This window comes from Micromonospora parastrephiae (assembly GCF_016802865.1).
GTDB classification, from domain to species: domain Bacteria; phylum Actinomycetota; class Actinomycetes; order Mycobacteriales; family Micromonosporaceae; genus Micromonospora; species Micromonospora parastrephiae.
In genome coordinates this window covers 1-51,370 of the sequence record NZ_JAEVHM010000023.1, presented here as the reverse complement: position 1 = coordinate 51,370, position 51,370 = coordinate 1, and the positions used below count along the sequence as shown (strand labels likewise).

The window sequence follows — 51,370 nt, the reverse complement described above, 5'->3', positions numbered from 1 at the left end:
GTACCGGCTGGGGCCGGGCGCCCCGCCGCCGGCTCCCGGCGCGGGCCGACGGGGAGGCGGAACCGGTGGCGGTGCGGGGCGGAGTCACCGTGCGACGGTACCCGCCACCGCCGACACGGGCCGCGCCCATCCGCCCGCGTGGCGCGGACGTACCCCTCTGCCTCGTGGCCGACGCCGTCCGGTTACGGCCGCGCTACGACGCGTGGGCAGTATCGGTTAGGGTGCGAATCATGCCGAGCGACGTGGTCCGAGTGATCTACCGCAAGTACGACGGCAGCGCCCACCGTGACTACCCGGCCCGCCGGCTCGCCGAGGACGACCTCGGCGTCTGGCTCGGCGTCCCGTTCGGCACCGAGTCGGTCTATCACGGCCGGCCCTCCGTGGAGAAGATCCCGTTCGTGCTGCTGGTGCCGCACCACGCCTGGTGGACGGGGATGTTCAACCCGCCGCCGCGGACCAGCGAGGTCTACTGCGACATCGCCACCCCGGCCCGCTGGGAGTCCGACGACACCGTCCACCTCATCGACCTGGACCTGGACGTGGTCCGCCGCCGGGCCACCGGCCTGGTGGAACTGCTCGACGAGGACGAGTTCGCCGAGCACCGGGCCCGCTTCGGCTACCCGCAGGACGTGGTGGACGAGGCCGAGGCGGCGGCCCGGTGGCTGTACGGCGCGCTCGGCGACGGCACCGAGCCGTTCGCGACCTCGTACCGCAAGTGGCTGGCGCTGGTGGTCTGAGCCCCACCTGGTTCACCAGTGCGGCGGCCACGTGTCGTCGTCGCCCAACGGTGGCAGGTCGGCCAGCTTCTCCGGGTTGAGCTGGTTGAAGATGCCGGTGATCCGGCCCTGGTTCACGGCGAACGCGGTGACCAGCCGGATCGTCCGCCCGTCACTGTGCTCCGTCTCCAGCTGTAGGCCGAGTACGCCGTCGACCAGCACCGGCCGGGACCGCACACGGTGGGCGTACCGGCCGGCGCGGCCGAACAGGCCGAGCGTGAAGCGGCCCACCGCGTCCGCGCCGACGACTGGTCGACGGGCCGCCGGGAAGTGCCCACCCGAGTCGCCGAGCAGGACCGCGTCCGGTGCGAGCACCCGCAACAGGGGATCCAACTCGCCGGACTCGGTGGCCGCGACGAAAGCCTCGAGCACGCGCCGCTGCTCGGCCGGGTCGGCGCTGTGCCGGGGCGCGTCCGGCGCGGTCACCGCCCGCCGGGCCCGGGACGCGAGCTGCCGGGCCGCCACCTCGGTGGTACCGAGCACGTCGGCGACGCCGGCGAACGGCACCGCGAACACGTCGTGCAGCACGAGGGCGACCCGCTGCTCCGGCGCGAGCCGCTCCAGCACCACCAGCAGCGCCGTGCCGACCTGGTCGGTCCGCACCGCCCGCTCCGCCGGGTCGGGGGCGTACCCGTCCGGTGCCGGCCCGCTGTCCAGCGGGCGCACCTCCGGTTCCGGTAACCACTGCCCGGGGTACGCCTCACGTCGGACCCGGGCCGAACGGAGCACGTCGAGGCAGATCCGGGCGCACGTGGTGGTCAGCCACGCGGACAGCTCGCGGATCTCGGCGCGGGCCGCGGGGTCGGCGAGCGCCCCCGCGTAGCGCAGCCAGGTCTCCTGCACCGCGTCCTCGGCCTCGCTGCGGCTGCCCAGCATCCGGCGGGCCACAGCGAGCAGGCGGCCCCGCTCGGCCTCGAACTCCGTCGCCAGGTCCCGCACGGACCCACCACCCTCCCTGGCCGGCTGTCTCCCGTCGTCCATCCTCCCGCCAACTCCGGGCGCCGGCAGCCCCGGACGTGCCTGCCCGCGAGGGCTCTCGGCGGGCGGATGGCCGGGGGGTGGGCGATGATCCGTGCATGAGCGCACTCCAGGAACCGCGGATCGTGGCCCCGGACGGCGGCCCGATGCGGAAGCTGCTGCGGGTCACCGCACCGGTGGATCTCGGCGCGATCGATCCCCGGTCCACGCCCGGCCTGCCAACGGCGGAACGGGACGGGCAGCACCGGAAGTCCTGGGCCCGTGGGCAGGTCGAGCTGGTCGGCGACGAGTTGGGTCAGCAGCAGGAAATGCTCTTCGCGATGGCCAAGGCCGGGTCGGAGCGGCCGGCGCACCGGGTCCTGCTGGTGCTCCAGGCGATGGACTGCGGCGGCAAGGACGGCACGATCAAGCGGGTGGCGGGCGCGATGAACCCGCTGGGCCTGCACATCCGCTCGTTCGGTCCGCCGAGCGCGGAGGAGCTGCGACACGACTTCCTGTGGCGGATCCGCCGAGCGCTGCCCCCAGCCGGGTACGTCGGGATGTTCAACCGGTCGCACTACGAGGACGTGTTGATCGCCCGGGTCGGCTCGCTGGTGCCCGAGGCCACCTGGCGAGCCCGCTACGACGAGATCAACTCCTTCGAGCGGGAGCTGACCGAGGACGGGGTGACCCTGGTCAAGGTGATGCTGCACATCTCGTACGCCGAGCAGGGCGAGCGCCTGCTGGAACGGCTCACCGACCCGCGCAAGCACTGGAAGTACAACCCCTCGGATATCGAGGCCCGAGCCCGCTGGGACGACTACCAGGCCGCGTACGCCGAGGCTCTGAGCCGGTGCGGCACGGACGCCGCGCCCTGGTTCGTGGTGCCGGCGGACCGCAAGTGGTATCGGGACTGGGCGGTGGCTCACCTGCTGCGGGAGACGTTCGACACGCTCGATCTGGGGTATCCGCCTGCCGATTTCGATGTGGCGCACGAGCGGGAGCGGCTGCGTAGTGGGGGAGCGGGGGCGGATGGGACGCCCGAGATGAACGGCAGGTGAACGACCGGTGAATGTGGCTTGGCCAGGGGTGGGCCGACGAATTCGCGGTTCCGTCGTTTCCTAGCATTCACCGGGCGGGTGCCCGACGGGCGCCGCCACCCTTCCACCGACGCGACGAGGTCTGTGCTGTGAAGTTTTCCTTCCGCCCCACCGAGGGCGCCTTCTACGAGCTCTTCACCAGGGCCGCGCAGAACCTGGTCCGGGGCACTGAGCTGCTGAACGAGCTGGCCCTGCCCGGCGTCGACGTGCAGTCGGTCAGCGAGCGGCTGACCGAGGTCGAGCACGACAGCGACCAGATCACGCACGAGCTGTACAAGAAGATCAACTCGACCTTCATCACGCCGTTCGACCGGGAGGACATCTACCGGCTCGGCTCGCTGCTCGACGACGTGATGGACCACCTGGAGGCGGTCGGCGACCTGCTCTACCTGTACGGGCTGACCGAGCTCCCCGCGCTGCCCCGCGAGCTGCACGAGATGGTCAACGTGCTCGACCAGCAGGCCAAGCTGACCGCCGAGGCGATGCCGCGGCTGAAGTCGATGAAGGACCTCGAGGACTACTGGATCGAGTGCAACCGGCTGGAGAACGAGGGCGACCGGATCAACCGGCAGCTGCTCGTCCGCCTCTTCTCCGGTGAGTACGACGCGTTGACGGTGCTGAAGATGAAGGAGGTGGCCGACGAGCTGGAGGCCGCCTGCGACGCCTTCGAGCACGTGGCCAACACAGTCGAGACCATCGCCGTCAAGGAGTCCTGAGCCGGTGTCTCCTGAACTCATCGCCGTACTGGCGGTGATCGCGGTGGCCCTGGCGTTCGACTACACCAACGGCTTCCACGACGCCGCCAACGCGATCGCCACCAGCGTCTCCACCCGGGCGCTGACACCCCGGATCGCCCTCGGGCTCGCCGCGGTCGGCAACTTCGTCGGCGCCCACTTCGGTGCCGGCGTCGCCAAGACCGTCGGTGACGGCCTGGTCACCCTCCCGACCGGGGTGAGCAGCCTCGGCGTGGTCTTCGCCGGTGTGCTCGGCGCGATCGCCTGGAACCTGATCACCTGGTACTTCGGCCTGCCCTCGTCGTCCTCGCACGCGCTCTTCGGTGGCCTGGTCGGCGCGACCCTGCTGTCCACCGGCGGCCTCGTGCAGTGGGGCAACATCGGCGAAAAGGTGCTGCTGCCGATGGTGCTCTCGCCGATCGTCGGCCTCACCCTCGGTTACCTGCTGATGCTGGCCATCCTCTGGCTGTTCCGCAAGGGGCAGCCGGGCAAGCTGAACCGGGGTTTCCGCTGGGCGCAGACCGCCTCGGCGGCCGCCATGTCGGTCGGCCACGGCATGCAGGACGCCGCCAAGACCATGGGCATCGTGGTGCTGGCGCTCTACACCGGCGGTTTCCAGGAGAGCAAGACGCACATCCCGGGCTGGGTGTTCTGGACGTCGGCGACGATGCTGGCCCTCGGCACGTACGCCGGTGGTTGGCGGATCATCCGTACCCTCGGTCGCAAGATCATTGATCTCGGGCCGCCGGAGGGCTTCGCCGCCGAGACGGTCGCCAGCGCGGTGCTCTACTTCAACGCCCTGGTGCTCAAGGCGCCCATCTCCACGACCCACACGATCACCTCGGCGATCATGGGTGTGGGCGCGACCAAGCGGCTCTCCGCGGTCCGCTGGAACGTCGCCGGCAACATCGTGATCGCCTGGATCATCACGTTCCCGGCCGCGGCGCTGATCGCCTGTGTCACCTACCTGCTGGTCCGGCCGCTCTTCGGCTGACCCCGGCACGTCGACGCCCGGCCACCGCCAGCGCGGTGACCGGGGCCGTCCGCACGTCAGATGTAACGCACGCCGATCTGCTCGCGGATCGTGTCGAGCAGGGCCATCACCTCGAGGGTCGTGGTGTGCGGCACCAGCGGGCTCTCGGTCAGCCCGGCGGCCAGGCAACGCTGCACCTCGATCGCCTCGTACTGGTAGCCGTTGCCGGCCTCCTCCGCGACGATCGTCTCCGGCTCGGCACCCGCCCGGTGCAGGGTCAGCGACCCCGGCCGGAAGAACGGCTCCGGCAGGTCGATCCGGCCCGTGCTGCCGGTGACCGAGGCGGACAGTTCGGTCGCCCCGACCATGCCGCAGCTCAGCGCGGCCAACGCTCCGGTGTCGTAGCCGAACAGGATGCCGGTGTTCTCGTCCGTCCCCTCCGGGCCGAGCTGCGCCCAGGACCGGATGTGCTGCGGCACCCCGAGCAGCAGGTGGGCCAGGCTGATCGGGTAGATCCCCAGGTCGAGCAGAGCGCCTCCGCCCAGCGCCGCGGCCCGCATCCGGTGCTCCGGCGGGAACGGTCCGGCCACCCCGAAGTCGGCCCGTACGCTGCTCACCGTGCCGATCGCGCCCTGCGAGATCAGCTCGACCGCCCGCCTGATGAGCGGGTTGGTCCGCATCCACATGGCCTCCATGAGGAAGACCCCGGCGGCGCGGGCGGTGTCCACCAACTCGGTGCTGGTGGCCAGGTCCAGGGTGAACGGCTTCTCCAACAGCACCGCGCGCCCGGCGGTCAGGCAGGTCATCGCCGCCTCGTGGTGCGCGGCGTGCGGCGTGGCCACGTAGATGACGTCGACCTCCGGGTCGGCCGCCAGCTCCACCCAGGAGCCGTACGCCCGCTTCGCGCCGTGCGTGTCGGCGAACCGCTGGGCGCTGTCGGCGGCGCGGGAGCCGACCGCGACAAGTTCGGCGTCCGGCACCAGCCGGAGGTCTTCGGCGAAACGGCTGGCGATGTGGCCGGTGGCCAGGATGCCCCAACGAGTCATGCCGGCACGCTAGCCCAGCCAGGTGAACCGCCCGCTGCCCGGCCGCCGGCCACCTCATCCGTCGGGAACTAGGCTCGCGGCATGACGATCGACAGTGCCGGCTTCGCCGCCCCCGCCGCCCTGGTCGAGCACGCCCGCCGGTTCCAGGCCGAGGGCGGCACCCCGGCGGTGCCCCGGGTCGCGGCCACGGTGCTGCTGCTGCGTCCGACCGACGCCGACTTCGAGGTGTACGTCATCCGCCGGGTCGCCGCGATGACCTTCGGCGGGATGTACGCCTTTCCCGGCGGCGGGGTGGACCGCTCCGACTCGGAGGCGCACCTCGACTGGGCGGGCCCCGCACCAGGCGAGTGGGCGGGCCGGCTCGGGGTGGCTCCGGACGCCGCGCAGGCGGTGGTCTGCGCCGCCGCGCGAGAGGTCTTCGAGGAGGCGGGCGTGCTGCTCGCCGGCCCCGACCCGGCGACCGTGGTGGGCGACGTCAGCGGCGACGACTGGGAGGCCGCGCGGCAGGACCTGGAAGGGCGCCGGCTGGGCTTCGCCGCGCTGCTCGCCGACCGTCAGCTCACGCTGCGGTCGGACCTGCTGCTGCCGTGGAGCCGCTGGATCACCCCGGAGTTCGAGCCGCGCCGCTTCGACACGTACTTCTTCGTCGCCCTGTTGCCGGCGGGGCAGCGGACCCGGGACGTCTCCGGCGAGGCCGACCACACCCTGTGGATCCGGCCGGCGGACGCGCTGGCCCGCGCTCAGGCCGGCGAACTGACCATGCTGCCACCGACCCTGGTCACACTGGCCCAGGTGGCGGCGGCCGGCGACCTGGCAGGGGTGGCCCGCGCGGCGGCCGGTCGGGACGCCGCCACCCCGGTCACCCCGCGCCTGGACCTCCCGCCGGACGGCGAACCCCGCTTCGTACTCGCCTGACCCGCCCGCGGTCCGCGCGGCGCCCCGAGCCTGCCACCCCCGTCCAAGATCGCGCTCTGGATCGAGCACGATCTTGGCCGGGCTGGGGGTATGCAAAAGGGCGCCGGCCAGGTCGACCGACGCCCCTCGCGGACCGGGATCCAGCGGCTCAGCCGAAGCGGCCGGTGATGTAGTCCTCGGTCTTCTTCACGCTCGGGTTGCTGAAGATCTTCTGGGTGTTGTCGTACTCGATCAGGCGACCCGGGTCGCCGGTCTTCTCGATCGAGAAGAAGGCGGTCCGGTCCGACACACGCGCGGCCTGCTGCATGTTGTGCGTCACGATGATGATCGTGAACTTGTCCTTGAGCTGGAACATCAGGTCCTCGATGGCCAGCGTGGAGATCGGGTCCAGGGCCGAGCAGGGCTCGTCCATCAGCACGACCTGCGGCTCGACCGCGATGGTCCGGGCGATGCAGAGCCGCTGCTGCTGACCGCCGGAGAGGCCCGCGCCGGGCTTGCCCAGCCGGTCCTTGACCTCGTCCCACAGGTTCGCCGAGCGCAGCGCCTTCTCGGCCGCCTCGTCCAGGATCGACTTCTTCCGGACGCCGTTGAGCTTCAGGCCGGCCACCACGTTCTCGAAGATGCTCATGGTGGGGAACGGGTTCGGCCGCTGGAAGACCATGCCGATCATGCGACGGACCGCGGTGACGTCCACGTCCCGGTCGTAGATGTCCTGGTCGTCGATGGTCAGGCTGCCCTCGACCCGGGCACCCGGCAGCACCTCGTGCATCCGGTTGATCGACCGCAGGAAGGTGGACTTGCCGCAACCGGACGGGCCGATCAGGGCGGTGACCGTCTTCGGCTCGACGGTCAGGTTGATGTTCTCGATCGCCTTGAAGCCGCCGTAGTAGGCGGTGACGTTCGAGGCTTCGACACGCTTGGCCATGGTGGTACCTCCGGGGTTCATCGGCTGAGCCGGTTGCGACGGGCCAGCAGCTTCGCCGCGATCGTCAGGATGAGCACGAGGGCGACCAGGGTGAGTGCCGCGGTCCACGCCCGTGCCGGCGCGTACTTCGACGCGTCGCCGGCCTGCTGGTAGACGAAGAGGGACAGCGACGACTGGTTGTTCTCGAAGGGGTTGGTGTTGATCGCGGCGCCGCCGCCGGCGACCAGCAGCACCGGCGCGGTCTCGCCGGCCGCGCGGGCGATGGCGAGCATGACGCCGGTGACGATGCCGGGCAGCGCCGTCGGCAGCACCACCCGCAGGATGGTCTTCCACTTCGGTACACCGAGGGCGTAGGCGCCCTCACGCAGTGGCGCCGGGACGAGGCGGAGCATCTCCTCGGTGGACCGGACGATGGTGGGCAGCATGAGCACGCTCAGCGCGAGCGCGGCGGCGAAGCCGGAGAAGCTGGGCCGGCCGTCGTTGAACCACGGCGACACGATCAGCACCCAGAACGCCAGCACGAAGAGGCCGGAGACGATCGACGGGATGCCGGTCATCACGTCCACGAAGAACCGGATCGCGAAGGCGAACTTGCCGCGCCCGTACTCGACGATGTAGATGGCGCAGAGGACGCCGAGCGGGACGGTGATCAGGGTGGCGATGCCGACCTGCTCCAGTGTGCCGACGATCGCGTGGTACGCGCCGCCGTTGGCGTCCCGGGCCCCGATGTTGTTCATCGAGGTCTGGAAGAAGTTGCCGTCCAGCCGCTCGGTGCCCTTGCTGACCAGTGTCCAGACCACCGAGACGAGCGGCAGCACCGCCAGCACGAACGCGGAGTGGATCAGCGCGCTCCAGGTGCGGTTGCGGGCCGACCGGCGCCCCTCGACCGCGTTGGCCGCGGCGAAGAGCCCGACCAGGTAGAGGATCGCGCCGAGGACGACCACGAGGACCGGGCCGCCGATGTCGATGCCGTAGACGATCCCGGCGGCGAGCGCCAGGGCCGCCACGGCGATGGCCGGTGCGGCGTACCAGGGCAGCCGCCGGCCCCGCAGCGAGGTGGGCTGGGCCGGCGGGCGGGTGCGGTGGGAGGTGACGGTTGTGGTCATGCGGCCGACTCCGTGAACTCCCGGCGGCGGTAGATGATCGCCCGCGCCGTGATGTTGACGATCAGCGTGATGGTGAACAGCACCAGGCCGGAGGCGATCAGAGCGCCACGGCCGGTCTCGTTCGCCTCGCCGAACGCGTTGGCGATGTTGGCGGCGATGGTGTTGCCGCCGTTCTGGATCAGATTGAACGAGATGCCGAAGGTGATGCCGAGGGTCAGCGCCAGGGCGATGGTCTCGCCGAGGGCGCGGCCCAGGCCGAGCATCACCGCGGCGATGATGCCGGGGCGGCCGTAGGGGAGCACCGCGGTGCGGAGCATCTCCCAGCGGGTGGCGCCCAGGGCGAGGGCGGCCTCCTCGTTCGCGGTCGGCGTCTGGAGGAACACCTCGCGGGAGAGGGAGGTGATGATCGGCAACACCATGATCGCGAGCACCAGGGCGCCCAGCATGATGGAGGCGCCGAACGGGCCGTCGCCGCCGAAGAGCGGGATCCAACCGAAGTGCTGGTTGAGCCAGACCGAAAAGTCCCGGACCGGGCTGCTGAAGACGTCCCGCCCCCAGAGGCCGAACACCACACTCGGTACGGCGGCCAGCAGGTCGACCAGGAAGCCGAGCGCGGTGCCCAGCCGGCGCGGCGCGTAGTGCGAGAGGTAGAGCGCGATACCCAGTGCCACCGGAACGGCGATCAGCAGCGCGAGCGCCGAACTGAGCACGGTGCCGAAGGCCAGGGTGCCGATGCCGAACTTCGGCTGCGGGTCGTTGGGGGACCAGCCCTCGTAGGACCAGAAGTTCTCGGTGTTGGCGCGCAGGGCCGGCACCGCCTTGGCGACCAGGAAGATCGCGATGGCGGCGATGATGACCAGAACGGCGGTGCCGGCGGCCAGTGTGAGACCGCGGAAGGCCCGCTCGGCGCCGAACTTACGGCTGCGCGGCAGCGCGCCGCCGCCGCCCAGCCCGGCGCGCCCGGGGAACGGGTGCTGACTGGTGCCTCGGCCACACGCGCCGAGCACGGCGGGCCACTCGTGACTCTGGGTCACGCGCGTCCCGCCGGTGCCGGCGTCGGCCGAGCGGTGAGGGGTTTCACCCATCTGCTCGCTCGATTCGGTTGCGGAGGTGGTGGGGTCGGGTCAGGAGAGGTTCTTGACCGCGGTCTCGACCTTGGTGCGGACCGTCTCCGGCAGCGGGGCGTAGCCCAGGTCGGTCAGCGAGTTCTGGCCCTCGGTGCTGGCGGCGTAGCCCAGCAGACCCTTGACCAGCTTCAGCTTGTCGGCCGCGAGGCCCTTGCTGCAGACGATCTCGTACGTCGCCAGGACGATCGGGTACGCCCCGGCCTCCTTGGTGTTGTAGTCGATCGACAGCTTGAGGTCGTCGCCCTGGCCCTCGACCTTGGCGCCAGCGATGGTCTTGCCGGCCGCCTCGGCGGTCAGCGCGGCGAACTCGCCGTTGCCGTTGCCGATCTTGGACATCTTCAGGCCGGCGTTCTCGGCGAACGACCACTCCATGTAGCCGATGGAGCCGTCCGCGCCCTTGACCCGGCTGGCCACGCCGTCCGAGCCCTTGGCGCCGGTGCCGCCCGGGGCCTTCCATGCCTTGGCGTTGCCCAGCGCCCAGTCCGCCTCAGCGGTCTTGGAGAGGAACTTGGTGAAGTTGTCGGTGGTGCCCGACTCGTCCGAGCGGTGGACGGTCTGGATGGTGGTCGACGGAAGCTTGGCGTCCGGGTTGTCGGCCTTGATCGTGGCGTCGTCCCACTTGGTGACCTTGCCGGCGAAGATCTTCGCCAGGGTGGCCGGCTTGAGCTGGAGGTTGTCCACGCCGCTGACGTTGTAGGCGACGGCCACCGGGCCGATCACCATCGGCAGGTGGATGGCCTTGCCACCGACGCACTTGGCGTCGGCCAGCGGCTGCTCCTCCGGCTTGAGGGCGGAGTCGGAGCCGGCGAAGTCGGCGGTCCCGGCGGTGAACGCCTGGATGCCGGCGCCGGAGCCGGAAGCCTCGTAGTTGATCGTGGTGCCCTGGCACTTCTGCTGGTACGCCTTGATCCATTCGGCCATGGCGTTCTTCTGAGCCGACGAGCCCTGGGCGTTCAGCGTGCCGGTAGCGCAGTCGACCGCGGCGGCCGAGCCCGAGGCGCTCGCGCCGGAGGCGGGCTCGTTGTTGTCCGAGCCGCATGCACTGAGGCCGAGCGTCGCGGCAAGAGCGAGGCAGGCAATAGTGCCGTACCGCTGGAGCTTCACCTGAGGGGTTTCCCTTCGCGTCTGACTTGGCGCCCCGATCCGGGGCCCGAGGACCGGCACTGACCGGCTGACACGAAAGTTAGAAGTGCCAGGTAGCCGGTTCGCCGGTCGCAAGTGAACGCAAGGTGAACACGTACGGCCTCTGAGGTGACCGATTGCTGAGGGTGAGTTGTCCGTTAAGTGAACCCGGGTGCGCCTGTCGGAAGTATGGGCATTTTTCCGGTACGGTGTTATCCCGCCGACGCACGGCCGTGACCCGCCGGTTACCCGGCCCTCGCGGTGTCGACCCTCAGCCGAGGTGGTAGTTGATGTGCGCGGACCAGCGCGCGAAGCCCAGCCGCTCGTACAGCGCGACGGCCCCCGTGTTCGAGTCGTCCACGTAGAGCATCACCCGGTCCAGGCCCCGCTTGTCCCGCAGGTACGCCAGACCGGCCGTGGTCAGCGCGCGACCGAGGCCGCCACCATGGGCGGTCGGCTCCACGCCCAGCACGTACACCTCGCCGATGCGGGCCGATCCCGGCCGCTCGTGCACCTTGGTCCAGTGGAAGCCGAGCAGCCGGCCGGTGGCGGTCTCCTCGGCGAGCAGGAAGCCCGCCGGGTCGAACCACGGCTCGGCGAGGCGGACCCTCAGGTCGTCCGAGGTCCACCGTCCCTGCTCGGGGTGCTCGGCGAAGGCCCGCGCGTTGAGGGTCAGCCAGGCCCCGTCGTCCACGCCGGGCCGGAACGCGCGCAGCACCACCCCGTCGGGCAGGCGCGGCTCGCCCAGCGGGGCGGCCAGCGGCCGGCGCAACTGCCAGAGCACCCGGGCACGGGTGAAACCGAGGTCGACGGCGAGCGCGGCGGCCGAGGGGTGGTCGCCGTGCGCCCACGCCCGCAGCGGCCCGGTGGCCGAGGCGAGGACGCCCCGAGCCAGCGCCCGACCGGTGCCCCGGCGCCGGTACGCGGGGTGCACCACCAGCTCGACCCCGATCCCGCCCACCGGATCGGTGGTGTCCAGGTGCGCGTACCCGGTAAGGGTGCCGTCGTCGGCCCGAGCGACCAGGTGTACGGCGGGGGCGTCGGGGTCGCGCAGCCGGAGCAGGACATGTTCGTCGAGCGGGTCGGCGCCGTCGGTGTCACCCGCGGAGCGCGCCAGGGCCAGCACGTCGGCGATCTCCGCCGGGGCCAGTCGGTCGCTCCGGGTCACCTGGTCGCTGGTCGGCTCCGCGCTGCTCATCCCGTCACCGTATCCGCTGCGTCTCGTGGCACCCGGCGGTCACCGGGTAAAGGACGGCTGGCGTCGGTACCGGCGAGGGTGAGGTGCTGCTGGGCGCCTGTGGAGCTGAATCGTCTGCGACATCACCGACCCCGCTGTGCCAGGCGGGACTGAATCGTTCAGGACATCAGCTCCAAAGGCAGCTCGCCAAGCGTCCCCACCCGGCAGGTCCGCAGCCCGCGGGGAGTCTCACGTCGGGTCGGTGGGCAGCGCTTCCAACTCGAACCGCGCGGTCAGGTCCGGCAGGATCCGGCGCAGCGCGTCCACGGTGCCCTGCCGGTCGCCACCGGCGTCGTGCAGCAGCACCACCGCTCCCGGTTCGCCTGGCTGACCACCGTCGCGGTGATCTTGCTCGCGCCGGGGACCTCCCAGTCCGACGGGTCCACCGACCAGTGCAGCGGAGTCATGCCGAGTTGCTGCGCCACCGACACCACGGGATAGGTCCAGGCGCCGCCCGGCTGGCGGTACCAGACGATGGGCGCGTTCGGCACCGCCGCCCGGATCGCCTCGTTGGTGCGCAGCAGGTCGGCGCGGATCGCGTCCGCCGAGCGGTTGCCCAGGGTGACGTCGTGGTGCCACGAGTGGTTGCACAGGCTGTGCCCGCCGTCCACGATCGCCTGGATCAGGTCGGGGTGGTTCTGGGCGTTCTCGCCGACCACGCAGAAGGTCGCCTTGACGTCGAACTCGCGCAGGGTGGCGAGGACCTGCGGGGTGTAGCGCGGATCCGGCCCGTCGTCGAAGGTCAGCGCGAGGCGGGGTGTGCCGGTGTTGGTGTGCGCCCCGAACAGTGGGCCGCCTCCGGAGTCGCGTCCCGCCCCGTCCTGACCGGCCTCGGTGGGGCCGGCGGTACTGCTGGCGGTCGGCGCCCCGCTCGGCTCGGCCTCGGTCGGCTGGTCGGCGTAGTACGGCCCGTCGGCGTTGGTGGTGACCCCGGTGGTCCGTTGCCGGGGCTGGTCGGGGATGAGGCTGCGGCCCAGCACGTAGGCCGAGCCGAGGAGCGCCGTCACCACCAGTGCCACGATTCCGGCCGCCCGGACGGTCGGGTTCCCCCGCGTCACGGCTTCCGCCCCGCCGACCGGCCGGTCACGCCGGTCCGTCGCCCCCGTGGTCTCTGCGCGCACCGTCGGCCCCTTCCGCTGACAAACCCGGCAGTCAGAATAGAACCGACGAGATGCGCAAAAGGGGCATATGGGGAATCCTCCCGGACGGGAGGACCAACAACCGGTCAGACGGGCAGCGGCGCGTGCTCCGCCTCGGGCAGCGACCGCGACGGCGGGACGACGAACTTGTAACCCACCTGACGGACCGTGCCGATCATCGACTCGTACTCCGAGCCGAGCTTGGCGCGCAACCGCCGGACGTGCACGTCCACAGTGCGGGTGCCACCGAAGTAGTCGTAGCCCCAGACCTCACGCAGCAGCTGGTCCCGGGTGAACACCCGGCCCGGGTGCTGCGCCAGGAACTTCAACAGCTCGAACTCCTTGTAGGTGAGGTCGAGAGGGCGCCCCTTCAGCTTGGCGGCGTACGTGTCCGGGTCGATGCTCAACTCGCCGGCCCGGATCGAACCGCCGGCGCTGGCGGTCGCGTTGCTCAGACGGCCCACCGCCAGCCGCAGCCGCGCCTCCACCTCGGCCGGCCCGGCCGAGGCGAGGATGACGTCGTCGACGCCCCAGTCGGCGTTCAGCGCGATCAGGCCGGCCTCGGTCACCACCGCCACGAGCGGCACCCCGAGCCCGGTGGCGTGCAGCATCCGGCAGGTCGCCCGGGCCTCGCTCAGCTCCGACCGGGCGTCCACCAGCACCGCATCGGGGCTGGGCCCGGCGACCAGGGTGCGAACGTCGCGTGGTGCGGTGCGGACCGAGTGCGGCAGCAGGTCGAGTGCCGGCAGCACAGCGGACGGTTCCCCTGCACGTGCGGTCACCAGCAGCAGGATCTCCACGATCACCTCCGTCCCGGCGGCGCGCGGCCGCACGCGACCAGACACACTCGAGGGGAGTGCGCTGAGAAATTGCGTGGTCCCGGCGTCGCTGACGGGCGGGTAACGCGTTGAGCGTAACCGATCGCCTCGGCTGCGCCTTCGGACCATTTCCCGTTTGTCTGGCTTGCCCCTGATCGTGGCACAGCTTTTAACGTTGCTGAAACCCTTGACCGCCGCATCGGCGGGCGGGTCTGGCACGATCGGGGCGTGTTTCCCTCCACCTCGCCGGACGCCGGCCGCGAAACGTGGCCCGACGGGCCCCGTCCCGGTCCGGCCGCCCCGACCCGTGGCCAACCGCCCGCGCCGCGCACCGGTCCGGCCGTCGCCGACGGCGAACGCCGCGAACGGGGTGGGCTCCGCCGCCGCCGCGCGGGGGAGCCCGCCCGTCGCTCCGAGGACGAGATCGACGAGCCGGAGGAGGAGGTCGTACCCCCGGTCGAGGTGCACCGCCCGCTGGCGCTGACCATCGCCGGATTCGCCGCGCTGCTCGGCGTCGGTCTGGTGCTCGGCGCGCAGACGTCGGGCCCCGGGCACCGGCTACCGTTCGCCTTCATCGTCTTCGGCGTCCAGTTGCTGTTCGTGCTCGCCTGGACGATGGCCATGCGACCGCCCGCCCTGCTGCTGGTCGGCGGGATCAGCGCGGTGGTCGCCGCGCTCGCCGACATCGCCGCGGTGCAGACCGACATCGCCGGCCTGGCACCGTTGGGCTACCTGGCCGCCGGTGGTTTCCTCGCCGCGGTGCTCGGCCAGCTGGTCCGCCGGGTCGACCGGGTCCGGGTCACCGACTCGCTCGGCGCCACGCTGCTCATCGTCGTCGGGGTGGTGGCGTTCGGCACCCTGATCGTGCTCAGCCGGATCCCGGCCGGCACCCAGGCCATCACGGTGTGCCTGACCGCGAGCGGGGTCGCGCTGACCGTCGCCCGGCTCACCGATGCGGTGCTGCCCTGGCCCCGGCTGGCACCGCAGGTGCCCCGGGGCGCCGCCGGCGTCGTCGCGGGCGCCATGGTCGGCACGCTGATCAGCGCGCTCCTCGGCAGCTACCTGGTGGCACCCTTCACGCCGACCCGGGCCGCGGTGATCGGCCTGGTCGCGGCGGTCACCGCCGTGCTCTCCGACCTCGCCGTCGGGTACGCGGAGGCGGGGCGACTGATGGCCGGCGAACCGCCCACCATGTGGGTGGCCCGGCACATGCAGGGTCCGCTCGGCGGCTTCGCCCTGGCCGCGCCGGCCGCGTACGCGATGTGCATGCTCTTCCTCTGACCCACGGTTGAGCCCGGAGCCGGTCGGGTACCTACGGGTGCGCCGCTCTGCGGCACCGGTACGGACGCCCCGTCGCACCGCGGCGGGCGGAGACAGGAGGCGGCGTGGCCCAGGACTATCCGGCGGACGAGGTCCGGCCCCGGCGGCGCGGTCGCAAGCTGCTCATCGGGCTGGTCATTCTGCTACTGGTGGTGGCGGTACTGCTGGTGGTGGCCGACCGGGTGGCGGTCGGGGTCGCCGAGCGGGCGATCGCGGACCGGGTCAGCCAGGAGGTCGCCAAGCAGGGCGCGCAGTCCGCCGCACCCGAGGTGCAGGTCGGCGGGACGCCGTTCCTCACCCAGGTGCTCGACGGCCGCTACGAGCGGATCACCATCAAACTGCGGGACGTGCAGGCCTCGGTCGAGGGCGACGCCGTACGACTGCCGGTGCTGGACGTCGACGCCCGGAACGTGCGGGCCTCCCTGGGCACCCTTCGTTCCGGGCAGGGTGACGTCGTCGCGGACACCGTCAACGGCACCGGCACGATCAGCTACGACAGCCTGGCCGCGTTGTTGGACCGGCCCGGGCTCACCCTCGGGGAGCAGGGCGGCAAGCTCGCCGTCAACGCCCCGGTCGACATCCTCGGCCAGAAGTTCACCGTCAGCGGCACCGCCGACGTCACCGTCGCCGACAACGGCGCGGTGGCCCTGCGCTTCAACAACCTGGACGCCGCGGGCCTGCCGAACCTGCCGCTGGCCCGTGCCGTGTTGAACAACTACGCCAAGGGCATCTCCGTCGACGTGCCGTTGCCCGACCTGCCGTTCCAGTTGGCGGTGCGGGAGGTCCGGCCGCTGCCCGAGGGGCTGGCGGTCACTGCCGACGCGAAGAACGTGCCGATCAACTCCGTCAGCTGAGCGTCCGGCCGCCGGTGGGACGTCGAATCCGGCCGGTGGCCCTGGCGATTCCCGGATGGTGGTCGGCTGGGTGGCAGGCCGGTCACTGGCTGGTAGGCTCCGTGACCATGGGGACCCACCTCACCAAACGGCGCGCGGTCGACCTGTGTCGCGTGGCCACCTGCCTGTGTCGCCCCGTCATCTGACGGCGGGGCTGTCTTCGGCCGCCTGACGGCGGCCACCGGCACGCAGGGTTTCGTACCCTCCGGTGATCCCATCGAACGCCCGGCAGCGGCGCCGTCGCACGAACCCGTGATCCCGTCCTTCCGCTGGGTCCCGCGCGTGGTGCGACAGTTACATCCATCGATACTCACGCGCTGGCTCACCATCCATCCTCACCAGGGAGTGATTCGATGAGTCGCGACACCGCACTCGTCTCGGCCGAGTGGGCCGAGAAGAACCTCGACGCCCCGGGCGTCGTCTTCGTCGAGGTCGACGAGGACACCTCGGCCTACGAGACCGGCCACATCGCCGGCGCCATCAAGATCGACTGGAAGACCGACCTCCAGGACCAGGTCCGCCGGGACTTCGTCAACAAGACGCAGTTCGAGGCGCTGCTCTCCGAGCGGGGCATCAGCAACGACGACACCGTCATCCTGTACGGCGGCAACAACAACTGGTTCGCCGCGTACGCCTACTGGTACTTCAAGCTCTACGGCCACCGCGACGTCAAGCTGCTCGACGGTGGTCGCAAGAAGTGGGAGCTGGACGCCCGTCCGCTGGTCACCGACACGGTGACCCGCCCGGCGACGCAGTACGTCGCGCAGGAGCCCGACACGTCCATCCGGGCCTTCCGCGACGAGGTCGTCGCCGCCATCGGCACCAAGAACCTGGTGGACGTGCGCAGCCCCGACGAGTTCGCCGGTCGACTGCTCGCCCCCGCCCACCTGCCGCAGGAGCAGGCGCAGCGGGCCGGCCACATCCCCACCGCGATCAGCGTCCCGTGGTCGAAGGCGGCGAACGAGGACGGCACCTTCCGGTCCGACGACGAGCTGCGCAAGATCTACGGCGACGCGGGGCTCGACGACGGCAAGGAGACCATCGCGTACTGCCGGATCGGTGAGCGCTCCTCGCACACCTGGTTCGTACTCCAGGAGTTGCTGGGCCACCGCAACGTGAAGAACTACGACGGTTCCTGGACCGAGTACGGGTCGCTGGTCGGCGTGCCGGTCGCGCTCGGCGACGAGCCCGGGGAGGCCTGATACCTCATGACTGCCCCCACCGCTGCGGGTTGCGCCGCACCCGACCAGGCCGCCCCGCTGCCGGCCAGCCTGGACCTGGAGAAGGAAACCGTGATCACCGGCATCGTCCGCTCGGCGGCGGACGAGGCGTGCCGGGCGCGTACGTCCGGCTGCTCGACTCGACCGGTGAGTTCACCGCCGAGGTGGTCACCTCGGCCGCGGGCCAGTTCCGGTTCTTCGCCGCGCCGGGTTCCTGGACGCTGCGGGCACTGTCCCGGCACGGCAACGGCGACACCGCCGTCACCGCCGGCCGGGGCATCAACGAGGTCACGGTCACCGTCGCCTGACCCACTGCTCTGACCGACCGGGGCCTCACCCTCGCGGGTGACCGGCCCCGGTCGTCTTCGGACGGTTCAGCTGCCGGTGGCTCCCGCGCAGGACGAGGCCGGGTCGAGGGTGAAGTCGACCGTGTTCACGATGCCCGCCCTGATCCGGGTGTGCTGCACCTGTGGCACCCAGCTGTCCTTGGCCACGATCACGTCGTAGCGGCCCTTCGGCAGCCACCAGACGAATCTGCCCTGGGCGTCCGCGGTCAGGGTGCGTCCGGTGGTCGTGCCCACCAGGTTCACCCGTACCGTCGCGGGGACCCCGATGGTCGCCCCGCCGCAGGTCACCCCGGTGACGGTGCCCTGCACCCGGCCCCAGTTGGCCGGCGGCGACACGTTCATCGTCGCCGCGACGGCGGGCACCGGGTACGGCGTGTCCGACGCGATGCCCAGCTCACCGGAGTAGGTGCCCGGTTGGAGGACGCCGGCCGCCTCGGTGGCGCTCAGCGTGACGGTGACCACCCGGGATTTGCCCGGCGCCAGGGTGAAATTGTTCGGCGCGGTGGACAGCCAGGGCAGGTCCGCCTCACCGGCGCACAGGCCCAGGCCGACCAACCGCTCGCTGTCCGCCGACCCCACGAACGGCGAGGGCGAACCGCCGATCTTGTACGCGCCGCAGGCGCCGGCGCCCCGGTACCGGCCGAACTGGACGTTGGGCAGGTCCCGCCAACTCCCGGCCACCGGGTCGTACGCCATGGTCCGATTGGTCACCGTGGTCGACGCCGCGGTGACCCCGCCGGCCAGCACCAGCAGGCCGCCGGCCGCCGCGTACTGGGAGCCCCACAGGTCCACCGGCAGGTTCGGCAGCGGGCTCCAGGCGTCCGCCGCCGGGTCGTACCGGTAGGCGTCGGTGTGCTCGGTGCTGCCGGTGCCGCCGGCGCAGTACACGGCGCTGCCGATCCCGCCGCAGGAGAGCCAGGAGACCGGGTGCGGGTAGGCCGCGCCGGTGCGGAAGGTGCCGGTCGCCGGATCGAACACGACCAGTCGGTCCGAGTCGGTGCAGTCGCTGTCGAGGCACCCGCCGACCAGGTAGACCTTCCCTCCGGCCACCGCCTGCCCGGCGGCCGCGGCCGGGAACGGGTTGCTCGCACCGGCCACCGTGGTCCAGGTGCCCGCGCCCGGGTCGAACACGTCCACCGAGGCGACCGTGACGTCATCGGAGCCCCAGCCACCGAGCACGTACAGCTTGCCGCCCACCGCCGCCGCGACCGGCTTGGACCGGGCGGTCGGCAGGTCGGGAAGCGCGGACCACCCGTCGACGATGGGGTCGTACCGCCAGGCCCTGTGCTCCAAGCCGGAGCCTCCGCCACCGCCCACGGAATAGATCTTGCCGTCCAGGTTGGTCGCCGCGTTGTCGAAGACCGCCGCCGGCAGGTCGGCGATCTCGGCCCAGGCGTCCTCCGCCCGTGGCTCACCGTCGCTGCCCGCCCCGCCGTAGGTGGTGCCCGTGCGCGTCTTGCTGATTCCCTTCATCTTCTGCTCCCGCAGTGGCGCACCGCCGCGGGACAGCAGGTCGAACCGCCCGTTGCGTTCCATCAGGTCGACGGTGGCCGGGGCGGTGCCGGTGTTGCGCACCGTCACCTTCGTGGTCCGGGTGCTGCCGTACGGCTGGTACGACTCGACGTCGGTCGTCGTGACGGTGAGTCGGCCGGCGGGCAGCGCGAGGTCCCTCCGGCGGGCGTCGTCCGGCGCGACCGTCGCCGTCGTCGTCGCCGTCCGGTACGGAGATCGGCTGGCGGCGAACCGGTGTGCCCCGGTCAGCCCGGAGAAGAGCCAGTAGAACCCGTCCGGCAGGGTCGGGTCCTCCGGCGTCGCCGCCGACACTCCCCGGTCCTCCGGCCGGTCGGCACTGGCGACGGTGACCCCGTTGAGCGGTGTGCCGGTGTTGCGGTCGGTGGTCACGCCGAGCAGCAGTCCTCCGGGTGTCGGCGCGCAGTCGCGGTTGGCCAACTGCACGTCGTCCACCTCCCACCACCAGGCGAACGTGCCCTGGAAGCGGAACCGGACCTGGACGGTGGCGGCACCGGCCGCGGGGTCCAGCGGCACCTCCTCCATCCGTGGCCCACGCCGGCTGCTGGTCTGGTGCCAGACGGTGGTCCAGCTGCCGCCGCCGTCGGTGGATACGTCCACGTCGGCCGCGTCGGTGACGCCGACCGCCCGCCAGTCGCTGCGGAAGCGCAGCACCGGCGCCGGTGCCGCGCTCAGGTCGACCGTCGGGGTGACCAGGTCGGTGTCCTGGGTCTTGCCGGAGCCCAGCCGGTCGCTGTCGACGATCGCGAAGGTGCCGCTGCCGCCGGTGAGGTTGCCCCGTTCGCCGAGGTCGGTGAAGCTCCAGCCGCCGTCCTCGGTGCGGTTGCGCACCGTCCAGCCGGGAGGCGTACCGGCCCCGTCGAAGCCCTCGCTCAGCAGGGGCGCGGCGAAACTGCCGGTGTAGCCGGCGGCCGTGCAGGCCGGCTCCACCGGCACCGCGACGTCCGCCGTCACCGGACCGGCGCCGGCCACCACGTCCAGGGTGAGGGTGCGGTAGCCCGGGTAACGGGCGGCCACGGTGAGCCGGTACGCGGCGTTGCCCGCGACGGTGAACGAGTACCGCCCGGTCGCCGGGTCGGTGAAAACCGGCCCGCCGGGTCGGCCGTCGACCTCGACGCGGGCGTAGAGCGGCCAGCCGTGTCCCGAACCGTCGGTGACCCGGCCGCTGACGGTGACCGACGGGCTCGCCACCAGGGCGAAGTCCCGGGTGACCGTGCCGCCCTCGGCGACGGTGACGGTGGCCGACTGTCCGGCGTATCCGTACGCGCTGACGCTGACGGTGGTCTCGCCGGTCGGCACGGTGAGCGCGTACCGGCCGTCCGCGCCGGTGGTGACGCTGCGGGTGCCGTCACCGACGGTCGCGCCCGCGATCGGGTCGCCGGCTGCGGTCACCGTTCCGACGACCCGTCCGACCGGGCCGCGCGGCGCGGCCCTGACCGCCGCGTACGCGTCCACCCGGCCCTCGCCGAAGACGTTGTTGTCGGCGGCGGTGCCCCCGCAGGTGGTGGCGTCGACGTCGCGGGCGGTCCGGTCCAGCAGGTCCTCGGTGGCGGCGATGTCACCCTTCAGGCCGGGTGCCGCGGACCAGACGAGCGCGACCGTGCCGGAGACGTGCGGCGCGGCCATCGAGGTGCCGTCGAAGGCGGCGTAGCCGTTGCCGGGGACGCTGGAGCGCACGTCGCTGCCGGGGGCGGCGACGTTCGGTTTGTAGGACTGCGGGTCGGTGGCGTCGCCTCGGCCGGAGAAACCGGAGATGGTGTTGTGCACGTCGTACGAGCCGACGGCGTACGCGTTGGCGTTGTCGCCGGGGGAGCCGGCGCTGCCGCAGGCCGGGCCGTCGTTGCCGGAGGAGAAGACCGGGAACATGCCGGCCGCCCGCCAGGCGGCGATGGTCTGCTGGAACCACGGGTCGCCGCCGGCGCCTCCCCAGGAGTTGTTCACCACGTCGGGGCGTAGGTCCGGTCGGGGATTCTGCCCGTTCAGGTCGGTCGGGGCCAGCACCCACTGGCCGGCGGCGAGCAGGGAGGCGTCCGAGCAGGAGGTGGCCTCGCAGCCCTTCGCGGCGATCCACCTCGCGCGGGGGGCGACGCCGATCTGGTTGCCGGCGCCGTCGTCGCCGACCATCGTGCCCATCGTGTGCGTGCCGTGGTCGTTGTTGTCGCAGGGCGCGGCGCTCGGGCAGATGCCGGCCGGGTCGTACCAGTTGTGGTCGTGGTCGAACGTGCCGCCGCCGAGGTTCCCCCGGTACGCCCCGACCAGCGCCGGGTGGTCGTACTGGACGCCGCTGTCGATGTTGGCGACCACCACGCCCTCGCCGCGGTCGCCGAACTCGTTCCACACCTGGGGAACGTTGATGTTGGTGAGCCCCCACTCGGCGCCGTTGGTGCCGGCCCGGCCGCCGGTGGTCGGTTTCGGCCGCAGCAGCGGGTAGCTGCGGGTGGGTTCGATCCGGTCGACCTCGGGGCGCTTGGCGATCTCGTCGGCCAGCGCCCGGTCGCCGGTCACCCGCACGGCGTTGGCGATCCAGTAGGCGGTGTGCGGTGCCTTGCGGGCCGCCAGCAGCGAGCGCAGGCCCTTCTGGGTGCGCTCGGCGGTCGTCGTGAGCAGCCGGTGCACCTCCCGGGCCCGGTCGTTCGGGTCCCGCAGCCTGGCGGTCCGCGCCACCGGCGCGGTGTCCCGCAGGTAGACCAGGAAGGTTCCGCTGCCCGTCGCACCGAGTCGACTGAGCAGACGTTGGTCCACGCTGGCCCGGGCCGGCGCGGGTTGGGGTCGGGCGGCGACCACGGGTTGGGCGGTGACGCCCAACCCGACCGCGGCGCCCGCCAGAGCCGCCCGCCAGAGGGCGGACCTTGTGGCTGATGCTCGGAACACTCTTCCTCCCCACTTCATGGGTCCCGATCGGTTCGGCACCCGCGCACCGCTCACACGTCTGCTGTCAGTCCTGCTCTGGCGTGTCCACCCGGTGCTCAATGAATAACGTCGGTCAGTACCTGGTCGGTGACGAGGCGCGATCCTGGCCGGGGGCGGGCCGCGAACTCCATCGGTATACGTCACTATCGCTGCGGCACAAGCTGCGGAGCCTGCCGGGTGGGCCGCGGGTGCACACCGTGCGGGGCGTCGGCTACCGGCTCGACCCGGCGCACCGACCCACCTGACCGTGGGTCCGCCGGGCGGCTACCGACCGCCACCTCCGCCGCCGGGCGGGCGGACCGTCCGTGACACCATGACGGGGTGAGCGGTGCTGTCCAGACGGGAAGGATCCCGTCGACCGGCCCCGCCGCGCCGGCACCCGCCCGGCGTCGGCGGCGCTGGCTGCTGGTCGCGACCGTCCTCTGGGCCGTGCTGCTGGGCGCGCTCACCTGGACGTCGGTCCGCGACGATCCACCCACCGTCCGGGAGCAGCGCACCCTGGACCAGGCCGGCCCGGTGGTCGACCGGGCGGTCGGCGAGTTGGCCCGGGCGGCCGGGCCTTCCGCGCTGCTGGAGCTCGGCCCGCCGCGCATCGCTGCGGGCTGCCGGGTCACCCCGTTCGCCGACGGCGCCAGGCTGCGCCGCGAGGTCGGCGTCCTCGCGCCCGACGGCACGGAACGCTCCGTGCTGACCGGGCTCGCCGAGCGACTGCCGGCGAGCTGGCGGGCCGGGGTCGGTCCCGGACTGGACGGCCCGGAGCTGCGCGCCGACGCCGGGGAGTTCGTCGCCGTCGAGGGTCGGTCGACCGGGGACGGCCGGATCCGGGTGACCGTCGACACCGGCTGCCGGCCGGTCGGCTCCGGTTACACCGCGCCGCCGGCCACCGGCGACGGCGGGGAGACCGCCGCCCTGACCGCCGCCCTGCGGGCGCTCGACCAGCCGGTCGACGCCGGACCGGAGCTGGTCACCGCGCCCTGCCCAGGTGGCGCGCTGGCCCGTACCGCACGCTCCGCCGCCGGCCCGACCACCTCGGCGGACGCGCTCGCCCCGCTGGCCGGCGGCACCCCGCTGCTGGACAACCCCCCGGTGTACGCGTACCGCGCCGGGACGGTCACCGTGCTGGCGGACCTCACCCCGGACGCCTCCCGGCTGACCGCCACCGTCGGCTGCCCGAGCTGAGCGGGGCGCCCGCCCCGGTCAGGTGTCCTGCCCGTCCTGCGGCCCGCGGCTGCGGCCCAGAGCGTCGACCCGGCCCCAGCGGCCCGGAATGTCCAGCAGCTCGACCCGACCCATGCCCGGCGGCACCGCCGGATCGATGATCAGGTGCTCGCCCTGCGGCTCCAGGCCCAGCATCACCCGCAGCAGCAGCAGCGGGGTGCCGGTCGACCAGGCCTGCGGGCTGCACGCCGTCGGATACTCCACCGGGTAGTCGGTGAGGCTGCGGGCGTACCCGGCGAACGCCTCCGGCAGCCGCCCGTCGAAGTAGCGGGACGCGGCAAGCATCGTGTCGCAGATCAGCCCGGCCTCGTCCCGGAAGCCGTACCGCCACAGTCCCCAGGCAATGATCGAGTTGTCGAACGGCCACACGGTGCCCACGTGGTAGCCGATCGGGTTGTACCGTCCCGCGTCCTCGGCGAGGGTCCGCACCCCCCACCCGGAGAACAGCCGCGGCCCGAGCAGGTGCTCGACCACCTTGCCGGCCCGGGACTCGTCCACGATGCCGCTCCACAGCAGGTGCCCGATGTTCGACGTCAACGCGTCCACCTGGCGGCCGTCGGCGTCCAGGGCGAGCGCGTAGTACTCACGGTCGGTGATCCAGAAGTCGTGGTTGAATCGCCGCTTCAGCTCGGCGGCCTCCCGTTCCAGCCGGTCGGCGTACTCGGGGTCGTCCCAGAACGTCCGGGCCAGCCGGGCGGCCCGGATCTTCGCGTCGTACGCGTAGCCCTGTAACTCGCAGGTGGCCCGGGGGAAGCCGGGCATCCGGCCGTCGGCGTACGAGATGGCGTCCCAGGAGTCCTTCCAGCACTGGTTCTGCAGGCCGGTCTCCGGGTTGCGGGTCCGGTACCAGAGGTAGCCGGTGCCGAGCAGGTCACCGTACGTGTCGATCCACTCCAGCGCTGCCCGGACGTGCGGCTCCAGCCGTTTGATCAACGCGACGTCGCCGGTCCACCGTTCGTACTCGTCGATCAGGATGACGAACAGCGGGGTCGAGTCGGCCGAGCCGTAGTACGGCGAGTGGGGCTGTTCCTCGAAGCCGGCGGTCTCCCCGTACCGCAGCTCGTGCAGGATCTTGCCGGGCTCCTCGTCCCGGAAATCGTCCACCCGGTGCCCCTGGAGCCCGGCGAGCATCTGGATGGTCGGGGGGATCAACTCCGGCAGGAACGGCAGCACCTGCAACGAGGTGATGATGCTGTCCCGGCCGAACAGGGTCATGAACCAGGGCAGCCCGGCGGCAATCAGCCGTACCCCCAGGGCGATCGACTCGTAGCGCAGTGCGGCCAGGTCGTTGAGGCTGCGCCGGTACGCCCCGGCCAGCGGCTCACAGTCGCAGCCGAGTTTCGGCGCCCGGTCGATCAGCTCCTGCTGTTCCGCCCGGATGGCGTCCGCGCTGCGGCTGCCGCCGTACGGCAGGGTGGCCCGGATGTCCTCGCCCCGCGCCCCGTACACGATGGTGGACGCGTGCAGCCGGGTGGTCCACTCGCTGTTGCGGCCGATCCGGATCCGGAAGGTCATTCCGGCGGCGTCGACCTGCGCCGGGGCGCTGGACCGGATCACCGTCTCCCGGTGGAACGCCTCTCGCCGGTAGACCAGCCGCAGCTCGTTGTCGGTGACCGTGACCGTCGTCCGGCCCCGCTTCTGCCGCGCGTGCTTGATCTCGAACAGGTCGGCGAAGTCGGCCGCCATCTCGATCCGGACGCTGAACTCCACCTCCTCGCCGGAGTGGTTGAGCACGGTCAGCTCCTCCTCGAAGCTGCCCACGATCGCCCGGTTGCGGATCACCGAAGCCTTGGCGTCCAGGTAGTGCGTGGGTTGGCCGGGGGCCAGGAAGAACCTGGTCCGGTACGACTCGCCGGTGTCGACGGAGAGCGCGTGCAGCCGCTCGCCGTCGAGGGTGAGCACCCACTTGGACAGGAAGCGGGTGTCGAAGGAGAACAAACCGGTGGGGAAGTCGAAGGACGGCTCGATGTCTCCCTCTCGGTCGCTGACCATGAAGGTGTTGCCGTCCAGGATGCTGACGAGTTCCTTCACCCCAGCCGCCCGGCTGCCTTACGAGCCACCTCGCGGGGGTCGCGGGTGCCCGGGGGGTTCGGAAAGAACCGTCGGAAGCCCAGGAAGAGCACCACGTTCCCGCTGAACGTGCTCTCGTTGCGCAGCACCGCCGCGACCCCCTGAGCCTCCCCGGCGATCAGTCGGTCGAACAACTCGGCGCTGCTGTACCAGATGGCGTCGGCCGGGCCCCGGCTTCGGCTGACCTCGATGGCCCCCGGTCGCATCCGGACCAGCCAGTGCTCGGTCTGGTTGTCGGTGCTCAGGTCGATCTGGAGGGTTCCGTCGACCAGGCCGCGCAGGACGGTGGGGGCACGAGCCGGCAGTGATTCGAAGAACCTCTCCGTCGCCTCGGTCACATCCGAATCGTAGGCAGCTGTCCGAGTTGTCGGGTCGGTATCCGCACTCCGCCCGTCCCGTCTGACCGTGTCGCTCCGGAGGTCAGTAGACGAGCGCCTGCGCGCCCTCGGCCAACGCCTCCTCGACGAAGGCCGCGGCGCCCGCGATCCGTACACCTGGCAGGACGTCGTCCGGGCCGATGTCCCGGCGGGCCGCGCACTGGGTGCAGGCGGTCACCCGACCGCTGGACAGGATGACGTGCAGCAGCTCGGCCAGCGGCGCGGAGTGCGGCAACTCGAACTCCTGCGCGCGGCCGGGCAGCGCGAACCAGGTCGATTCCCCGGTGAGCCACAGCGACACGTCGGCACCGGCGGCGACCGCCGTCGCGGCGACCGTGAACGCTTGCGCGCACCGCTCCGGGGCGTCCGCCCCGGCGGTGGCCTTGACGACGAGAGTGCGGGCCATGTGGCCCAGCATAGGATGGTCGGGATGGTTACCGAGATCGGGTTCGTCAGCCTGCTGGTCGCCGGCCTGGGCGGGCTCGCCGGTGGCCTGGTCTACCTCGCCGTACGCATTTCGAGAGGACGTTGGTGACACTGGTGAGCGACGAGAACCCGCTGCAGCCTCCGTGGCTGAACGCGCCGCCGGTCGACCCGTACCCGTTTGAGGAGAGCCACGACCTGCGGGTCGGGCCGAAGCTGCACCCGACGCTGGACGGTCTGCTGCCCTACATCGGGTTGTGGCGCGGCCGGGGCAAGGGTGGTTTCCCCAGCGTCGAGGACTTCGACTACGCGCAGGAGATCCGGATCAGCCACGACGGCCGGCCGTTCCTGCACTACGAGTCCCGTGCCTGGATCCTCGACGAGCAGAGCAGGCCGGTTCGCCCGGCCGGGCGTGAGGTCGGCTGGTGGCGGCCGGTCGTGGTGGACGGCCGGGCCACCGACGAACTGGAGGCACTGCTGACCACGCCGACCGGCGTGATGGAACTGCATATCGGCAAGCGCACCGGCACCCAGGTCGAGTTCGCCACCGACGCGGTGGTCCGGACGGCGACCGCCAAGGAGGTCACCGCCGGGCACCGGCTCTTCGGCATCGTCGAGGGTGCGCTGCTCTACGCCCAGGAGATGGCGGCGATGGGGCACGGGTTGAGTCCGCACCTGTCCGCCCGGCTGGTCCGGGTCGGCGGCTGACGTTCAGACGACGGGAAAATCCAGCAACGCTTGCAGGGCGGGGGTGTGCGGGCAGTGGTCCCGACGCACCCCGTCCAGCATCCGGACCTCGGTGAGCCCGCGCACCGACGAGCTGAACCAGACCCCGTCGGCGGCGTGCAACTCCGACGGCGTGACCATCCGTTCGGCGCCGCTCAGACCCAGCTGGTCGGCGTGGGCGAGCAGCCAGGCCACGGTCGTGCCGGGCAGGATGCCGGTGGTGGCGGCCGGCACCGTGCAGAGCGTGTTCCCGGTGAGCCACACCACGTTGGCCGTGGGCCCTTCCAGGGCGTACCCGTCGGAGGAGACCCAGAGCACGTCGTCCACCCCGGCCCGGTGTGCCCAGCGGCGGGCGGCGGTGCTGACCGCGTACGAGGTGGACTTGATGCCAGCCGGCAACCAGTCCAGCCCGGTACGCGCGTCGGCGGGCACCCCCAGCGGCAGGGTGGCGACGCTGATCCCGTTCCGTCGGGCCGCCCGCGACGACGCCGGCACCTCGGTCAGCGTGGCGTAGACGGTCGGCCGGCCGGCGGCCTCCGGGCCCCGGGTGCAGACCAGCCGCAGCGCACCTTCGACCTGCGCGGGCCAGCCCACGCACACCGCGTCGAGCAGGTCGACCAGCGTGTCGGTGGGGGGCAGGTCCAGGTCGACGGCGGCAGCCGCCGTGGCCAGCCGGGCCAGGTGCTCGTCGCGCAGCCATGGTCGGCCCCGGCGCAGGTGCATGGACTCGAAGAGCCCGTCGCCGTGCAGGACGCCCCGGTCGTCGCCGCGGAGCACGGGCTCGTCGGCCGGGATCAGGCCCCGCCCGAGCACGGCGATCCGCGCGCTCGGCGAGGCCGGGACCGGGCCGACGGACGACGTCACCATGACGGTCGAGCCTAACGGCGGTTGGTCGCGGCCAGGAGAGGGCACGATCGCCGAACTATGATCGGACGGTGTCCGAATCCTCCCTCGCGGAAATGCTCCGGGCCCGTGGGCTGCGGCTGACAGCCCAGCGGCAGCTCGTCCTCCAAGCGGTGCTCGATCTCGGCCACGCCACACCGGAGCAGGTGCACACCGCGGTCCGGGAGGTCGCCGCCGGCGTCAACATCACCACCATCTACCGCACGCTGGAGCTGCTGGAACGGCTCGGCCTGGTGACCCACACGCACCTCTCACACGGCTCGCCGACCTACCACGCGGCCGGTGAGCACCAACACGTCCACCTGGTCTGCCGGGAGTGCGGCGCGATCGACGAGGTCGATCCGGAGCTGTTCCGCCCCCTCAGCGACCAGCTGGCCGCGCAGCGGGGTTTCCAGGTGGACATCGGGCACGTGTCACTCTTCGGCGTCTGCGCACGCTGCGAGAACGGGGACCACAAATGATCGACATCGCGGGTGCGGTGGCCGTCGAAAGCATCGACGAGGCCAGCCGCGACCAGCCGGATCCGGCGCACGTCGCGGCGGGGGTGCGGGGGGGTCGCCGCGCACTACGGCGACCCACTGCGCGAGCAGCGCATCCTGGACACCGAGGTCGGCCTCGTCGACCGCTCGCACCGGGGCGTCATCGCGGTGCCGGGGGAGGAGCGCGCCGGTTGGCTGCACACCATCACCTCGCAGCACCTGACGACGCTGGCCGCCAATGAGGGCACCGAGCTGCTGGTGCTCTCCCCGCACGGGCACGTCGAGCAGCACGCCCTGGTGGCCGAGGACGGCGAGACCACCTGGCTGGACACCGAGCCCGGTGCGACCGAGGGTCTGCTCGCGTACCTGGAGAAGATGCGCTTCTTCAGCAAGGTCGACCCGCGCGACGCCACCGCCGAGCGGGCGCTGCTGTCGCTGGTCGGGCCGGCCGCGCCGGAGGCGCTGGGCACGCTCGGCGTGACCGGCCTGGCCGAACCGGACCTGGTCGCGGTGCCCGGTCCGAAGTTCGCCGCCGGCGCCGTGCCACCGCGGGCGAGCGTTCGGTACGACGTACGACCGCTGCCCGTGGGCGGCTGGGCGCGACGCGGGCCGCTCGGGGTGGACCTGCTGGTGCCCCGCTCGGCGATGGATCAGGTGGTGGCGGAGTTGCGCGGCGCGGGCGTGCCGGTGGCGGGCCTGTGGGCGTACGAGGCGATCCGGGTTGCCGCCCGACGGCCCCGGCTCGGGGTGGACACCGACCACCGGACCATCCCGGCCGAGGTGGACCTGATCGGCCCGGCGGTGCACCTGGACAAGGGCTGCTACCGGGGTCAGGAGACGGTGGCCCGGGTGCACAACATGGGCCGCCCGCCGCGTCGTCTGGTGCTGCTGCACCTGGACGGGGTGACCACCGACCAGCCGCCGACCGCCGGTACGCCGGTGACCCTCGACGGCCGGACGGTGGGCTTCGTCGGCACCGCCGTCCTGCACCACGAGCTGGGCCAGGTCGCCCTCGCCGTGCTGAAGCGAAACGTTCCGGACGACGCCACGCTGCTGATCGGTCAGACGGCGGCGGCGATCGACCCGTCCTGAGCCGGCCGTCTAGGATCGCCGGCATGACGACAGGGACGTTGATCACGGTGGCCCCGACCGGCGCGGAGTCGGCCAAGGCGGAGGTCCCGGCACTGCCGGTGACCCTCGACGAGCTGCTGCTCACCGCCAAGGAGTGCGAGGCGCTCGGTGCCGCCGTGATCCACGTCCACATCCGCGACGACGCGGCGCGGCCCACCCTCGACCCGGCACGCCTGGCCGAGACGGTGGCGGCGCTGCGGGAGAGCACCGACCTGATCGTGCAGCTCTCCTCGGGCGGCGCGGTGACCGACCCGGAGGCGTCCCGACTCGCGGTGCTGGACGCCCGGCCGGACATGGCCTCCTGCACCATGGGCACGGTCAATTTCGGCGACGACGTCTTCCTCAACCGCTGGGAGTTCATCGTCGACCTGCACAGCCGCATGCAGGACCGGGGGATCGTTCCGGAGTACGAGATCTTCGACCTCGGGCACCTGTCCGCGTTGCAGCGACTCCTCGGCAAGTACGGGCTGCCGTCCGGCGGGCACGTGCACGTCGACTTCGTGATGGGTGTGCCGGGCGGCATGCCGGGCACCACCGAGACGCTGGTGGCGGCGCACCGGATGCTGCGGGACCTGCCGGAGGGCACCACCTTCTCGGCCACCGGCATCGGTCGCAGCACCATTCCGGTGATGCTGGCCTCGTTGTCGACCGGTGGGCACCTGCGCGTCGGCATGGAGGACACGGTGACGTACGCGAAGGGCCGCCCGGTGGAGTCCAACATGCAGTTGGTCGCCCGCGCGGTCGGCTTCGCCCAGCTCGCCCAGCGTCCACCGCTGACCACCACCGAGGCCCGCGAGCTGCTCGGGGTGTAAGGCCGCACCTGTCCCGCGCCCCTGTCACCCGGGCGGTGGGCGACCTGGTCACCCCGCCGTCGGTCCCCCCGGAAGCGTCGGTACCGTCCAGCACGTGGGAAAGACGTACGAGGGCGGCGCGCCGCTCGCCGAGGTGGTCCGGTCCGGGTTCGTCGAGGGTGTGCACCGCGGCTCGGTGGTGGTGCTGGACGCCGCCGGTGTGCCGGTGGCCGCCGCCGGGGACGTGACCGCTCCGGTCTTTCCCCGCTCGGCCAGCAAGCCGTTGCAGACGATCGGGATGCTCCGCGCCGGTCTGCCGCTGACCGATCCGGCCGATCTGGCGCTGGTGTCGGCCAGCCACGCGGGCGAGGACTTCCACCTGGCCCGGGTGGGCGCGCTGCTGGACCGGGCCGGGCTCGACGCGTCGGCCCTGCACTGCCCGCCCGACCTGCCGGTGGGCGCGGCGGCCCGGGAAGCGGTGCTGCGCGCCGGGGGCGGACCGACCCGGGTGCAGATGAACTGCTCCGGCAAGCACAGCGGCATGTTGTTGACCTGCGAGGCGGCCGGCTGGCCGCTGGACGGCTACTGGCGACCGGAGCACCCGTTGCAGCAGGGGTTGCGGGCCGCCATCGAGGAGTTCACCGGCGAGCAGGCGGCGGCGGTGGGGGTGGACGGCTGCGGCGCCCCGGTGCTCGCGGTGTCCCTGACCGGCCTGGCCGGGGCGTACCTGCGGCTGGTCGACGCCGAACCCGGCTCGGCGCCGCGCGCGGTCGCCGACGCGATGCGCGCCCACCCGGAGATCGTCGGCGGTACCCGGGCCGACGACACCCGCCTGATGCGGGGCGTCCCGGGCCTGCTGGCGAAGGTCGGCGCCGAGGGCGTGATCACGGTGGGGCTGCCGGGGGTCGCGCCGTCGCTGTGAAGATCGACGACGGCGCCGACCGGGCCCGGATGCCGGTGCTGGTCTCCGCGCTGCGCCGGCTCGGCGTGGACGCCCCGGTGCTGACCGAGTACGCGGAGCTGCCGCTCTTCGGTGGCGGCGTTCCGGTCGGGGCGGTCCGTCCGCTCTGGTGACACCACCGGTCCACCGGACGGTGTCCGACCTCCCGACGCGGAGGCCAACTCCTTGTCAGGCGATATACCTCAGAGTCATAAATATGACTCCGAGGTATATCGCTCGTCGCGGCGCTGGCCTCGTCGCGGCGCTGGCCGTGCGTCTGACGGGCTGGGTGCGCGCCTCGCCGCCTCTGGCGCGTCGCGCCCCGACGCGGCAGCGGCGCAGCTGTCAGCCCAAAAAGTCGAGCAGCGCGGCGTTGACCGGTTCGGGGCGCTCCAGCGGCAGCAGGTGCGCGGCGTCCGGCACGTCGGGCAGTCGTACCCCGTTGGGTGCCTCGGCGGCGATCCGGTCGGCCAGCCGGCTGATGTCCGGCACGTCCGCGGCGCCGGCGGTGACCAGGACGGGCATCCGCAGCTCGCCGAGGCGGCCGATCGCCGGCGGTGACAGTTCGCCGACCTCGACCGCGCCGAGCGCCAGCTCGGCGGCGAGCGCGCGCTGGTCCATCTCCTGCGCGAACGCGATCAGCTCGGGGTCGACGTCGGCAGGCTCGCGGCCCGGACCGACCACCCAGAAGCGCACCTCGCCGGCCGCCCCGGCGACGAAGTCGTCCGGGTCGACCTCGCCGACCAGGTCGTCCCAGAGGTCGTTCGCCTCTTCGGACCACTCGTTGCCGGAGACCGCCGTGTCGAACAGCGCGAGCGCGCTCACCCGGTCGGGGTGGGCCAGGGCGGTGTCGATGGCCACCGATCCACCGAAGGAGCAGCCGACCAGGGCTGCCCGGGGCAGGTCGAGCGCGTCCAGCAGGCCGGCCACGTCGTCGTGGTGCGCGAACGGGGCCGGGGGGAGTTCGGAGTCGCCGTACCCGCGCAGGTCCGGGACGATCACGCGGTGCCGGGCGGCGAGCGCCGGGACCTGTCCCCGCCACATCCGACGGTCGGCGATGCCGGCGTGCAGCAGCACGACGGGCGAACCGGTGCCGACCTCGTCGTACGCGATGACTGCTCCATTGACTGTGATCTTGTGCACGGAAGGGACGGTACGGACCGGACGAGCCGGCACGCAAACCCGATGCTGAGACCTTGCTAACTCTGGTTAGCGTTTTGCTTGCAGGAGCTAGCACGTCCGGCTAGCGTCGCTGTCATGGCCACACCGAAGGACCTTCCCGACGTCGGCGGGTTCATCCGCGATCTGCGGCGCAACGCCAAGATCTCGCTGCGGCAGCTCGCCGAGCAGGCCGGGGTCAGCAATCCGTACCTGAGCCAGATCGAACGCGGCCTGCGCAAGCCCAGCGCCGAGGTGCTCCAACAGCTGGCCAGCGCGCTGCGGGTCTCCACCCCGGCGATGTACCTGCGGGCCGGGCTGCTCGACGACAAGGAGGGCCACGGTGTGCTCGCGGCCATCGCGGTGGACACCGACCTGACGATGGCCCAGAAGCAGTCCCTCAGCCAGATCTACGAGACGTTCCGGCGGGAGAACGCCCGGCTGGCCGAGACGGAAGCCGCCACCGAGACTCCCGGCGCGAGTACCACCGGCGGCCCGGTCGGGACGACCACCCCGACCGACGTCGCCGACCAGCCGGCGGACGTGGCCAACCTCGCCGCCACCGGTCCCACCACCGCGGGCGGGACTCCGACCGAGGCCGTGCTCGAGTCGGTCACCGTCACCGAGGCGGGCCCCGCTCCCGCCCCGAGCACCAACACCCCCGAGAAGAAGGCCGCCGGTCCGGCGGTCCGGAAAGCCGCCGAGGCGGCCGAAGAGGAGACGTCATGACCGAGCCGAAGACCAACCGCATCCCCGCCCCGATCTACGCCGCCGCCGGCGCCGGGGAATTGGCCCTCGAGCAGCTGCGCAAGCTGCCGACCGTGGTCGGCGTCCTCGGCACCCGGGTCGTCGCCGACCTGGGTGGCCGGGCCGTGCTGACCGGCTTCGAGCTGCGCCAGAAGGCCACCGAGACGCTGCGTACCGCCAACGAGACCGCCGGCACCCTGCGCGGCCGGGCACAGGCCGAACTGGACCTCGCCAAGCTCCGTGAGTCGGCCGATCTGGCCAAGCTGCGCGAGGTCGCCGACCTCGACAAGCTGCGCTCCGCCGCGACCCGCAACGCCGCCGCGGTGGTCGCGAGCGCCCAGGCCGCACAGGAGCGGGCGTTTGCCGCGTACGGCGCCCTGGTCGCCCGCGGTGAGCGGGTCGTCGGCGCCGGTGTGCTGGAGGCCGCCGAGACGGTCAACGCCGACATCGAGGCGACCCAGGCCGTGACGTCGACCACCGCCCCGGCCGAGACCACCGCCCCGGCTGCCACCCCGGCCGAGGTCTCGACCCCGACCGAGGTGCCGACCCCGCTCGAGGTGGCCGAGATCGCCGAGGCGAAGCCGGCCGCGGTCAAGAAGGCCGCCCGGGCGCCGAAGGCCGCCAAGCCCGCCGCCACCCCGTCGGCGAAGCTGCCCCGCACCACGAAGCGGACCGGCCCGGCGGGCGAGTAGTTCGCCGCGTCGGCGACCCCGGCGGCGTCCTTGTCGGACGTAGCCGGGGTCGCCGACATAAGCTTGCCGGCATGGCCAACGCCGCGCCGATCTTCGCCTTCGAAGTCCGCTACGTGATCGAGCTGATCCTGCTCGTCTTCGCGCTGATCATCCAGGGTGTCGCGCTGGTGCACGCCGTCACACAGCGCTCCGACGCCTTTCCCGCCATCGGGACGCTGCCCAAGGGTGGCTGGATCGCCATCCTGGCGGTCTGCCTCGTGCTCACCCTGCTGGGCTTCGGTCCGATCAGCCTCTTCGGACTGATCGGTATCGCCGCCGCGCTCATCTACCTGCTCGATGTCCGGGTCGGCCTGCGCGACCTGAGTGACGGCAAAGGGTTCTGGTGAGAGGTTTCCGCTGGCCGCCCCCACCCGACAGCGGGCCCCGCACCTGGGGGCCCGGCCCGGGTGGGCCGCGTACCGGCCGGCCCGCGTTGCCGGAGCCGGAGACCGAACTGGTCACCACCCCGCACGGCGTACGACTGGAGCGGCTGGTCACCGGCACCGGTGATCCGGTCACCGTGTTCGCGCACGGGCTGGGCAACGGCATCGCCACCACCCGCCCGTTCGGCAGTGGCGTGACCGGCCGCAAGGTGTTCTTCCAGTTCCGCGGGCACGGCCGTTCCGACGCCCCGGACGGGCCGTGGACGTACCTCGACCTGGCCCGGGATCTGCGCGCGGTCGCGGACCTCGGCGGCGCCAGTCGCGCGTTCGGGGTGAGCCTCGGCGCTGGTGCCCTCTGCCGCCTGCTGACGGAGAGCCCGGAGCGCTTCGAGAAGCTGGTCTTCTTCCTGCCCGCGGTGCTCGACGAGCCGCGCGCGCCGGTGGCCTGGCAACGCGTCACCGACCTGCTGGAGGCGGTGGAAAGTGGGGACGCCTCGGCGGTGGCCGACGTCGTCTCGCTGGAACTGCCGTCGGCGGTGCGTAACACCCCGGCCGGCTGGGCGTACCTGCGGCAGCGGCTCGACCAGCTGCTCCGTGACGGTCTCGCCGACGGCCTGGCCACCCTGCCGGAGCAGGTGCCGCTGCGTGACGTCACCGCCCTGTCGGCGGTCACCGCGCCGGCGTTGGTGATCGGTTGCGCGGGCGACGACCTGCACCCGGTCGAGGTCGCCGAGCGGCTCGCCGCCGCGCTGCCCCGGGCCACCCTGCACGTGTACGACCGGCCCGGCGTGCTCTGGTCGGAACGCGCCGACCTGCGGGACCGCGTCTCCGGCTTCCTCAACGAGTAGCCTGCCCTGTCATGGGCGTCACACAGCATGGCCGGACGCACCGGCTGGATCTCGCCGACCCGACTCTGCGCGAGTGGACCTGCACGGTCCTGCACGCCGACCCGGAGCAGGGCATCGTGTTGGACCGTTCGGCGTTCTATCCGGGCGGCGGCGGTCAGCCACCCGACCACGGCGTGCTGCTGTGGCAGGGCGTGCAGACCCGGATCGTCGGCACCCGCAAGGGCGACGATCCGTACCTGATTCCCGCCGAGGGTGATCCGCTGCCGCCGGCCGGCACCGAGGTCGTCGGCGCGGTGGAGGACGAGCGTCGTAGCCGGCTGATGCGCACCCACTCCGGCCTGCACGTGCTCTGCGGCGTGGTGTTCCGCGACTTCGGCGCGCTCGTGACCGGCGGAAACATGGAACCCGGCGAGGCCAGGATGGACTTCAACCTCCCCGAGGTGCCGCCGGACTTCAAGAGCCGGATCGAGGAGCTGGTCAACGCCGAGGTGACCGCCGACCGGTCGGTCGCCGTCCGGGTGCTGCCGCGCGCCGAGGCGCTGTCCCTACCGGACATCATCCGCACCCAGTCGAACCTCATCCCGCCGGACGAGCAGGAGGTCCGGATCGTCGACATCGTCGGGCTGGACGTGCAGGCCGACGGGGGCACCCACGTCGCGTCCACCGCGCAGATCGGCAAGGTGCAGGTGGTCAAGGTGGAGAGCAAGGGCCGGGCCAACCGCCGGGTTCGCGTCAGACTGGTGGATTGACAAATTCGGACGGCGGTTGTCAGGTATCGCTGACAATCTCGCAGGTATGACACAACCGCTCGCAGGAAAGATCGCGCTCGTCGCCGGTGCCACCCGGGGTGCCGGGCGGCAGATCGCGGTCCAGCTGGGTGCCGCCGGCGCCACCGTGTACGCCACCGGTCGCAGCAGCCGTGCCGGCCGCTCGGAGATGGACCGGCCGGAGACCATCGAGGAGACCGCCGAGCTGGTCACCGCGGCCGGCGGCACCGGCATCGCCGTCCAGGTCGACCACCTGGTGCCCGAGCAGGTCCGCGACCTGGTCGCCCGGATCGACGCCGAGCAGGGCCAACTCGACGTGCTGGTGAACGACATCTGGGGCGGCGACCCTCTGGTCACCTGGGACAAGCCGGTCTGGGAGCAGCCGCTGGACGCGGGTTTCCGCACCCTGCGGCTGGCCGTCGACACACACATCATCACCAGTCACTTCGCCCTGCCGCTGCTGATCCGGAGGCCCGGTGGCCTGGTGGTGGAGATGGGCGACGGCACCAAGGCGTACAACGACGAGAACTACCGGCTGTCGGTCTTCTACGACCTGGCCAAGGTTTCGGTCAACCGGCTCGCCTTCAGCCAGGCGCATGAGCTGAAGCCGCACGGCTGCACGGCGGTGGCGCTCACCCCCGGCTGGATCCGCTCCGAGGCCATGCTGGAGCACTTCGGAGTGACCGAGGAGAACTGGCGCGACGGCGCCGCCACCGACCCGAACTTCCTCATCTCGGAAACCCCGGCCTTCGTCGGCCGTGCGGTGGCCGCGCTCGCCGCCGACGAGGAGAAGGCCCGCTGGAACGGCAAGTCCGTCGACGCGGGCACGCTGTCCAAGGTGTACGGGTTCACCGACCTCGACGGCAGTCAACCCGAGGGCTTCCGCTACATCACCGAGGTGGTCGACGCGGGCAAACCGGCGGACGTGACCGGCTACCGGTAGAGCGCACCGAGACGGTCGGCGGCCTCCGCGAGCAACTGCCGTAGCTCGGGTGGGTCGACGACCTCCACCTCGGGGCCGAGCCCCAGCAGTTGGTGATAGGCCACCTGGACGGACTCGACGGGCAGCCGGGCCACCACCCAGCCCTGCCCGTCGGGCGGACCGGCGGCGGCGGCCACCTCGTCGTACACGAAGGGGGCGTCGACCAGGTGTCGGAGCTGGCGCAGGCCGGCGGGGCTGAGCCGGACGGTGACCTCGGCCCTCAGCATGGTCCGCAGGAACGACCCGGCCTGCTCGCGCCAGTGCCCGGCCAGGTCGAAGCCCTCGTCGCGGTCGAAGCTCTCCTCGCCCACCTCGACCCCGGTGACCCGGTCCACCCGGTAGGTGCGGGTGTCGTCGCCGATGCGGCCGACCAGATACCAGGTCCCGCTCTTGAGCACCAGGCCGTACGGCTGGACCTGCCGGGTCACCTCACGGTCGCCGCGTCGGTAGCGCAGCTCCACCACCCGATCTCCCCAGACCGCCCGGGCCAACTCGGAAAGCCAGAGTGGTGGCTCGGTCTCCCGGAACCAGCCCGGCACGTCCAGGTGGAACCGCTGCCCGGCGCGTGCCGGTGCGTCGCGCAGGGCCGGTGGCAGCGCGGCAAGCACCTTCAACTCGGCTGCCGCCACCGCGTCGGCGAGCCCCATGTCGCCGGCCGGCCCGGGCAGGCCGGCGAGGAAGAGCGCCTCGGCTTCGTCCCGGGTCAGCCCTGTCAGTCGGGTCCGGTAACCGCCCAGCAACCGGTACCCGCCGGCCCGACCCCGGTCGGCGTACACCGGCACCCCGGCGGCGGAGAGGGCCAACACGTCCCGGTAGACGGTCCGCTCGGAAACCTCCAGTTCCCTCGCCAGCTCGCCCGCCGTCATCGACCCGCGCGCCTGCAACAGCAACAGCAACGAGATCAGTCGGGAGACGCGCACCCGCCCATCCTGCCCGCTCGCCACCCGGCGGATTCGATCACCGGTCGTTAGGCTGCTCGATCGTGGATGTCAGCAAAATCGCCAGCCCGGTGACCGGGGTCGTCGGACGCTTCCTCGCGGGTGCGGGGCTGCTCCTGCGCGGGTTCGGCCTCTACGTTCGCAGCCCTGGGCTGATGCTGCTGGGCATCGTGCCGGCGCTGATCTCCGGCGTGCTGTTCGTGGCCGCGTTCGCCACCCTCGTGTACTTCGTGGACGACCTCGCCGCCCTGGTCACCCCGTTCGCCGACGACTGGTCGACCTCCGCCCGCAGCCTGGTCCGGGTGATCGCGGGGCTGGCCTTCCTGGGGCTCGGCGGGCTCCTCGGCGTGCTCACCTTCACGGCGGTGACCCTGGTCATCGGCGACCCGTTCTACGAGAAGATCTCCGAGCGGGTGGAGGAGCGACTCGGCGGCACCCCGGGTGCGGTGGAGGTCCCCTTCTGGTCGTCGCTGCGCCGCAGCATCGCCGACTCGGTACGCCTGGTGGCGCTCACCGCGCTGGTCGGCATCCCACTCTTCCTCGCCGGCTTCATCCCGGTGGTCGGCCAGACGGTCGTACCGGTGATCGGGGCGGCGGTCGGTGGCTGGTTCCTCGCCGTGGAGCTGGTCGGGGCGCCGTTCTACCGGCGGGGGATGCGGCTGCCGCAGCGTCGGACGATCCTCAAGGCGGACCGGCCGGCCGCGCTGGGCTTCGGGGTGGCGGTCTTCCTCTGCTTCCTCATCCCGCTCGGCGCGGTGCTGATCATGCCGGCGGCGGTCGCCGGTGCCACCCTGCTGGCCCGCCGATCGTTGGGCCAGTCGACCGAGGAGCGCTGACATGGAGATCACCCTGGTCGACGGGGACATCACCACCGAGCGCGTGGACGCCGTCGTGAACGCCGCGAACTCGTCGCTGCTCGGCGGCGGCGGAGTCGACGGCGCGATCCACCGGCGCGGAGGACCGGGTCTTCAACAACATGGTCGCCTAGAGGGCGGGTGCTGATCACCCGGCTCAAGGGGTGACTGCTGATCAGGTCAGCTCGGCCAGGCAGGACCACTCGGCTGCGACCGGCCGGTAGCCCAGCCGGGCGTTGATCGCGAGCATCGGCGCGTTCGCCTCGTCGTTCGAGGTGTACGCGATGCGTGCGCCGTTGGCGGCGGCTCGGTGCAGTGCCGCCGTCTTGGCCAGTCGGGCCAGCCCTCGGCCCCGGTACGCTGGAACGCTGCAGGTGTAGTCCGACCACATTCGGTCGCCGTCCCGCTTCACCACGCTGAACGCGGCCACCACTCCGTCGACCTCGGCGGCGGTGCTGGCCGTCCGGTCGAGGCCGAGGTTCTCCCAGACGTCGTACCGCCAGCTCTCGTAGCTCATCGCGTCGACCGGTACATCGCCCGGCTCGTCGACCGCCGAGGCCACGTCCGCCTCGTACAGGAGGTGCGGGTCCATGTCCGCGAGCGGGCGCAGCCGTACGCCCGGCGGCGGGTCGGGCAGCGCGGGGGCCGGAATCAGGTCGAGTGCCGAGAAACGCAGCTCTCGGCTGGGTTCGAAGCCGTGCCGACGGGCGAACGGCAGCGCCTCTGGCTGGGCGAAGGTGCGCAACCGGCGGACCCCCATTGGGGCGAGGTGACCTGTCGCGGTCGTCAGCAGCGCGGTGCCGATACCGCGTCGCCGGTGCTGCGGGTGCACGTGCAGCAGGTTGATGTCACCGAAGTCCGGCGTCGAGGTCGAAGGGTTGCGTTGCGCCGTCACCCATCCGACGATCTTGGCGTCGACCTCGGCCACGAAGGCGGTCCATCCCCTTCCCGGTATCGGCTCGGCGATCATCTTCTGGGTCGACTCGACGCCGCGCACCAGGTACGGGAAGACCACCGCCCGCAGTGCCACCACGGCCGGGGCATCATCGGGACGCGCCACACGGATCCGCATCTCAGACCGCCATCCGGACGGCGGCGACGGCCTCGACCTCGGTGAGCTGGTCGGTGTAGCCGAGCACGGCCACCAGCGGGCACGCCCCGGCGGTGAACACCAGTCGGGCAGGTGAGTCGATGGTGGCCGCGTACTCGGCGACGTCGGAGAGGGCGGGGACGTGCAGCAGCGCGACAGGGTCCGGCATGCCGGCGAGGCTAACGACGATCTCCCGTGAGAGCGACGCATTAACTGCGCCGTCCACCCCGATCGCAGGCACCAACTTCATCGAAATAGTGGCCTCCGGGCGTCGTGAGGCCACTATTTCCATGAAGTTGTGCGGATCTTGGAGCGGGCACGCGGCACTCGGCACGCGGGCACGCGGGTCAGGCGGAGGCGCGTCGGATCAGCTCCGTGGGGAGCATGACCACCGGCTCGATGGTCTCCCCGGCGGCCAGCCGGAGCAGCTGACGGGTCATCCGGCGGCCGAGTTCCACGATCGGTTGCCGGACGGTGGTCAGCGGCGGTTCGGTGTAGGCGGCGGTCTCGATGTCGTCGAAGCCGACCACCGCCACGTCCTCCGGCACCCGCCGGCCGGCCTCGCGCAGCGTCCGCAGCGCGGCGTGCGCCATCAGGTCGGAGGCGGCGAAGACGCCGTCCAGGTCGGGGTGGTCGGCGAGTAGCCGCTGCATCGCCGCGCCCCCGGACTCCCGGGTGAAGTCGCCGACGGCGACCAGCTCGGGCAGCCCGGCGGCGGCCACGGCGGTGCGGTAACCGGTGAGCCGTTCGATCCCCGCGACCATGTCCTGCGGGCCGGCGATGGTGGCGATCCGTCGGCGACCGCTGTCGATCAGGTGGTGGACGGCGGCGGTCACCCCGCCGACGTGGTCGACGTCGACGTACGGCACCGGCACGTCACCGAGCGGCCGGCCGCTGCACACCACCGGGATGCCGAGCCGGGCCAGCGTGCCGGGCAGCGGGTCGGCGCCGTGCAGCGAGGCGAACAGCACCCCGTCCACGTGGCGGCCGGTGGTGTACCGCTCGACGCGGTGGTGCCCCGCCGGTGAGCCGGCCAGCATCAGCACCAGTTGCTTGTCGGCCGCCTCCAGTTCCTGGCTGACGCCGCGGATGATGCCGGGGAAGACCTGGTCGTCGGAGAAGACGCGGGTGGCCGCCTCCGGCATGACCAGGGCGATCGAGTCGGTGCGCTGGGTGACCAGGCTGCGGGCGGCCAGGTTGGGGACGTACCCCAGCTCGGCGACGGCCCGGTTGACGGCCTCGCGGATCGGTTCGGCGACGGTGGTGGAGCCGTTGACCACGCGGGAGACGGTGGCCCGGGAAACCCCGGCCCGTGCCGCCACCGCCTCGAGCGTCGGCCGGTGCGCCGTCGTCATCGCGACTCCCCCCGCTCGTCACAGCCCGTTCCGGGAGATCACCTCCTGGTACCACCGGGCGCTGGCCTTCGGTGTGCGCCGCTGGGTCAGGTAGTCGACGTGCACAATCCCGAACCGCTTGCGGTAACCCTCCGCCCACTCGAAGTTGTCCAGGAATGACCATACGAGATAACCGCGCAGGTCCACGCCCCGGGAGATCGCCTCGTGCGCGGCGCGCAGGTGCCCGTCGAGGTAGGAGATCCGATCGGTGTCGATCACCTGCGCCGGACCGTCGGGCGAGTCGGCGCCAGCCTTGTCGGGGAACGCCGCGCCGTTCTCGGTGATCAGCAGCGGCACACCGGGGTAGTCGGTGGCGATCCGCTCCAACAGTCGGGTCAGCCCGGCCGGTTCGATCATCCATCCCATGTCGGTGAGCGGCCCGGTCGCGGGCAGGAAGTGCACCGCGCCCTCGGTGCCCGGGTACGCGCCGTTGCCGGCGCCGTCCGGTCGACCCGCGACGTAGCTGGGCGCGTAGTAGTTGATGCCGAGCAGGTCGATGGGGGCGGCGATCAGCTTCTCGTCACCGTCGCGGATGAACGTCGGCTCGACGATGCGCGCCACGTGCTCGCGTACGTCGTCGGGGTAGCCGCCGGCCAGCAGAGGGTCGAGGAAGATCCGGTTGTGCAGGCCGTCGACCAGGCGGACCGCGGCGGCGTCCGCCGCGCTCTGCGGGTCGGCCGGCCGTACGTCGGCCGGGTTGACGGTGATGCCCACGCTGCGCGCGCCGGCCGCGCGCAGCGCCCGCGCCGCCAGGCCGTGCCCGAGCAGCAGATGGTGTACGGCGGTGAAGGCCGCCGCCGGGTCCTGCTCGCCGGGGGCGTGCACCCCGTTGCCGTAACCGAGGTACGCGGAGCACCACGGCTCGTTGAGGGTGGTCCACACGTCCACACGGTCGCCGAGGCGGGCGTACACGGCGGTGGCGTACGTGGCGAAGTGCTCGGCGGTGTCCCGGTTGGTCCAGCCGCCCCGATCGTCCAGGGTCTGTGGCAGATCCCAGTGGTACAGGGTGACGATCGGGTCGATCTCCCGGTCGAGGAGCGCGTCGGTGAGCCGGTCGTAGAAGTCCAGCCCACGGGGGTTGGCCGGACCGGTGCCGTCGGGCTGGATCCGGGGCCAGGAGACCGAGAAGCGGTACGCCCGCAGCCCCAGCTCGGCCATCAGCGCCACGTCGTCGGCGTACCGGTGGTAGTGGTCGCAGGCGACGTCGCCGGTGTGGCCCTGGTACACCTTGCCCGGCGTACGGCTGAAGGTGTCCCAGATGGACGGACCGCGGCCGTCGTCGCGGGCCGCGCCCTCGATCTGGTACGCGGCGGTGGCCGCCCCCCAGAGAAAATGCTCGGGAAAACGGAGTTCGTTCACGCCTTGACCGCACCTTCCATGATCCCGCCGATGATCTGGCGGCCGAACAGCACGAAGACCAGCAGCAGGGGCAGCGTCGCGATGGCTGTCCCGGTGAACACCTGCGACATGTCCTGGTAGTACCCGTCCGACAGCGCCCGCAGGGAGAGCTGCACGGTCGGATTCGCGGGGTCGTTCAGCACAGCGTACGGCCACAGGAAGTCGTTCCAGGTGGTCATGAACGTGAGCAGACCGAGCACCGCGGCGGCCGGGCGTAGCGCGGGCAGCACCACGTGCCACCAGATCCGGGCGGTGCCGCAGCCGTCCATCCGGGCGGCCTCGATCAGCTCGTCGCTGATCGCCTGGCCGGCGTACTGCCGCATCATGAACACCCCGAACCCGGTGACCAGCACCGGGACGATCACCGCGGGCAACCGGTCGTTCCAGTGCAGCCGGGTCATCAGCAGGTAGAGCGGGATCACGCCGAGCTGCGTCGGCACCATCATGGTCGCGATGATCACCAGCAGCAGCGCGTTGCGGCCGCGGAACCGCAGCTTGGCGAAGGCGAACCCGGCCAGGCTGGAGAAGAACACCACGGAGACGGTCACCGTGGTCGCGACGATCACCGAGTTGATCAGGCCGGTCAGGAAGTACGCGTCGGTGTTGTCGAACAGCCGGGAGATGTTGGCCCCCAGGTTGCCGCCCGGCGTGATCGGGGGCGGCAGTTGCCCCATGGCGTCGCTGGAACGGCTGGCGACCACGAACATCCACCAGATCGGAAAAATCGACAGGCCGGCGGCGAACACCAGGGCGAGGTAGGTGAGCGGGCTGGCCCGCCAGAGCCGGCTCATCGGGCCGCTCCCTTCCGAGGGCCGGGCCCGCCACCGAGGCGGCGCAGGACCAGCACGTTGACCGCCGCGACGATCGCGATGAGCGCGAAGAGCAGCCAGGCGACCGCCGAGCCGTACCCGAAGTTGTAGTGCGGGGCGAAGGCGTTCTCGAACATGTACATGGTCAGGGTCTGCGACTCGCGCAGCGGTCCGCCCCGGATCGGATTCGTGCCGGAATGGAACATCCGGGGCTCGGTGAAGAGCTGCAACCCGCCGATCGTGGCGATGATGGCGCAGAAGATGATCGTCGGCTTGAGCAGCGGCACGGTGACCGACCAGAACTGCCGGGCCCGGTTGGCTCCGTCGATCGCCGCCGCCTCGTACAGGTCACGGGGGATGGCCTGCATCGCGGCCAGCAGGATCAGCGCGTTGTAGCCGGTCCACCGCCAGTCGACCATGGCGGAGATGGCCACCCAGGAGGCGAACCGGTTGGATTTCCACTCGATCGCGTCCAGGCCGACCAGGTCGAGCAGCCAGTTGACCATGCCGAACTCGCGGCCGAAGAGCACCCCGAAGACGATCGCCACGGCGGCGGTGGAGGTGACGTTCGGGACGAGCACGGCCATCCGCCAGCCGGTGCGGGCCCGTAGCCCCCGGTTCAGGAGGTTGGCCAGCCAGAGCGCGGCGAGCAACTGCGGCACGGTGGAGATCACGAAGATGCCCAGCGTGTTGACCAACGCGTGCCAGAAGTCGACGTCGGCGAGCAGCCGGGTGTAGTTCTCCGCGCCGACGAACGGGTGGTCGGTGCCGAGCAGGTCCCAGTCGTGCAGGGAGACCCAGAAGGTGTACGCCAGCGGGTAGACCCCGAAGACCGCGAACAGCAGGAAGAACGGGGCGATGTAGAGGTACGGCGAGAAGCGGGTGTCGAACCGGCTGAGCCGACCCGAGGATTGGCGTTGGTTACCGGGTGCCGGTGCGACCGGCGGACGGGCGTCGAGCTGGACGGTCATGCCCGGGGACTCCTTTCCGTCGTGCGGGCGGGACCTCGGCTTCCCGGGCCCGCCCGCACGCTGGCTCGGGCTACTTGGCGGCGGCCTTCTTCGCGTTGGTCACCGCGTCGGTCCAGCCCTGCCCCGGGTTGCGCTGGCCGAGTTCCACCGTCCGCACGGCGTTCTCCACCTCGGTGCGGACGGCCTGGTTCTTCGGGCCCATGTAGACCGGCTTGAGGCTCTTCGCGCCGGCGCCGAAGATGGTGCCGACGGGCGCTCCGGAGAAGTACGCGTTGGAAGCGCCGGTGATCGCGGGGTCGTCGAGCGCCTGCGGGGAGGACGGCAGCGGACCCTTGGCCTTGAACGCGCCGATCTGCCCCTTGGCGCTGGTGAGGAACTTGACCAGCTCGATCGCCTCGGCCTGGTGCTTGCTCTGCTTGGGTACGGCGAGGTGCGATCCACCCCAGTTGCCGCCGTTGCCGGGCACCCGGGCGATGTCCCACCTGCCCTGGGCGGTCGGGCCGGCATTGCCCTCGATGACCCCGGTCATCCAGGCGGGGCAGGCGATGGTGGCGAACTTGGACTGCTTGAAGGCGGAGACCCACTCCTCGGACCAGGATCCGTACTTCCCGGAGAGGCCCGAGTCGACGATGTCCATGGTGGTGTCCCAGGCCTGCCGTACGGCCGGGTTGCTGTCGACGACGAGCTTGTCGCTGGTGTCGTAGTAGCTGTACCCGGTGGTGTTGCCGGCGGTCTGCAGCAGGATGGTGTTGAAGGTGTTGGTGGCCGCGTCGAGGAAGGACGCGCCGGTCTTGGCGGCGACGAACCGTTCCCCGGTGGCGATGTAGTCCTGCCAGGTGGGCCAGAGCTTCGAGACCGCGTCCCGCTCGGTGGGCAGGCCGGCCTTCTCGAAGAGGTCCTTGCGGTAGCACATGGCGATGCCGCCGACGTCGGTGCCGAGGCCGATGAGCTGCTTGCCGTCGGCGGTCAGCCCGGCGTTCCACTTCCATTCGAGGAAGTTGCCCTTGAGGTCGGCGGCGCCGTGGTCCAGCAGGTTGACGAAGTTGCCGGGGTTCGCCTTGTACTCGACCAGCAGGCCCTCCTCGATGGCCACGACGTCGCCGGCGCCCCGGCCGGCGGCGAGCCACTGGGTGAGCTTCGGTGAGTATTCGTCGAGGTTGGTGCCGGTGCCTCGCTCGACGATCTTCACGTCGGGGTGCGCGGCCATGTACTCCTGGTAGAGCTGCTCGTAGCCGAACTGGCCGAAGACGTCGACGGTCAGCGTGACCGGTCCGTCCCCGCCCTGCTCGTCGCCGCCGCCGCAGCCAGCGGTGACGAGCAGGGCGGTGGTGGCGGCGAGGGCCACCGCTGCGAGGCGGCGGCGCGGGAAGACAGCCATGGGATTCGGACCCCTCTCAAGGTGGTCGATGGCGGCGGTAATGAGAGAGCGCTCTCGCACGAGGGTGGGGGGTCCCCCCGGCACTGTCAAGAGAGCGCTCTCTCAAAGTTGCCGAATGGTTGCCAACACGAACGAGGGCGTCACCCCGTTGGGGTGACGCCCTCGCCAGAGCGCAGACCGGTCAGTCGGGACGCAGACCGTCGAGCAGGCTGCGGTCGCCGGTGACGTCCAACGTCTCGAAGCTCACCCGGCCCCAGAGGGCCAGCAGCAGATCGCTCGCGGTGCCGGTGACCTGCACCCGGGCATGGTGATCATCGTGGTCGAGGATGGTCGCCGTGTCGAGCAGCGCCACCCCCTGGCCGCGCAGCCGCAGATACCACTCCTGAGCCGCGTCGGTCGCCGCGAGCTGCACCACGCCGTGCCAGTCGCCCTGCACATGCCGCCGGCCCGCCGGCAGCCAGGTGTCCAGCACCTCGCTCACCCCGTCGGCCGCGAGCTTCGCCTCCACCGGCTCACCGGCGGCGATGGCGAGCTGAGCGTCCCAGCGGTGCACCGCCGTCTCGTGCGCCATCCGGCGCGGCCAGAAACCCGCCCGCTTCGGCTGCGGAGCCCAGTTCCACGCCGGCGCCTCCGGGTCGAGCCCGTCGAAGAGGGTCATCAGCCTGTCGTACCCCTGCTGCCAGAGCTGCAACGGGCTCACGCCGGGCTCCGCCTCGACCCGTTCCCGGCGGGGCGGCACAGTCGTTAGGCCGGAGCCGGCGACCGAAGAAACCCAATGGTAGATGCCGGCGAGGTGCAGGGTGAGATCGTTGACTGTCCAGCCCGGACAGGACAGCACCGGTGTCTCCGGCGGCGCCTCGGCCACCGCCGCGGCGAAGGCCGGCCCCTCCGCCCGGAGCGCACCGATCCAGAAATCCTTGCTGCCCTGCAGTCTGCTCATCGCCATCCTCCCGGGGGTGCCGAGCCACCAGTGGGTGCCACGGCTACTCCTCAGCCTAAGGTGAAAGACGTGTCAGACGCCTACGCCCAGCCGACAACCGAAGCCGATCGTGCCATCCCTGGTCCACTGGCCAGTTACACCACGCTGCGGATGGGCGGGCCGGCCGGGCGGATCATGGCCGCGACCAGCGCCGACGAGATCGTGGAGGCCGTCCGGGCCGCAGACGAGCCGGTCCTGATCCTGGCCGGCGGCAGCAACGTGGTGATCGGCGACACAGGCTTCCCCGGCACCGTCGTCCTGGTGCGCTCCCGCGGCCTGCGCGTCATCGCCGAGGACGCCGGGTCGGTCACGGTACGCGTCGAGGCCGGCGAACCGTGGGACGACCTGGTCGCCGCCACCGTCGCCAACGGCTGGTCCGGGCTGGAGTGCCTTTCCGGCGTCCCCGGCTCGACCGGCGCCACCCCGATCCAGAACGTCGGCGCGTACGGCCAGGAAGTCGCCGAGACGATCACCGGAGTCGAGGTGTACGACCGGGCCGACGGCGGCCGCCACGTCATCCCCGCCGCCGACTGCGAGTTCGCCTACCGGGGCAGCATCTTCAAGTACCGGGACCGCTGGGTGGTGCTGTCCGTCGACTTCCGACTCGCCCGGTCCCCGCTCTCCGGCCCGGTGCGGTACGCCGAACTGGCCCGGGCGCTCGGCGTCGAGGTCGGCGACCAGGTGCCGCTGGCCGACGCCCGCGCGGCGGTGCTGCGCCTACGCGCCGGCAAGGGCATGGTGCTCGACGCCACCGACCCCGACACCCGCTCGGTCGGCTCCTTCTTCACCAACCCGGTCCTCGACCGGGCAACGTACGAGTCGCTCCGGGAACGCGCCGCCGAACTGGGCGACCCGCCGAACTGGCCCGGTGCCGACGGCATGGTCAAGGTGAGCGCGGCCTGGTTGATCGACAAGGCCGGCTTCGCGAAGGGGCACCCCGGCCCGGACGGCGCGGCCATCTCCGGCAAGCACACCCTGGCCCTCACCAACCGCAGCGGCACGGCCAGCACCAGTGACCTGCTCACCCTGGCCGCCACCATCCGCGACACGGTGCATACCCGCTTCGGCGTGACCCTCCACCCCCGGCAGGCTGCTGGTAGACGTCGGGGATGTCGTCGCGGTCGCGTCGACGGTCTCTTCGTCGTGGATGCGCCGGTAGGTGCGGTTCCGCAGGCGCAGGATGATCGTGGCCAGCACCGGCCGACACGTCGATCCAGGCGAAGCCGGTGTCCATCTTTGCCCGCTTCAGCCCAGCAGGTCCATCCTGTGTCGACGCCGAAGGTGAAGGCACAAGCCGTGGGCGCAGGTCCATCTGTAGCAAGGGAGCGGACGGGCCCCTGAGATACACATCGGATGGCTATCGTCGATGCGCCGGCTGGGCCATTGGCGGCTGCAGCGGAACGTGCTCAACTGGGCTGGTGACTACCGACCCGCGCAGGGCGCGGGACGTCCTGAGTGACTCGGCCGTACTACTGGGAGGTCAGGTGTCCCGCCCCCCTTACCGTCCTGACGTGGTGCTCGTGCCTGCGTGGGTGGCGGAGCGTCCGGAGACGGTCGAGCGGCTCAACGGGCTGCTGGCCGAGGCCGGTTTGGGCCGGCCGTTGTCCCCGCCGGCGGCCCCCGCACCGCCCGCCGTCGAACTGGTGGAACTGCCCGTCCAGGGTGACCCGGTGGCCGTGGCCCGGGCCAGCCGCCGGCTGGCCGGCCGAGCCGACGCCGACGTGCCGGAGTGCCTGACCGACTACGAGTGCACGGCCGCGACCGTGGAGGACGACGCCCGGCTGGAGGAGAATCTCTACCCGTACTTCCGGGCCAGCGGCTGCAAGAGTGGGCATGGCACCGTTGCCTGGCTTCCGGCGCCCGACTACGTGATGATGCCGAAGCCCATACGGCGCCCGGCCAGCCAGTTCCCGGCCGGGCGGCCCGTGGTGGCGCTGCTCGACACCGGGGTGCGGGAGCACGACTGGCTGGTGGAGACCGACGGCGAGCCGTACTGGGAGGAGGCGCAGGGATGGACGCCGCTGCGCACCATTCCGGAGATCGCCGGCCAGGAGAGCCACGGCGAGGAGACAGACGGGCCGGACTTCGGTAGTCACTGGGGGCACGGCACCTTCCTCGCCGGGCTGGTCCGCCTCAAGGCGCCCGACGCGCGGACCCTCTCGTTGCGGGTGATGAACGATGCGGGCCGGGTCAGCGACCTGAACGCGGCACACGCGCTGAACTGGCTGGCGGACCGGGTTTGCGACGGCCACCGGGTCGACGTCGTACTGACCGCGTTCGGCCGCCCGGGGGTCGGCGAGGAGGAAGAGCTGGAGCCGGTCCGGGAGGCGCTCAAACGCCTGGCGGACCGGGGCGTTCCGGTGGTCGCTTCGGCCGGGAACGGCGGTACGGACAGCCCAGTCTATCCGGCTGCCTTCGCCGTCGACCCGACGCTTACCGTGATCAGCGTCGGGGCCTGCGCCTCGCCGACCGCCCGGGCGGCATACAGCAACCACGGGGTATGGGTGCGCCAGTGGCACGAGGGCACCAACGCGGTGAGCATCATGCCGTTGTCCACGGCACCGGTCACCGTGCAGGGCGCGTACGCCTACTGGAGCGGCACGTCGTTCGCGGCGGCCCGGTACGCGGGCCAGCTCGCCCAGGGGCTGGTGCCGGCATCCGTGCGGCTGCCGGACTGACGCCATGTCCAATGTGCCGGTGGACCGCGCGGGCGCATCGCTCGACCGCGCGGCACGCCTCGGCGAGCGCCTCGAACGGGCCAGGGCGGGCGACCGGGACGCCCTCGACGAGGTGGTCCGGGAACTCAACCCGCTGCTGTGGCGCGTCGCCCGGGCACAGGGCCTCGCCCTCGAGGAGGCCGCCGATGTCGTCCAGACGACCTGGCTGGAGCTAGTACGCGGACTGCACACCATACGGTCCTCGAGCGCGCTCACCGCGTGGCTGGTGACCACCACCCGCCGGGAATCCTGGCGTGTACGTGGGCTCACACAGCGGCAGACACCGCATGATGCGGCGACACTGGAGTCCTCGCCCGACCCGGATCCCGGCCCGGCCGAGCTGCTGCTGTCGGAGGAACGTGACCGGGCGCTATGGCAGCACGTCGCGCGGCTGCCGGAGCGGTGCCGGGCGCTGCTGCGGATCGTCGCGCACGTCGACCGCCCCGACTACACGGTGGTGGCCGAGGCGCTGGGCATGCCGCGCGGCAGCATCGGGCCGACCCGTGGCCGGTGCCTGGCAAAGCTGCGGGAGATGCTGGCCGCCGACTCGACGTGGAGCCCGACATGACCGCCCCGCACTCCGCCGACCAGCCGCTCGACGACCTGGACCAGGCGATCCTGGACCAGTTGGCCGCGGTGCTCACCCGGCTCGACCCGCCGCCCCCCGACCTCGACGACCGGGTACGCCTTGTACTGGCACTCGACGACGTTGACCGGGACGTCGCCCGGCTGCGCGAAGAGCATCTCGTCGGCGCGGTGCGTGGCACGGAACGGACCCGCACCCTGACTTTCGACGCGGAGAGCCGAACCGTGATGATCACGATCGTGGACCGGCCCGACGGCCTCGTCCGAATCGACGGCTGGCTCGCGCCTGGCGCCGCCGTACGGGTCGAGCTGCGGCACCCCGCGCCCGACCCGTCCCAGACGGTGGAGTCCGACGCGTCCGGCCGGTTCGTGCTGGACGGCGTGCCGCACGGCCTGGCGCAGGTGGTGGTGCACCCGGCGCGGGGTGAGCACGCACCGCAGGTGGTCACGCCGGCCCTCACTCTGTGACATGGACCCGGCCGCACTCGCTCGCCGAGCCACCCGCTGGCACGCGGCGGGCCTGGCGTCTAGCGACGCCGGCCAGCCGGGGCGGGCCGCCCGGGAACTGCGGGCGGGCCTGCGGCTGGCAAAGCGCCACCCCGCCCTGCGCGACATCCACGCCCGCCTGCTGATCAGCCTCGCCTGGGCCGAGTCCGAGCGAGGCCGGGTGGAGCTGGGCTTCCGACTGCTGGACGAGGCCGAGGCACTCGTGGCTCCGCCGCAGCGGCCGATCCTGCTCGGCCAGCGGGCCCTGCTGCTCAAACGCAGCGGCCGCAACGCGGAGGCGCTGCGCCAGTACGACGAGTCCATTGACCTGTTGAGCAACCTGACACACCCGCCCGATCTGGTTAAGGCGCTCAACAATCGCAGCCTCGTGCACCTGGAGGCGGGCAACGTCCGGCTCGCCCGGGCCGACCTGCGGCGCTGCGCCGAGGTCGCCGCCCGGCACGGGCTCGGCCTGCATGTGGCCATGGCGCGGACGAACCTGGGTTGCCTCGACGTGATCGCCGGTGACCTGCCCGCCGCGCTGCGTGCCTTCGCCCAGTCCGACGCCGACTACCGGGTGCTCGCGCCGGGCCGGCTCGCCAACCTGGCCGTGGAACGGGCCCGCGCGCTGGTCGCGGCCGGGCTGTACCGCGAGGCCGAACGGCAACTCGCCAGCGCGGTGGAGCGGGCGACGCAGCAGCAGCTCGGACACACGTACGCGGATGCTCTCCAGGTTCGCGCGGAGGCGGCCCTGCTTGCCGGCGAGCCGGTCGCCGCCGCGCGGTGGGCCCGACGCGCCCGTGCCGCGTTCCTCGGCCGTACCAACGTCCGCCCGTGCGGCCCTGGCTGCCCTGCTCGAGCTGCGCGCCGACCAGGCGGTCGGCGAGGTCGACCAGGCGCGG

Annotated in this window: 48 protein-coding genes and 6 pseudogenes; 30 read left to right on the top strand and 24 right to left on the bottom strand. The window is 71.9% G+C overall.

Going from position 1 to position 51,370, the window contains the following annotated elements:
• The first annotated feature begins 230 nt into the window (after positions 1-230).
• The gene (locus JNW91_RS07905) at positions 231-737 is read left to right on the top strand and encodes a DUF402 domain-containing protein (RefSeq protein WP_203174238.1); all 507 of its coding nucleotides are present in this window, start codon (positions 231-233) and stop codon (positions 735-737) included.
• Between the two features lie 12 nt (positions 738-749).
• Here JNW91_RS07905 and sigJ read toward each other — a convergent pair whose 3' ends face one another.
• Positions 750-1,715 carry an RNA polymerase sigma factor SigJ gene (gene sigJ / locus JNW91_RS07900; protein ID WP_203174237.1) on the bottom strand — a complete coding sequence of 322 codons (966 nt, stop codon included), beginning with the start codon at positions 1,713-1,715 and terminating at the stop codon, positions 750-752.
• Positions 1,716-1,852: 137 nt separating this feature from the next.
• On the opposite strand from sigJ, the gene JNW91_RS07895 reads away from it, so the two are divergent.
• The 3 genes from JNW91_RS07895 to JNW91_RS07885 all read left to right on the top strand — a co-directional run bounded on the left by JNW91_RS07895 (position 1,853) and on the right by JNW91_RS07885 (position 4,561).
• Positions 1,853-2,794, top strand: coding sequence for a PPK2 family polyphosphate kinase (locus JNW91_RS07895; RefSeq protein ID WP_238424568.1), 942 nt, complete (start codon positions 1,853-1,855; stop codon positions 2,792-2,794).
• A 128-nt stretch (positions 2,795-2,922) separates the two neighbouring features.
• The gene (locus JNW91_RS07890; protein WP_074314917.1) at positions 2,923-3,549 is read left to right on the top strand and encodes a DUF47 domain-containing protein; all 627 of its coding nucleotides are present in this window, start codon (positions 2,923-2,925) and stop codon (positions 3,547-3,549) included.
• 4 nt (positions 3,550-3,553) lie between these two features.
• The gene (locus JNW91_RS07885; protein ID WP_139587550.1) at positions 3,554-4,561 is read left to right on the top strand and encodes an inorganic phosphate transporter; all 1,008 of its coding nucleotides are present in this window, start codon (positions 3,554-3,556) and stop codon (positions 4,559-4,561) included.
• Between the two features lie 56 nt (positions 4,562-4,617).
• On the opposite strand, the gene JNW91_RS07880 is transcribed toward JNW91_RS07885, so the two are convergent.
• Positions 4,618-5,586, bottom strand: a complete 969-nt coding sequence (locus JNW91_RS07880; RefSeq protein WP_203174236.1) for a Gfo/Idh/MocA family protein — start codon at positions 5,584-5,586, stop codon at positions 4,618-4,620.
• Positions 5,587-5,667: 81 nt separating this feature from the next.
• Between JNW91_RS07880 and JNW91_RS07875 the strand changes: the two genes are divergently transcribed.
• Positions 5,668-6,501 (top strand): NUDIX hydrolase, encoded by an 834-nt coding sequence (locus tag JNW91_RS07875; RefSeq protein ID WP_203174235.1) that lies wholly within the window; start codon positions 5,668-5,670, stop codon positions 6,499-6,501.
• Positions 6,502-6,649: 148 nt separating this feature from the next.
• Here JNW91_RS07875 and pstB read toward each other — a convergent pair whose 3' ends face one another.
• The 7 genes and pseudogenes from pstB to JNW91_RS07840 all read right to left on the bottom strand — a co-directional run bounded on the left by pstB (position 6,650) and on the right by JNW91_RS07840 (position 13,963).
• Positions 6,650-7,426: a phosphate ABC transporter ATP-binding protein PstB gene (gene pstB, locus JNW91_RS07870; protein WP_151488544.1), complete on the bottom strand. Its 777-nt coding sequence runs from the start codon at positions 7,424-7,426 to the stop codon at positions 6,650-6,652.
• A gap of 17 nt (positions 7,427-7,443) precedes the next feature.
• Positions 7,444-8,532: a phosphate ABC transporter permease PstA gene (gene pstA / locus JNW91_RS07865; RefSeq protein WP_203174234.1), complete on the bottom strand. Its 1,089-nt coding sequence runs from the start codon at positions 8,530-8,532 to the stop codon at positions 7,444-7,446.
• Complete coding sequence (pstC, locus tag JNW91_RS07860) at positions 8,529-9,617, bottom strand: phosphate ABC transporter permease subunit PstC (RefSeq protein WP_203174233.1); 1,089 nt, start codon at positions 9,615-9,617, stop codon at positions 8,529-8,531. Before pstC ends, pstA begins: the two co-directional genes overlap by 4 nt.
• Positions 9,618-9,656: 39 nt before the next feature.
• Complete coding sequence (pstS, locus tag JNW91_RS07855) at positions 9,657-10,763, bottom strand: phosphate ABC transporter substrate-binding protein PstS (RefSeq protein ID WP_203174232.1); 1,107 nt, start codon at positions 10,761-10,763, stop codon at positions 9,657-9,659.
• Between the two features lie 289 nt (positions 10,764-11,052).
• Complete coding sequence (gene mshD / locus JNW91_RS07850) at positions 11,053-11,979, bottom strand: mycothiol synthase (RefSeq protein WP_203174231.1); 927 nt, start codon at positions 11,977-11,979, stop codon at positions 11,053-11,055.
• A 228-nt stretch (positions 11,980-12,207) separates the two neighbouring features.
• Positions 12,208-13,076: pseudogene (locus JNW91_RS07845) on the bottom strand (polysaccharide deacetylase family protein).
• Positions 13,077-13,243: 167 nt separating this feature from the next.
• A complete protein-coding gene (locus JNW91_RS07840) occupies positions 13,244-13,963 on the bottom strand; it encodes a winged helix-turn-helix transcriptional regulator (RefSeq protein ID WP_203174230.1) in 720 nt (239 codons plus the stop codon).
• Between the two features lie 240 nt (positions 13,964-14,203).
• Here JNW91_RS07840 and JNW91_RS07835 point away from each other — a divergent pair, with 240 nt between their 5' ends.
• The 5 genes and pseudogenes from JNW91_RS07835 to JNW91_RS07820 all read left to right on the top strand — a co-directional run bounded on the left by JNW91_RS07835 (position 14,204) and on the right by JNW91_RS07820 (position 17,716).
• Positions 14,204-15,256 carry a hypothetical protein gene (locus JNW91_RS07835; RefSeq protein ID WP_203174229.1) on the top strand — a complete coding sequence of 351 codons (1,053 nt, stop codon included), beginning with the start codon at positions 14,204-14,206 and terminating at the stop codon, positions 15,254-15,256.
• 104 nt (positions 15,257-15,360) lie between these two features.
• Positions 15,361-16,149: an LmeA family phospholipid-binding protein gene (locus tag JNW91_RS07830; protein ID WP_203174228.1), complete on the top strand. Its 789-nt coding sequence runs from the start codon at positions 15,361-15,363 to the stop codon at positions 16,147-16,149.
• A gap of 107 nt (positions 16,150-16,256) precedes the next feature.
• The gene (locus JNW91_RS33875; protein WP_310503780.1) at positions 16,257-16,334 is read left to right on the top strand and encodes an Ms5788A family Cys-rich leader peptide; all 78 of its coding nucleotides are present in this window, start codon (positions 16,257-16,259) and stop codon (positions 16,332-16,334) included.
• Between the two features lie 207 nt (positions 16,335-16,541).
• The gene (locus tag JNW91_RS07825) at positions 16,542-17,390 is read left to right on the top strand and encodes a sulfurtransferase (RefSeq protein WP_203174227.1); all 849 of its coding nucleotides are present in this window, start codon (positions 16,542-16,544) and stop codon (positions 17,388-17,390) included.
• 6 nt (positions 17,391-17,396) lie between these two features.
• Positions 17,397-17,716, top strand: a pseudogene (locus JNW91_RS07820) (DUF1416 domain-containing protein).
• Positions 17,717-17,782: 66 nt separating this feature from the next.
• Here JNW91_RS07820 and JNW91_RS07815 read toward each other — a convergent pair.
• The gene (locus tag JNW91_RS07815; RefSeq protein WP_407664275.1) at positions 17,783-22,174 is read right to left on the bottom strand and encodes a S8 family serine peptidase; all 4,392 of its coding nucleotides are present in this window, start codon (positions 22,172-22,174) and stop codon (positions 17,783-17,785) included.
• Between the two features lie 342 nt (positions 22,175-22,516).
• Between JNW91_RS07815 and JNW91_RS07805 the strand changes: the two genes are divergently transcribed.
• Positions 22,517-23,374, top strand: a complete 858-nt coding sequence (locus tag JNW91_RS07805) for a hypothetical protein (RefSeq protein WP_203174225.1) — start codon at positions 22,517-22,519, stop codon at positions 23,372-23,374.
• 18 nt (positions 23,375-23,392) lie between these two features.
• On the opposite strand, the gene JNW91_RS07800 is transcribed toward JNW91_RS07805, so the two are convergent.
• From JNW91_RS07800 to JNW91_RS07790, 3 genes are all read right to left on the bottom strand, one after another.
• Entirely contained in the window at positions 23,393-25,444 is a 2,052-nt protein-coding gene (locus JNW91_RS07800) for an amylo-alpha-1,6-glucosidase (protein WP_203174224.1), read from the bottom strand.
• A complete protein-coding gene (locus JNW91_RS07795; protein ID WP_203174223.1) occupies positions 25,441-25,821 on the bottom strand; it encodes an SCP2 sterol-binding domain-containing protein in 381 nt (126 codons plus the stop codon). Before JNW91_RS07795 ends, JNW91_RS07800 begins: the two co-directional genes overlap by 4 nt.
• A gap of 82 nt (positions 25,822-25,903) precedes the next feature.
• Positions 25,904-26,278, bottom strand: a complete 375-nt coding sequence (locus JNW91_RS07790; protein WP_203174222.1) for a DsrE family protein — start codon at positions 26,276-26,278, stop codon at positions 25,904-25,906.
• Between the two features lie 12 nt (positions 26,279-26,290).
• On the opposite strand from JNW91_RS07790, the gene mtfM reads away from it, so the two are divergent.
• A complete protein-coding gene (mtfM, locus tag JNW91_RS33325; protein ID WP_030327764.1) occupies positions 26,291-26,395 on the top strand; it encodes a small membrane protein MtfM in 105 nt (34 codons plus the stop codon).
• A gap of 5 nt (positions 26,396-26,400) precedes the next feature.
• Positions 26,401-26,991, top strand: coding sequence for an FABP family protein (locus JNW91_RS07785; RefSeq protein WP_203174221.1), 591 nt, complete (start codon positions 26,401-26,403; stop codon positions 26,989-26,991).
• Positions 26,992-26,994: 3 nt separating this feature from the next.
• Here the strand turns inward: JNW91_RS07785 and JNW91_RS07780 are convergent, their stop codons facing one another.
• Complete coding sequence (locus JNW91_RS07780; protein WP_203174220.1) at positions 26,995-27,876, bottom strand: aminotransferase class IV; 882 nt, start codon at positions 27,874-27,876, stop codon at positions 26,995-26,997.
• Positions 27,877-27,968: 92 nt separating this feature from the next.
• Between JNW91_RS07780 and JNW91_RS07775 the strand changes: the two genes are divergently transcribed.
• The 4 genes and pseudogenes from JNW91_RS07775 (at position 27,969) to JNW91_RS07760 (ending at position 31,387) form a co-directional block, all read left to right on the top strand.
• Positions 27,969-28,373 (top strand): Fur family transcriptional regulator, encoded by a 405-nt coding sequence (locus JNW91_RS07775; RefSeq protein ID WP_203174239.1) that lies wholly within the window; start codon positions 27,969-27,971, stop codon positions 28,371-28,373.
• Positions 28,370-29,483, top strand: a pseudogene (ygfZ, locus tag JNW91_RS07770) (CAF17-like 4Fe-4S cluster assembly/insertion protein YgfZ). Before JNW91_RS07775 ends, ygfZ begins: the two are co-directional and overlap by 4 nt.
• Positions 29,484-29,506: 23 nt before the next feature.
• Positions 29,507-30,334: a BKACE family enzyme gene (locus JNW91_RS07765; RefSeq protein WP_203174219.1), complete on the top strand. Its 828-nt coding sequence runs from the start codon at positions 29,507-29,509 to the stop codon at positions 30,332-30,334.
• 94 nt (positions 30,335-30,428) lie between these two features.
• Positions 30,429-31,387 (top strand): annotated as a pseudogene (locus JNW91_RS07760) (asparaginase).
• 211 nt (positions 31,388-31,598) lie between these two features.
• Here JNW91_RS07760 and JNW91_RS07755 read toward each other — a convergent pair.
• A complete protein-coding gene (locus JNW91_RS07755; RefSeq protein ID WP_203174218.1) occupies positions 31,599-32,396 on the bottom strand; it encodes an alpha/beta fold hydrolase in 798 nt (265 codons plus the stop codon).
• A gap of 114 nt (positions 32,397-32,510) precedes the next feature.
• Here JNW91_RS07755 and JNW91_RS07750 point away from each other — a divergent pair, with 114 nt between their 5' ends.
• The 6 genes from JNW91_RS07750 (at position 32,511) to JNW91_RS07725 (ending at position 36,830) form a co-directional block, all read left to right on the top strand.
• The gene (locus tag JNW91_RS07750; protein ID WP_203174217.1) at positions 32,511-33,140 is read left to right on the top strand and encodes a helix-turn-helix domain-containing protein; all 630 of its coding nucleotides are present in this window, start codon (positions 32,511-32,513) and stop codon (positions 33,138-33,140) included.
• Complete coding sequence (locus tag JNW91_RS07745) at positions 33,137-33,850, top strand: hypothetical protein (RefSeq protein WP_203174216.1); 714 nt, start codon at positions 33,137-33,139, stop codon at positions 33,848-33,850. The genes JNW91_RS07750 and JNW91_RS07745 overlap by 4 nt, the downstream gene beginning before the upstream one ends.
• Before the next feature lie 71 nt (positions 33,851-33,921).
• Entirely contained in the window at positions 33,922-34,236 is a 315-nt protein-coding gene (locus JNW91_RS07740; RefSeq protein WP_030327754.1) for a DUF2516 family protein, read from the top strand.
• A complete protein-coding gene (locus JNW91_RS07735; protein WP_203174215.1) occupies positions 34,233-35,120 on the top strand; it encodes an alpha/beta fold hydrolase in 888 nt (295 codons plus the stop codon). The genes JNW91_RS07740 and JNW91_RS07735 overlap by 4 nt, the downstream gene beginning before the upstream one ends.
• Positions 35,121-35,131: 11 nt before the next feature.
• A complete protein-coding gene (locus tag JNW91_RS07730; protein WP_203174214.1) occupies positions 35,132-35,869 on the top strand; it encodes an alanyl-tRNA editing protein in 738 nt (245 codons plus the stop codon).
• A gap of 46 nt (positions 35,870-35,915) precedes the next feature.
• Positions 35,916-36,830 carry an SDR family oxidoreductase gene (locus JNW91_RS07725; protein ID WP_203174213.1) on the top strand — a complete coding sequence of 305 codons (915 nt, stop codon included), beginning with the start codon at positions 35,916-35,918 and terminating at the stop codon, positions 36,828-36,830.
• On the opposite strand, the gene JNW91_RS07720 is transcribed toward JNW91_RS07725, so the two are convergent.
• Positions 36,821-37,789 carry a helix-turn-helix transcriptional regulator gene (locus tag JNW91_RS07720; RefSeq protein ID WP_203174212.1) on the bottom strand — a complete coding sequence of 323 codons (969 nt, stop codon included), beginning with the start codon at positions 37,787-37,789 and terminating at the stop codon, positions 36,821-36,823. The genes JNW91_RS07725 and JNW91_RS07720 overlap by 10 nt on opposite strands.
• Positions 37,790-37,851: 62 nt before the next feature.
• Between JNW91_RS07720 and JNW91_RS07715 the strand changes: the two genes are divergently transcribed.
• Both JNW91_RS07715 and JNW91_RS07710 read left to right on the top strand, forming a co-directional pair.
• Positions 37,852-38,643 (top strand): EI24 domain-containing protein, encoded by a 792-nt coding sequence (locus JNW91_RS07715; protein ID WP_203174211.1) that lies wholly within the window; start codon positions 37,852-37,854, stop codon positions 38,641-38,643.
• 1 nt (position 38,644) lies between these two features.
• Positions 38,645-38,791 (top strand): annotated as a pseudogene (locus JNW91_RS07710) (macro domain-containing protein); the annotation flags it as partial.
• Positions 38,792-38,836: 45 nt separating this feature from the next.
• On the opposite strand, the gene JNW91_RS07705 reads toward JNW91_RS07710, so the two are convergent.
• From JNW91_RS07705 to JNW91_RS07670, 8 genes are all read right to left on the bottom strand, one after another.
• On the bottom strand, positions 38,837-39,733 hold the full coding sequence (locus JNW91_RS07705; RefSeq protein WP_203174210.1) for a GNAT family N-acetyltransferase: 897 nt from the start codon (positions 39,731-39,733) through the stop codon (positions 38,837-38,839).
• 1 nt (position 39,734) lies between these two features.
• A complete protein-coding gene (locus JNW91_RS07700) occupies positions 39,735-39,920 on the bottom strand; it encodes a hypothetical protein (protein WP_203174209.1) in 186 nt (61 codons plus the stop codon).
• 178 nt (positions 39,921-40,098) lie between these two features.
• Positions 40,099-41,106 carry a LacI family DNA-binding transcriptional regulator gene (locus JNW91_RS07695; protein WP_203174208.1) on the bottom strand — a complete coding sequence of 336 codons (1,008 nt, stop codon included), beginning with the start codon at positions 41,104-41,106 and terminating at the stop codon, positions 40,099-40,101.
• Between the two features lie 18 nt (positions 41,107-41,124).
• The gene (locus JNW91_RS07690) at positions 41,125-42,504 is read right to left on the bottom strand and encodes a GH1 family beta-glucosidase (RefSeq protein WP_203174207.1); all 1,380 of its coding nucleotides are present in this window, start codon (positions 42,502-42,504) and stop codon (positions 41,125-41,127) included.
• Positions 42,501-43,334 (bottom strand): carbohydrate ABC transporter permease, encoded by an 834-nt coding sequence (locus tag JNW91_RS07685; protein WP_203174206.1) that lies wholly within the window; start codon positions 43,332-43,334, stop codon positions 42,501-42,503. The genes JNW91_RS07690 and JNW91_RS07685 overlap by 4 nt, the downstream gene beginning before the upstream one ends.
• Entirely contained in the window at positions 43,331-44,323 is a 993-nt protein-coding gene (locus tag JNW91_RS07680) for a carbohydrate ABC transporter permease (RefSeq protein WP_203174205.1), read from the bottom strand. Before JNW91_RS07680 ends, JNW91_RS07685 begins: the two co-directional genes overlap by 4 nt.
• Before the next feature lie 70 nt (positions 44,324-44,393).
• Positions 44,394-45,701, bottom strand: a complete 1,308-nt coding sequence (locus JNW91_RS07675; RefSeq protein ID WP_203174204.1) for an ABC transporter substrate-binding protein — start codon at positions 45,699-45,701, stop codon at positions 44,394-44,396.
• 181 nt (positions 45,702-45,882) lie between these two features.
• Positions 45,883-46,641, bottom strand: coding sequence for a maleylpyruvate isomerase family mycothiol-dependent enzyme (locus JNW91_RS07670; RefSeq protein ID WP_203174203.1), 759 nt, complete (start codon positions 46,639-46,641; stop codon positions 45,883-45,885).
• A gap of 150 nt (positions 46,642-46,791) precedes the next feature.
• Between JNW91_RS07670 and JNW91_RS07665 the strand changes: the two are divergent.
• The 5 genes and pseudogenes from JNW91_RS07665 to JNW91_RS07645 all read left to right on the top strand — a co-directional run.
• Positions 46,792-47,763: pseudogene (locus JNW91_RS07665) on the top strand (UDP-N-acetylmuramate dehydrogenase); the annotation flags it as partial.
• A gap of 428 nt (positions 47,764-48,191) precedes the next feature.
• Positions 48,192-49,358: a S8 family peptidase gene (locus tag JNW91_RS07660; protein WP_203174202.1), complete on the top strand. Its 1,167-nt coding sequence runs from the start codon at positions 48,192-48,194 to the stop codon at positions 49,356-49,358.
• Between the two features lie 19 nt (positions 49,359-49,377).
• Positions 49,378-49,965: an RNA polymerase sigma factor gene (locus tag JNW91_RS07655; RefSeq protein WP_309244277.1), complete on the top strand. Its 588-nt coding sequence runs from the start codon at positions 49,378-49,380 to the stop codon at positions 49,963-49,965.
• Positions 49,962-50,450, top strand: a complete 489-nt coding sequence (locus tag JNW91_RS07650; protein ID WP_203174200.1) for a peptidase associated/transthyretin-like domain-containing protein — start codon at positions 49,962-49,964, stop codon at positions 50,448-50,450. Before JNW91_RS07655 ends, JNW91_RS07650 begins: the two co-directional genes overlap by 4 nt.
• 1 nt (position 50,451) lies before the next feature.
• On the top strand, positions 50,452-51,370 hold a 919-nt coding region (locus tag JNW91_RS07645), incomplete at its 3' end, for a hypothetical protein (RefSeq protein WP_407664273.1).

What these genes read in the sequence shown, in the direction of transcription:
- JNW91_RS07705 (WP_203174210.1), bottom strand. Translation starts at nt 39,733, where the DNA reads ATGCGGATCCGTGTGGCGCGTCCCGATGATGCCCCGGCCGTGGTGGCA.
- JNW91_RS07875 (WP_203174235.1), top strand. Translation starts at nt 5,668, where the DNA reads ATGACGATCGACAGTGCCGGCTTCGCCGCCCCCGCCGCCCTGGTCGAG.
- pstA (WP_203174234.1), bottom strand. Translation starts at nt 8,532, where the DNA reads ATGACCACAACCGTCACCTCCCACCGCACCCGCCCGCCGGCCCAGCCC.
- JNW91_RS07745 (WP_203174216.1), top strand. Translation starts at nt 33,137, where the DNA reads ATGACCGAGCCGAAGACCAACCGCATCCCCGCCCCGATCTACGCCGCC.
- JNW91_RS07675 (WP_203174204.1), bottom strand. Translation starts at nt 45,701, where the DNA reads ATGGCTGTCTTCCCGCGCCGCCGCCTCGCAGCGGTGGCCCTCGCCGCC.
- JNW91_RS07650 (WP_203174200.1), top strand. Translation starts at nt 49,962, where the DNA reads ATGACCGCCCCGCACTCCGCCGACCAGCCGCTCGACGACCTGGACCAG.
- JNW91_RS07685 (WP_203174206.1), bottom strand. Translation starts at nt 43,334, where the DNA reads ATGAGCCGGCTCTGGCGGGCCAGCCCGCTCACCTACCTCGCCCTGGTG.
- JNW91_RS07775 (WP_203174239.1), top strand. Translation starts at nt 27,969, where the DNA reads ATGCTCCGGGCCCGTGGGCTGCGGCTGACAGCCCAGCGGCAGCTCGTC.
- JNW91_RS07695 (WP_203174208.1), bottom strand. Translation starts at nt 41,106, where the DNA reads ATGACGACGGCGCACCGGCCGACGCTCGAGGCGGTGGCGGCACGGGCC.
- JNW91_RS07905 (WP_203174238.1), top strand. Translation starts at nt 231, where the DNA reads ATGCCGAGCGACGTGGTCCGAGTGATCTACCGCAAGTACGACGGCAGC.
- JNW91_RS07700 (WP_203174209.1), bottom strand. Translation starts at nt 39,920, where the DNA reads ATGCCGGACCCTGTCGCGCTGCTGCACGTCCCCGCCCTCTCCGACGTC.
- JNW91_RS07730 (WP_203174214.1), top strand. Translation starts at nt 35,132, where the DNA reads ATGGGCGTCACACAGCATGGCCGGACGCACCGGCTGGATCTCGCCGAC.
- JNW91_RS07780 (WP_203174220.1), bottom strand. Translation starts at nt 27,876, where the DNA reads ATGGTGACGTCGTCCGTCGGCCCGGTCCCGGCCTCGCCGAGCGCGCGG.
- JNW91_RS07670 (WP_203174203.1), bottom strand. Translation starts at nt 46,641, where the DNA reads ATGAGCAGACTGCAGGGCAGCAAGGATTTCTGGATCGGTGCGCTCCGG.
- JNW91_RS07725 (WP_203174213.1), top strand. Translation starts at nt 35,916, where the DNA reads ATGACACAACCGCTCGCAGGAAAGATCGCGCTCGTCGCCGGTGCCACC.
- JNW91_RS33875 (WP_310503780.1), top strand. Translation starts at nt 16,257, where the DNA reads ATGGGGACCCACCTCACCAAACGGCGCGCGGTCGACCTGTGTCGCGTG.
- JNW91_RS07815 (WP_407664275.1), bottom strand. Translation starts at nt 22,174, where the DNA reads ATGAAGTGGGGAGGAAGAGTGTTCCGAGCATCAGCCACAAGGTCCGCC.
- pstC (WP_203174233.1), bottom strand. Translation starts at nt 9,617, where the DNA reads ATGGGTGAAACCCCTCACCGCTCGGCCGACGCCGGCACCGGCGGGACG.
- JNW91_RS07790 (WP_203174222.1), bottom strand. Translation starts at nt 26,278, where the DNA reads ATGCTGGGCCACATGGCCCGCACTCTCGTCGTCAAGGCCACCGCCGGG.
- mshD (WP_203174231.1), bottom strand. Translation starts at nt 11,979, where the DNA reads ATGAGCAGCGCGGAGCCGACCAGCGACCAGGTGACCCGGAGCGACCGA.
- JNW91_RS07750 (WP_203174217.1), top strand. Translation starts at nt 32,511, where the DNA reads ATGGCCACACCGAAGGACCTTCCCGACGTCGGCGGGTTCATCCGCGAT.
- mtfM (WP_030327764.1), top strand. Translation starts at nt 26,291, where the DNA reads ATGGTTACCGAGATCGGGTTCGTCAGCCTGCTGGTCGCCGGCCTGGGC.
- JNW91_RS07880 (WP_203174236.1), bottom strand. Translation starts at nt 5,586, where the DNA reads ATGACTCGTTGGGGCATCCTGGCCACCGGCCACATCGCCAGCCGTTTC.
- JNW91_RS07825 (WP_203174227.1), top strand. Translation starts at nt 16,542, where the DNA reads ATGAGTCGCGACACCGCACTCGTCTCGGCCGAGTGGGCCGAGAAGAAC.
- JNW91_RS07680 (WP_203174205.1), bottom strand. Translation starts at nt 44,323, where the DNA reads ATGACCGTCCAGCTCGACGCCCGTCCGCCGGTCGCACCGGCACCCGGT.
- JNW91_RS07740 (WP_030327754.1), top strand. Translation starts at nt 33,922, where the DNA reads ATGGCCAACGCCGCGCCGATCTTCGCCTTCGAAGTCCGCTACGTGATC.
- pstB (WP_151488544.1), bottom strand. Translation starts at nt 7,426, where the DNA reads ATGGCCAAGCGTGTCGAAGCCTCGAACGTCACCGCCTACTACGGCGGC.
- JNW91_RS07765 (WP_203174219.1), top strand. Translation starts at nt 29,507, where the DNA reads ATGACGACAGGGACGTTGATCACGGTGGCCCCGACCGGCGCGGAGTCG.
- JNW91_RS07895 (WP_238424568.1), top strand. Translation starts at nt 1,853, where the DNA reads ATGAGCGCACTCCAGGAACCGCGGATCGTGGCCCCGGACGGCGGCCCG.